The organism is Corynebacterium sp. ACRPZ (genome assembly GCF_022346205.1).
Classification (GTDB): domain Bacteria; phylum Actinomycetota; class Actinomycetes; order Mycobacteriales; family Mycobacteriaceae; genus Corynebacterium; species Corynebacterium lehmanniae.
This window is the reverse complement of record NZ_JAKRMR010000015.1, coordinates 1-56,548: the sequence shown is the minus strand read 5'-3', so window position 1 is coordinate 56,548 and position 56,548 is coordinate 1. Positions and strand designations below refer to the sequence as shown.

51 protein-coding genes, 1 tRNA gene and 1 rRNA gene are annotated in these 56,548 nt (G+C 65.5%); 35 read left to right on the top strand and 18 right to left on the bottom strand.

The genetic code is table 11. The features are described 5' to 3' along the window. Positions 1–209: 209 nt before the first annotated feature. A complete protein-coding gene (locus MHX64_RS10370) occupies positions 210–1,178 on the bottom strand; it encodes a DUF3515 domain-containing protein (protein ID WP_239357247.1) in 969 nt (322 codons plus the stop codon). A 34-nt stretch (positions 1,179–1,212) separates the two neighbouring features. Between MHX64_RS10370 and MHX64_RS10365 the strand changes: the two genes are divergently transcribed. The 7 genes from MHX64_RS10365 to MHX64_RS10335 are packed head-to-tail and all read left to right on the top strand — an operon-like array spanning position 1,213 to position 8,287. Next, positions 1,213–2,175 carry a thiamine-phosphate kinase gene (locus MHX64_RS10365; protein ID WP_239357249.1) on the top strand — a complete coding sequence of 321 codons (963 nt, stop codon included), beginning with the start codon at positions 1,213–1,215 and terminating at the stop codon, positions 2,173–2,175. Next, positions 2,175–2,816, top strand: a complete 642-nt coding sequence (locus MHX64_RS10360; protein ID WP_239357250.1) for a uracil-DNA glycosylase — start codon at positions 2,175–2,177, stop codon at positions 2,814–2,816. The genes MHX64_RS10365 and MHX64_RS10360 overlap by 1 nt, the downstream gene beginning before the upstream one ends. Positions 2,817–2,840: 24 nt before the next feature. After that, complete coding sequence (locus tag MHX64_RS10355; RefSeq protein ID WP_239357251.1) at positions 2,841–4,373, top strand: DAK2 domain-containing protein; 1,533 nt, start codon at positions 2,841–2,843, stop codon at positions 4,371–4,373. Continuing rightward, on the top strand, positions 4,374–6,476 hold the full coding sequence (locus tag MHX64_RS10350; RefSeq protein WP_239357252.1) for an ATP-dependent DNA helicase RecG: 2,103 nt from the start codon (positions 4,374–4,376) through the stop codon (positions 6,474–6,476). 18 nt (positions 6,477–6,494) lie between these two features. Continuing rightward, complete coding sequence (locus MHX64_RS10345; protein WP_239357253.1) at positions 6,495–7,073, top strand: RsmD family RNA methyltransferase; 579 nt, start codon at positions 6,495–6,497, stop codon at positions 7,071–7,073. Then, a complete protein-coding gene (coaD, locus tag MHX64_RS10340) occupies positions 7,074–7,550 on the top strand; it encodes a pantetheine-phosphate adenylyltransferase (RefSeq protein ID WP_181888330.1) in 477 nt (158 codons plus the stop codon). Next, positions 7,550–8,287 (top strand): sulfite exporter TauE/SafE family protein, encoded by a 738-nt coding sequence (locus tag MHX64_RS10335; protein WP_239357254.1) that lies wholly within the window; start codon positions 7,550–7,552, stop codon positions 8,285–8,287. The genes coaD and MHX64_RS10335 overlap by 1 nt, the downstream gene beginning before the upstream one ends. A 90-nt stretch (positions 8,288–8,377) precedes the next feature. On the opposite strand, the gene MHX64_RS10330 is transcribed toward MHX64_RS10335, so the two are convergent. The 9 genes from MHX64_RS10330 to MHX64_RS10290 all read right to left on the bottom strand — a co-directional run bounded on the left by MHX64_RS10330 (position 8,378) and on the right by MHX64_RS10290 (position 14,602). After that, complete coding sequence (locus MHX64_RS10330; protein ID WP_304504352.1) at positions 8,378–9,151, bottom strand: amino acid ABC transporter ATP-binding protein; 774 nt, start codon at positions 9,149–9,151, stop codon at positions 8,378–8,380. Further along, positions 9,151–10,116, bottom strand: coding sequence for an amino acid ABC transporter permease (locus MHX64_RS10325; RefSeq protein WP_239357255.1), 966 nt, complete (start codon positions 10,114–10,116; stop codon positions 9,151–9,153). Before MHX64_RS10325 ends, MHX64_RS10330 begins: the two co-directional genes overlap by 1 nt. 2 nt (positions 10,117–10,118) lie before the next feature. Continuing rightward, positions 10,119–11,018, bottom strand: coding sequence for an ABC transporter substrate-binding protein (locus MHX64_RS10320; protein ID WP_239357257.1), 900 nt, complete (start codon positions 11,016–11,018; stop codon positions 10,119–10,121). Between the two features lie 116 nt (positions 11,019–11,134). Then, positions 11,135–11,770, bottom strand: a complete 636-nt coding sequence (locus tag MHX64_RS10315) for a hypothetical protein (protein ID WP_239357259.1) — start codon at positions 11,768–11,770, stop codon at positions 11,135–11,137. A 22-nt stretch (positions 11,771–11,792) separates the two neighbouring features. Continuing rightward, a complete protein-coding gene (locus MHX64_RS10310; protein ID WP_202032078.1) occupies positions 11,793–12,962 on the bottom strand; it encodes an MFS transporter in 1,170 nt (389 codons plus the stop codon). Between the two features lie 38 nt (positions 12,963–13,000). Beyond that, entirely contained in the window at positions 13,001–13,456 is a 456-nt protein-coding gene (locus MHX64_RS10305) for a MarR family winged helix-turn-helix transcriptional regulator (RefSeq protein ID WP_239357261.1), read from the bottom strand. 82 nt (positions 13,457–13,538) lie between these two features. Continuing rightward, a complete protein-coding gene (locus tag MHX64_RS10300; RefSeq protein ID WP_239357262.1) occupies positions 13,539–14,042 on the bottom strand; it encodes a hypothetical protein in 504 nt (167 codons plus the stop codon). Beyond that, positions 14,042–14,251 carry a helix-turn-helix transcriptional regulator gene (locus tag MHX64_RS10295; protein WP_239357263.1) on the bottom strand — a complete coding sequence of 70 codons (210 nt, stop codon included), beginning with the start codon at positions 14,249–14,251 and terminating at the stop codon, positions 14,042–14,044. The genes MHX64_RS10300 and MHX64_RS10295 overlap by 1 nt, the downstream gene beginning before the upstream one ends. Before the next feature lie 277 nt (positions 14,252–14,528). Beyond that, positions 14,529–14,602 (bottom strand) — tRNA-Leu (locus MHX64_RS10290). Between the two features lie 98 nt (positions 14,603–14,700). On the opposite strand from MHX64_RS10290, the gene polA reads away from it, so the two are divergent. Next, positions 14,701–17,358 (top strand): DNA polymerase I, encoded by a 2,658-nt coding sequence (gene polA, locus MHX64_RS10285; protein WP_370642127.1) that lies wholly within the window; start codon positions 14,701–14,703, stop codon positions 17,356–17,358. Between the two features lie 411 nt (positions 17,359–17,769). Here the strand turns inward: polA and MHX64_RS10280 are convergent, their stop codons facing one another. Beyond that, positions 17,770–19,002 (bottom strand): hypothetical protein, encoded by a 1,233-nt coding sequence (locus tag MHX64_RS10280; protein WP_239357264.1) that lies wholly within the window; start codon positions 19,000–19,002, stop codon positions 17,770–17,772. Positions 19,003–19,306: 304 nt separating this feature from the next. On the opposite strand from MHX64_RS10280, the gene rpsA reads away from it, so the two are divergent. The 6 genes from rpsA (at position 19,307) to MHX64_RS10250 (ending at position 25,032) form a co-directional block, all read left to right on the top strand. Next, a complete protein-coding gene (rpsA, locus tag MHX64_RS10275; protein ID WP_239357265.1) occupies positions 19,307–20,770 on the top strand; it encodes a 30S ribosomal protein S1 in 1,464 nt (487 codons plus the stop codon). Positions 20,771–20,875: 105 nt separating this feature from the next. Further along, the gene (coaE, locus tag MHX64_RS10270) at positions 20,876–21,469 is read left to right on the top strand and encodes a dephospho-CoA kinase (protein ID WP_239357266.1); all 594 of its coding nucleotides are present in this window, start codon (positions 20,876–20,878) and stop codon (positions 21,467–21,469) included. 68 nt (positions 21,470–21,537) lie between these two features. Continuing rightward, positions 21,538–21,888 carry a DUF4259 domain-containing protein gene (locus tag MHX64_RS10265; protein ID WP_239357267.1) on the top strand — a complete coding sequence of 117 codons (351 nt, stop codon included), beginning with the start codon at positions 21,538–21,540 and terminating at the stop codon, positions 21,886–21,888. Between the two features lie 67 nt (positions 21,889–21,955). Then, complete coding sequence (gene uvrB / locus MHX64_RS10260) at positions 21,956–24,055, top strand: excinuclease ABC subunit UvrB (RefSeq protein WP_239306837.1); 2,100 nt, start codon at positions 21,956–21,958, stop codon at positions 24,053–24,055. Positions 24,056–24,070: 15 nt separating this feature from the next. Then, the gene (locus tag MHX64_RS10255) at positions 24,071–24,529 is read left to right on the top strand and encodes a universal stress protein (protein ID WP_181888348.1); all 459 of its coding nucleotides are present in this window, start codon (positions 24,071–24,073) and stop codon (positions 24,527–24,529) included. Between the two features lie 59 nt (positions 24,530–24,588). Continuing rightward, the gene (locus MHX64_RS10250; protein WP_181888349.1) at positions 24,589–25,032 is read left to right on the top strand and encodes a universal stress protein; all 444 of its coding nucleotides are present in this window, start codon (positions 24,589–24,591) and stop codon (positions 25,030–25,032) included. Between the two features lie 4 nt (positions 25,033–25,036). Here MHX64_RS10250 and MHX64_RS10245 read toward each other — a convergent pair whose 3' ends face one another. The 3 genes from MHX64_RS10245 to MHX64_RS10235 all read right to left on the bottom strand — a co-directional run bounded on the left by MHX64_RS10245 (position 25,037) and on the right by MHX64_RS10235 (position 28,980). After that, positions 25,037–27,190 carry a UvrD-helicase domain-containing protein gene (locus tag MHX64_RS10245; protein ID WP_239357268.1) on the bottom strand — a complete coding sequence of 718 codons (2,154 nt, stop codon included), beginning with the start codon at positions 27,188–27,190 and terminating at the stop codon, positions 25,037–25,039. A gap of 67 nt (positions 27,191–27,257) precedes the next feature. Then, positions 27,258–28,298 (bottom strand): DoxX family protein, encoded by a 1,041-nt coding sequence (locus MHX64_RS10240; RefSeq protein WP_239357269.1) that lies wholly within the window; start codon positions 28,296–28,298, stop codon positions 27,258–27,260. A gap of 88 nt (positions 28,299–28,386) precedes the next feature. After that, positions 28,387–28,980: an MBL fold metallo-hydrolase gene (locus tag MHX64_RS10235; RefSeq protein WP_181888352.1), complete on the bottom strand. Its 594-nt coding sequence runs from the start codon at positions 28,978–28,980 to the stop codon at positions 28,387–28,389. A gap of 85 nt (positions 28,981–29,065) precedes the next feature. Between MHX64_RS10235 and uvrA the strand changes: the two genes are divergently transcribed. The 4 genes from uvrA (at position 29,066) to rplT (ending at position 33,412) form a co-directional block, all read left to right on the top strand. Further along, a complete protein-coding gene (uvrA, locus tag MHX64_RS10230; protein ID WP_239357272.1) occupies positions 29,066–31,924 on the top strand; it encodes an excinuclease ABC subunit UvrA in 2,859 nt (952 codons plus the stop codon). Positions 31,925–32,174: 250 nt separating this feature from the next. Continuing rightward, positions 32,175–32,747: a translation initiation factor IF-3 gene (infC, locus tag MHX64_RS10225; protein ID WP_239357276.1), complete on the top strand. Its 573-nt coding sequence runs from the start codon at positions 32,175–32,177 to the stop codon at positions 32,745–32,747. Positions 32,748–32,780: 33 nt separating this feature from the next. Next, positions 32,781–32,975, top strand: coding sequence for a 50S ribosomal protein L35 (rpmI, locus tag MHX64_RS10220; RefSeq protein WP_034999913.1), 195 nt, complete (start codon positions 32,781–32,783; stop codon positions 32,973–32,975). A gap of 53 nt (positions 32,976–33,028) precedes the next feature. Next, positions 33,029–33,412, top strand: coding sequence for a 50S ribosomal protein L20 (gene rplT, locus MHX64_RS10215; protein ID WP_070473163.1), 384 nt, complete (start codon positions 33,029–33,031; stop codon positions 33,410–33,412). 139 nt (positions 33,413–33,551) lie between these two features. On the opposite strand, the gene MHX64_RS10210 is transcribed toward rplT, so the two are convergent. The 4 genes from MHX64_RS10210 to MHX64_RS10195 form a co-directional block, all read right to left on the bottom strand. Further along, positions 33,552–34,937 carry a hypothetical protein gene (locus MHX64_RS10210; protein WP_239357278.1) on the bottom strand — a complete coding sequence of 462 codons (1,386 nt, stop codon included), beginning with the start codon at positions 34,935–34,937 and terminating at the stop codon, positions 33,552–33,554. A 163-nt stretch (positions 34,938–35,100) separates the two neighbouring features. Further along, a complete protein-coding gene (locus MHX64_RS10205; RefSeq protein ID WP_239357279.1) occupies positions 35,101–35,796 on the bottom strand; it encodes a response regulator transcription factor in 696 nt (231 codons plus the stop codon). A 10-nt stretch (positions 35,797–35,806) separates the two neighbouring features. After that, positions 35,807–35,974, bottom strand: coding sequence for a hypothetical protein (locus MHX64_RS10200; protein WP_239357281.1), 168 nt, complete (start codon positions 35,972–35,974; stop codon positions 35,807–35,809). 134 nt (positions 35,975–36,108) lie between these two features. Continuing rightward, a complete protein-coding gene (locus MHX64_RS10195) occupies positions 36,109–37,293 on the bottom strand; it encodes a sensor histidine kinase (RefSeq protein WP_239357283.1) in 1,185 nt (394 codons plus the stop codon). Here MHX64_RS10195 and MHX64_RS10190 point away from each other — a divergent pair. The 17 genes from MHX64_RS10190 to MHX64_RS10110 all read left to right on the top strand — a co-directional run. Continuing rightward, on the top strand, positions 37,292–38,104 hold the full coding sequence (locus MHX64_RS10190) for an RNA methyltransferase (protein ID WP_239357285.1): 813 nt from the start codon (positions 37,292–37,294) through the stop codon (positions 38,102–38,104). The two genes, MHX64_RS10195 and MHX64_RS10190, sit on opposite strands and share 2 nt — an antisense overlap. A 134-nt stretch (positions 38,105–38,238) precedes the next feature. Continuing rightward, positions 38,239–39,309, top strand: coding sequence for a phenylalanine--tRNA ligase subunit alpha (gene pheS / locus MHX64_RS10185; protein WP_239357287.1), 1,071 nt, complete (start codon positions 38,239–38,241; stop codon positions 39,307–39,309). 15 nt (positions 39,310–39,324) lie between these two features. After that, positions 39,325–41,832, top strand: a complete 2,508-nt coding sequence (gene pheT, locus MHX64_RS10180) for a phenylalanine--tRNA ligase subunit beta (protein ID WP_239357289.1) — start codon at positions 39,325–39,327, stop codon at positions 41,830–41,832. 54 nt (positions 41,833–41,886) lie between these two features. Then, entirely contained in the window at positions 41,887–42,942 is a 1,056-nt protein-coding gene (gene argC, locus MHX64_RS10175) for an N-acetyl-gamma-glutamyl-phosphate reductase (protein WP_239357290.1), read from the top strand. A 50-nt stretch (positions 42,943–42,992) separates the two neighbouring features. After that, on the top strand, positions 42,993–44,153 hold the full coding sequence (argJ, locus tag MHX64_RS10170) for a bifunctional glutamate N-acetyltransferase/amino-acid acetyltransferase ArgJ (protein WP_239357291.1): 1,161 nt from the start codon (positions 42,993–42,995) through the stop codon (positions 44,151–44,153). A gap of 12 nt (positions 44,154–44,165) precedes the next feature. Beyond that, complete coding sequence (argB, locus tag MHX64_RS10165; protein ID WP_255711400.1) at positions 44,166–45,101, top strand: acetylglutamate kinase; 936 nt, start codon at positions 44,166–44,168, stop codon at positions 45,099–45,101. Next, positions 45,098–46,276: an acetylornithine transaminase gene (locus tag MHX64_RS10160; protein ID WP_239357293.1), complete on the top strand. Its 1,179-nt coding sequence runs from the start codon at positions 45,098–45,100 to the stop codon at positions 46,274–46,276. Before argB ends, MHX64_RS10160 begins: the two co-directional genes overlap by 4 nt. A 4-nt stretch (positions 46,277–46,280) precedes the next feature. Then, the gene (gene argF / locus MHX64_RS10155) at positions 46,281–47,222 is read left to right on the top strand and encodes an ornithine carbamoyltransferase (protein WP_239357294.1); all 942 of its coding nucleotides are present in this window, start codon (positions 46,281–46,283) and stop codon (positions 47,220–47,222) included. After that, a complete protein-coding gene (locus MHX64_RS10150) occupies positions 47,219–47,716 on the top strand; it encodes an arginine repressor (protein WP_239357295.1) in 498 nt (165 codons plus the stop codon). Before argF ends, MHX64_RS10150 begins: the two co-directional genes overlap by 4 nt. A gap of 80 nt (positions 47,717–47,796) precedes the next feature. Beyond that, entirely contained in the window at positions 47,797–49,011 is a 1,215-nt protein-coding gene (locus MHX64_RS10145) for an argininosuccinate synthase (RefSeq protein ID WP_239357296.1), read from the top strand. Between the two features lie 3 nt (positions 49,012–49,014). Then, positions 49,015–50,451, top strand: a complete 1,437-nt coding sequence (gene argH, locus MHX64_RS10140; RefSeq protein ID WP_239357297.1) for an argininosuccinate lyase — start codon at positions 49,015–49,017, stop codon at positions 50,449–50,451. 49 nt (positions 50,452–50,500) lie between these two features. Beyond that, entirely contained in the window at positions 50,501–51,676 is a 1,176-nt protein-coding gene (locus MHX64_RS10135) for a hypothetical protein (protein WP_239357299.1), read from the top strand. Further along, positions 51,673–53,265 (top strand): extracellular solute-binding protein, encoded by a 1,593-nt coding sequence (locus MHX64_RS10130; RefSeq protein ID WP_239357301.1) that lies wholly within the window; start codon positions 51,673–51,675, stop codon positions 53,263–53,265. The genes MHX64_RS10135 and MHX64_RS10130 overlap by 4 nt, the downstream gene beginning before the upstream one ends. Further along, positions 53,252–53,902, top strand: coding sequence for a hypothetical protein (locus MHX64_RS10125; RefSeq protein WP_181888368.1), 651 nt, complete (start codon positions 53,252–53,254; stop codon positions 53,900–53,902). The genes MHX64_RS10130 and MHX64_RS10125 overlap by 14 nt, the downstream gene beginning before the upstream one ends. Then, positions 53,899–54,078, top strand: coding sequence for a Trm112 family protein (locus MHX64_RS10120; RefSeq protein WP_239357303.1), 180 nt, complete (start codon positions 53,899–53,901; stop codon positions 54,076–54,078). The genes MHX64_RS10125 and MHX64_RS10120 overlap by 4 nt, the downstream gene beginning before the upstream one ends. A 12-nt stretch (positions 54,079–54,090) precedes the next feature. Continuing rightward, entirely contained in the window at positions 54,091–55,353 is a 1,263-nt protein-coding gene (gene tyrS / locus MHX64_RS10115; protein WP_239357304.1) for a tyrosine--tRNA ligase, read from the top strand. 619 nt (positions 55,354–55,972) lie between these two features. Beyond that, a 16S ribosomal RNA gene (locus MHX64_RS10110) occupies positions 55,973–56,548 on the top strand; the annotation flags it as partial.

The following is a 56,548-nucleotide window of genomic DNA, read 5'->3' as shown; positions in this document are numbered from 1 at the left end:
CACGGGCAGACGACCCAGCCAAAAACCTCTCAACCGCACCATCGCGGATATCAGATGGAAACCCTGCGGGCATCGGAATACCTTCCAGCCCCCAACACTCCAACTTTTTGTCCGCGCTCCCGGGGGGCGAAAATCGAGGTGCAACTAGCTGGATCCGCGGAAATGGGGGCGGGGCGGGCGCAGAGGGGCGACCGGCGGGATGGGCCGGGCTAGGCCTGGCCGGTGTGCTCGGCGATGAGGTTGGTCAGGTTCGTGATCGCCTCGTTGCTCTCCGCCTGCGGCAGCGACGCCGCCACCTGGACGTCGCGGCCCATCGCGTACCAGGTGGAGGCGGTGGTGCCGTTGGCCAGCTTCACGTCCTCGAACCACGGCACGCCGTTGACCTGGTCCAAGCGCGCGCCCGGGCCGTAGTTCTCCGGGTCGGCGACGCCACAGCGCAGCACGATCGCGTCCTGGCCTTCGGCGGACCAGGCCACGGTCTGCTCGCTCACGGCGTCGACGCGGGTGTAGCCCTCCGCGATGGAGTCGGGGGCCGCGGCGAGCAGGCTGTCGCAGCCAGCAGCGCCAGCACCGCCAGCAGCGCCGTCAGCGTCACCGGCGCCAGCGCCACCAGAAGCGAGGTCGGCGAGCGGCGCGGGGTGCTGCTCGGGGGCCGGGCCGGTCAACGCGGAAGTGTCGATGCCGGCAACGGGGGCGGCATCACCACGGAGCTGCTCCACATCGGCCGTGACGGCGAGGACGGGGGAGCGGTCCACCGTGAACCAGGTGGCCAGAGAGGAGCCCGGGGTGGCGTCGTTGACGCGCAGCCAGTGCGTGCCGTCGATGTCCTCGGGCTGCGAGTACGGGGTGTACTGCGCCGGCGCGTCCACGCCGCAGCGCAGGGTGATGCGCTCGGTGGAGGAGGCCTGCCACGCGGCGGCGCCTTCGGGGGCGGGCTCGGCCAGTTCGGCGCGTTTGAGGTCGGCGAGGGTGGACGGGAGGGCGTCGATAAGCGATGTGCACTCCGCGGAAGCGGCCTCGGGCGCGGGCAGCTGCGTCATCGCCACTGGCTGCAACGCCACGCGGTTGAAGAACACGCGCGCGCCGACGAGCACGCCGAGCACCAGCGCCACCGCCAGCCCAAGACTGACGTAGATGGTGGTGCGGTTAAATTGAGCATCATGCGCCGTGGAACCCATGGCGGCTGAGTCTAGTGAAAGGGTGCGCGCAGACGTGATCGAGACAGGCTTTCCCACTGGCGGGCCGACACTGGGCGAGCTCGGCGAGCGCGAAGTCATCGCGCTCATCCGCGCCCAGGCGCCGTCCCCGCTCAACGGCGACGACGCCGCGGTGCTCACCCAAGCGGCGCCGAACTCCCGCGTGGTGGCCAGCACCGACATGCTGGTGCAGGACCGCCACTTCACCACGCAGACCACCACGCCCTACCTGCTGGGGCGCAAAGCGGCGCTGCAGAACTTCGCGGACATCGAGGCGATGGGGGCGCGCCCGATCGCGGCGCTGATGGCAGTCTCCGCGCACCCGGATACCCCGGCGAAGGTGCTGGAGGAGCTGGCACGCGGGGTGGGCGAGATGGCGTCGGACTACGCCTGCGAGCTCGTCGGCGGCGACGTCACCGGCGGCGACTACCTGGTCGTTTCAGTCACGGCGATGGGGGCGCTCGGCGGCAACCGCCCGCCGCTGACGCTGGACGGGGCGCGACCGGGCCAGCGCGTGATCGCGCATGGGCGCCTCGGCTACTCCGCGGCGGGTCTGTCGCTGCTGCAGGCGGGTGTGGACGTGCCCGAACAGCTCGAGCCACTGGTCGCCGCGCACCAGGTGCCGGAGCTGACCCCGGGCCGCGGCGTGGTGGCGCGCGCGGCGGGTGCGTGTGCCATGACGGACAACTCGGACGGGCTGATCCGGGACCTCACCCAGCTCGCGGAGGCGTCCGGCGTGGGCATCGACCTGGCGTCCAACGCGATCGCCCCCGACCGGCTGCTGGTGCAGGCGGGCGAGCTGCTCGGCGTGGACCCGTGGGAGTGGGTGCTCGGCGGCGGTGAGGACCACACGCTCATCGGCACCATCGAAGGCTCCGCGCCGGTGGGCTTCCGCTCCATCGGTGCGGTATCCAGGAAGCAAGGCGTGCGTATCGACGGCTCCGCGCCCGCCACCGAAAAAGGATGGGAGAGCTTCTGATGTTGCCCGTGCACGAATCTTGGCAAGCGCCGCTGGCGCCGGTGGAGGACCAGATCCACGCGATGGGCGACTTCCTGCGCGCCGAGGGCGAGTACCTGCCGCGAGGCAACGACATTCTGCGGGCGTTTGCGGACCCGTTCGAGGACGTGCGCGTGCTCATCCTTGGGCAGGACCCGTACCCGACACCGGGGCACCCGATGGGCCTGGCGTTTTCCACTCAGCCCGGGGTGGCAGCACCACGCTCGCTGGTGAACATCTACAAGGAGCTGCAAGACGACTTGGGCGTCCCGCCGCGCAAGGACGGGGACTTGAGCTCCTGGTCGAAGCAGGGGATCTTGCTGCTGAACAGGGTGCTCACCGTGCGCCCGGGCGCGCCGGCGTCGCACCGCGGCAAGGGCTGGGAGGCCGTGACCCAGGCGGCGGTTGAGGCGCTGGTGGCCCGCGGCACCCCGCTGGTGGCCATCCTGTGGGGCCGCGACGCGCAGACGGCCGCGAGGTTCTTGGGCGGCACCCCGCGCATCGAGTCGCCGCACCCCTCGCCGCTGTCCGCCTCCCGCGGGTTCTTCGGCTCCCGCCCTTTCTCCCGGGCGAATCAGGCGCTGGAGAAGATGGGTGCCCAGCCGGTCAACTGGGCACTCTAAGCAGAACCTGTAAACTCTCTCAGCATGTCTGCATCTCCGCTTTCTAACGGCGCACGCCTGCTCGCATGGGCCCACCGCGCCTTAAGCGAGCTGGAGCGCAAGCGCGCGGAGATCAACGAGCTCAATGTGTTCCCAGTTCCGGATGGTGACACCGGCTCCAACATGGCGCACACGATGGCCGCGGCAGTCCAGGCCGCCGCGGAGCTGGAGGACGGCGCGGGATTGACCGAGGTCGCTGAGGCGCTGGCCGTCGGCGCGGTGCGCGGCGCACGCGGCAACTCCGGGGTCGTGCTCTCGCAGATCCTGCGCGGCCTCGCCCAGGCCGCAAACAACGGGGCGACGGAAGGGGAGATGCTCGCCGTCGCGCTCACCAACGCGGTCGGGTTCGTGGACCGCGCCATCGCGGAGCCGGTCGAGGGCACCATCATCACGGTGCTGCGCGCCGCCGCCGACGCCGCGCGCCCGAACGCGCACCTCCCGCTTGTCGACGTCGCATCCGCCGCCACCGCCGCCGCCCAAGATGCGCTGCGGCTGACCCAGACCCAGCTACCGGCGCTGCGCGAGGCCGGCGTGGTTGACGCCGGCGGGGCGGGCCTGGTGGCGGTGCTGGGCACGCTGACGGTTGAAGGGGAAGGCGAGGGGGAGCCGGAGGACGTCGGTAGGCAAACGCCCGAAACCCACGGCACCCAGGGCGAATTGGAAGTGATGTTTAGCTTCCGCGGGGACCTTGAGGCGCTAGAAGGACAGCTGGCGGGGCTGGGCGACAGCCTGATCGTCGCGCCGCTGAACGACGCCGAGGCCACGGTGCACATCCACTCCCGCGACGCCGGCAAGGTCATTGAGACCTCTTTTTCAGCAGGTGAGGTGACAGATCTGCGCTTGGAGGTGCTCACGAGCGCGGTGGCGGCCGGCGCGCCGGAGCGCCTGATCATCGCTGTCACCCCGCCCGGGTCCGTGACCAGCCTGTACGCCGCCTCCGGAGCGGTGACCGTGGTGCCGGGGCCGAACGTGGCGGCGGACATGCTGGATGCGATCACACGCTCCGGCAGCAACGAAGTGATCGTGCTGCCGAACGGGCAGCTGAGCAACAGCGAGCTTGCGGCGGTGGAAAACGCGGCGCGCGCGGTGGAGCAGTCCATCACCATCCTGCCCACGGTGCGGCTGGTTTCCGGCATCGCTGCGCTGTCCGTGCACGACCCGGCGCAGCCGTTGGCCACCGCCGCCTTCGCCATGTCCGAGGCCGCCGGCGAGATGCGCACGGCGCTGGCTTTCCGCGCCGAGAAGGGCGGGCTGACCTTGGGCGGGGCCGTTGCGAGGGGCGACGTGGTGGTTACCTCCCGCGGCGAGCACATGCTCATTGCCGACGAGCCGATGGAGGCCGTGGAGCGCGCCTGCCGCCGCCTGCTCGAGCACGGCGGGGAGCAGGTGAGCATCCTGTTCGACCCGAACGAGTTGCGCGCGGACGCGTTGGAGGAGCTCGCGGGCAAACTGGGTGTCGACGTGATGGTCTATCCTGCGGACGGACTGCAAGCCTGCGCGGAGATTGGGGTGGAGTAGATGCTGGGTTTCGAGGACACGCGCCCGCTCAACCTGGTCATTCCGCTGAAACAGGCCAAGGCGATAGGCAAGCACCTCGACATCCACACCTGCGGCGAGCTGCTGCGCTACTACCCGCGGCGCTACCTGCACTACGGCACCGGCGCCGACCTCGCCGGGGTGAAACCGGGCGACACGCTCAACGTCATCGGCACCGTCGTCGGCACCGAGCAGTTCACGTCCAAGAAGCAGCCGAAGCGGCCCATCTACAAGGTGTATGTGGACGACGGCCGCCAGATGTTTCTGGCCACCTTCTTCGGCTCCCACTACGCCCAGCGCGTACTCAAAGAGGGCCGTCGGGTGATGCTGACCGGCAAGTACGACGTGTTCCGCAACCAGCCGCAGCTGTCGCACCCGGACTTCGTGCTTCTGGACGGGCCCACGCAGGCCACCGGCGCGCTGCGGCAGCTCGGCCACTTCGGCGACATCGAGCAAATCATGAGCGGGCGTGAGTGGCTGCCCATCTACCCGGCGGTGAAAAACGTCAGCACCTGGACCATCATGGGCGCAGTCCATGCGGTGCTCAAAGAACTTCCGCCTATCGACGAGCCTCTCGGCTTCACCCCAATAGGATTCTTGCCCCTGAACTCGGCTGTCCACCAGATCCACGAGCCGGGCCCGCCGGGACCCGCCCGTGCGCTGGAGCGGCTGAAGTACGACGAGGCGCTGTCCGTTGCCCTGGCCATGGGCGTGCGGCGCGCCGACGCGGAGGCCCGCAGCGCCGAAGCGCTGCCGCGGGTCGTGGGCCGCGATGAGGACCTGCTGGTGCAGCGCTTGCCGTTCCCGCTGACCTCCGGACAGGACGAGGTGGTCGCGGAGATCACCCGCGACATGGCGCGCACCGTGCCCATGAGCCGGCTGCTGCAGGGCGAGGTCGGCTCCGGCAAGACCATCGTGGCGCTGATCGCCATGCTCCAGGCCGTGGACAACGGCGCGCAGTGCGCCTTCCTCGCGCCCACCGAAGTGCTGGTGCTGCAGCACGCCCGATCCATGACGAAGGTGCTGATGAACGCGGGCCTGCCCACGCGCGTGGTGGCGCTGACCGGGTCCATGACGGCCGCGCAGAAGCAGGACGCGCTGCTGAAGATCGTCACCGGCGAGGCCGACATCGTGGTGGGCACCCACGCGCTGATCCAGGACGGCGTGGAGTTTTTCCGCCTCGGGCTTGTGGTGGTGGACGAGCAGCACCGCTTCGGCGTGGAGCAGCGCGACGCGCTGCGGGCCAAGGCGGGGGATGAAACCCCGCACCTTTTGGTGATGACGGCGACGCCGATCCCGCGCACCATCGCCATGACCGTCTTCGGCGATCTGGCCGTGTCGACGCTGCGCGAGCTGCCCGGCGGGCGACAGCCGATCCAGTCCGCGGTGGTGCCGCAGTTCAAGCCCCGCTGGGTGGCGCGCGCCTGGGAGAAGATCCGCGAGGAAGTCGCCGCCGGCCACCAGGCGTACGTGGTGTGCCCGCGCATCGACAGCGAGGGTGGCGTGCTCGAGGTCTTCGCCGAGCTCGCGTCCACCGAGTTCGAGGGGCTCAACGTGGCGTTTTTGCACGGCCGGATGAAGGGCGAGGAGAAGGACACCGTCATGGCGGACTTCGCCGCCGGCGGGGTGGACGTGCTGGTGGCCACCACGGTGATCGAGGTCGGCGTGGACGTGCCCAACGCGACGGTGATGATGGTCCGCGAATCCGAGCACTTCGGCGTCTCCCAGCTGCACCAGCTGCGCGGCCGCGTGGGCCGCGGCGGCAACCAGTCGCTGTGCCTGTTCCACACACAGGCGGAGGAAGGTACCCCGTCGTTTGAGCGCGTGAGCCAGGTCGCGTCCACCACGGACGGCTTCGCGCTGGCGGAGCTGGACCTGCTCAACCGCCGCGAAGGCGACGTGCTGGGCACCCAGCAGTCCGGCATGCACCGCACGCTGAAGCTGCTGAACCTTGTGGAGGACTTCGAGCTGGTGCGCCGCGCCTACGATGACGCCGCCCGCCTGGTGGCGGACAACCTCGAGTTCGCCCGAGCCGCCACCGCGGATTTCATTCCGGAAGACTTCGAGTACTTGGACAAGAGCTAGGGCGTTAGAGTTGTGGCCATGAACCGCATCATTTCCGGCGAGGCCCGCGGCCGCAAGATCAAGGTGCCGCCAGAGGGCACACGTCCCACCTCGGACCGAGCGCGCGAGGGCCTGTTTTCCTCCCTCCAGGTCCGCTTCGGCTTCGTGGACATGAACGTGCTCGACCTGTTCGCCGGCTCCGGCGCCCTGGGGCTGGAGGCAGCCTCCCGCGGCGCCGCCGAGGTGGTACTGGTGGAAAACAACCCGGAGGCCGTGCGCGTCATCGAGTACAACGCCGGTGTGGTCGGCCATCCCAACGTGACCATCGAGCCGGTGAAAGCGTCGACCTACCTCGCCCGCGCGCCGCGCAACCACTTCGACATCGTGCTCGCGGACCCGCCGTACGAGCTCGCGGATGAGGCCGTCGCGGAGATGGTGGAGGCGCTGAAGCCAACGCTTCACAACGGCGCCGTGGTCGTCGTCGAGCGCCACCGCGAAAGCCCCGAAACGGCCTGGCCGAAGGAGTTCACCCCGACCGGCCAGAAGCTGAAGAAGCGCCTGTACGGCATCGCGCGCATGGACATGGCCGTGTACTCGGAAGCAGAGGTGGAGGAATAAATGACTACCGCAGTGTGCCCAGGCTCGTTCGACCCGATCACGAACGGCCATCTGGACATCGTCACCCGGGCCTCGCGCCACTTTGATGAGGTGGTGGTGCTGGTCACCGGCAACCCGACGAAGACCTCGGGGCTGTTTTCCATCGACGAGCGCGTCGAGCTGATCCGCGAGGTCATCGCGCACCTGCCCAACGTCCGCGTGGACAGCTGGGGCGGGCTGCTTGTGGACTACACCTCCGCCCACCACATCACCGCCCTGGTTAAGGGCTTGCGTTCTTCGTTGGACTACGAGTACGAGCTGCCCATGGCTCAGATGAACCGCCGCCTGACCGGCGTGGACACCTACTTCCTGCTCACGGACGAGAAGTACGGCTACATCTCGTCTTCGCTGACCAAGGAAGTGGCCAAGTACGGCGGCGACGTCACCGGCCTGGTGCCGGATTCTGTGCGCGAGGCGATGGCGGAGAAGTACCGCTAATGCTCGTCGCTTTGGGCGTCGGCGCCGCCGTCGCGGTAGGCGCGTGCCTGCAGCGCATCTCCGGCATGGGAGTGGGGCTTATCGCCGCACCGGTGCTGTCGCTGTTGCTCGGGCCTGTCGACGGCATCCTGCTGGTCAACCTCCTCGCCGTCATCAACGCGGCGACGAACACCTGGGGCATGCGCGCGGACGTGGACTGGAAGAAGTTCGCCCCGATCGCACTCGCGCTCGTCTTCGGCGTGGTCCCGGGGACTTGGGTGGTGGCGAACGCGCCGACCAACGTGCTGCTCGTGCTGGTCGGGGCGCTGTTGCTGCTGGCGTTGTCCGTGGTGACGCTGGGCAAGCGGTACGTGCCGCGGGTGGAAGGGGTGGTGCCGGCGGCGCTGTCAGGTGCGATCGGCGGGTTCATGAACACCCTGGCCGGGGTGGCAGGGCCTGCGATCACGGTGTACGCGGAAGCTGCCCGTTGGCCGCAGCGGGTCTACGCCGCCACGCTGCAGCCGATCTTTTTGGTTGCCGGCACGCTGTCCTTCACGGTGAAGGTGTTCGCAGGTGCCGCCGACGTCACCGGCATCGAGCCCGCGCTGTGGGTCGCCACCCTGGCAGCCCTGGCAATCGGGATCACGGCGGGCAAGCGCCTGGCGCCCCGGGTGCCGTCTACAACCGCGCACAAAATAGCGCTGGGTTTAGCTTTCGCCGGCGGGGTGACGGCCCTCGTGCGCGGGCTTTTGACCTAAGTTTTTGTACGAATCGACAGCTGATTTGCGTTTGCCCAGGTCAGTTTCCGACCAAATGGGCAAAATGTCGATTCGTACAAAAATGCGCGCCTAGAACAGGGTGGACACGAACGCCTTGGTGCGCTCGTGCTGCGGGTTGTCCAGCACCTGCTCCGGGGTGCCGTACTCGATGATCTGGCCGCCGTCCATGAACGCGACCTTGTCGGCCACCTCGCGGGCGAACGCCAGCTCGTGGGTCACCACCAGCATGGTCATGCCCTGCTCCGCCAGCTCGCGCATCACGCGCAGCACTTCGCCGACGAGTTCGGGGTCGAGGGCGGACGTGGGTTCGTCGAAAAGCATGAGCTTCGGATCCATGGCCACCGCGCGCGCGATGGCCACGCGCTGCTGCTGGCCGCCGGAGAGCTGGATGGGGTAGGCGTCGGCCTTGGTGCCCAGGCCGACCATCTCCAGCAGCTCCATCGCGCGGGCCTTGGCTTGGTCCACCGGCTGGCCCTTGACGTGCACGGGGGCCTCGATGATGTTGTCCAGCACCGTGCGGTGGCCGAAGAGGTTGAAGTTCTGGAACACCATGCCGATGTCGCGGCGCTGTTTGGCGGCGTCCTTCTCGCTCATCTCGTGAAGCACGCCGTCGCGATCGTGGTAGCCGATCAGCTCGCCGTCGACGTAGAGGCGGCCGGCGTTTACCTTCTCCAGGTGGTTCACGCAGCGCAGCAGAGTGGACTTGCCGGAGCCGGACGGGCCGATCAGGCAGGCGACCTCACCGGGGTAGACCTCCATGTCGATGCCCTTGAGCACGTCGAGGTTGCCGAAGGATTTCCACACGTCCACGGCCTGGATCATTGGTTTTTGCTTGACGGTCATTAGCGCTGCCCCTTCTTCTGCGGTTCTTCCACGATTTCAACGTTGTTGGGGATGGTGCCCTCGGCATCAGCCAGGCTGGCCAGCTGGCGGGCGGTGAGCTGGCGGGTGGCACCCCGGTCGAAGTAGCGCTCCAGGTAGTGCTGCGCCACCATGAGCAGCGAGGTGATCACCAGGTACCAGGTGGCGGCGACCAAGAGCATCGGCACCGGTTCGAACAGCGCGGCGGCGATGTCCATGGAGCGGCCGTAGAGCTCCAGCGAGTAGGGGATGGCCACCACGAGCGAGGAGGTCTTGAGCAGCGAGATGAACTCGTTGCCGGTGGGCGGGATGATGATGCGCATGGCCTGTGGCAGCACCGTGCGGCGCATGGTCTGGCCCCAGCTCATGCCCAGCGCCTTGGAGGCCTCCACCTGGCCCTCCGGAACGGCGGAGATGCCGGAGCGGACGATCTCGGCCATGTAGGCGGCCTCGTTCAGGCCCAGGCCCACCACGGCCAGCGCGAAGGCAGAGGAGGTGAACGGGTCCAGCGGGATCTCGGTGAAGCCGAGGTTGATCGTTTCGTAGATCGCGCCAATCAGGCCCCAGAACATCAGCTGGACGTAGACCGGGGTGCCGCGGAAGATCCAGAGGAAGATCCAGCCGACGGTCTTGAACACCGGGTTCGGGCTCATGCGCATCACGGCGAGCAGCACGCCGCCGATCACGCCGATGAGCATGGCCAGCACCGTAATCGTGATGGTGTGCAGCGCCGCGGTGGCGATGCGGGTGTCCAGGAGGTAGGTGAAGTAGGTGTCCCAGCCGTAGGCGTCGTTACGCGCGGCGCCGATGACGAACCAGACCACCAGGACCACGAGTAGGGCGGCCAGCGCCCAGCGGCCCGGGTGGCGCAGCGGCTTGGCCTGGATGCGCTCGGGGCGGGTGCGCTCTTTCTGGCTCGCCGCGTACTTGGAATAGGGGGTGCTCATGCTCACTGTCCTCCCAGAGGTTGTTCGTTAATCAGGGCCTGGTCCAAGAGGCCGGTGTCGATGTTCCATTGCTCGAGGATTCGCGCGTAGTCGCCGGTGGCGATGAGGTGCTGCATCGCCGCCGCCATCGCGTCGGCCAGCGGCGAGCCCTTCGGCACCGCGAAGCCGTAGGGGGCTGCGTCGAACATCTCGCCGACCATCTCCAGCACGCCATCGGAGCGCTCCACGGCCCAGGCGGTGACGGGGGAGTCAGCACTGTACGCGTCCGCGCGGCCCACCAACGCGGCGAGTGCGGCGTTGTCGGCGGTGTCGAAAGCCAGCACCGTGATTGGGTCCTTACCGGCGGCCTCGCAGGCCTCCGACTTCGGGCGCACGTCGTCGGTGTCGGAGACGGTGGTGCGCTGCACCGACACCGTCAGCCCGCAGGCGTTGTCCGGGTCCACGTCAGCGCCAGGCTGGACGGCCCACTGCACGCCGGCGTAGAGAAAGTTGACAAAGTCGAAGGACTGGCGGCGTTCCTCGTTGTCCGTGAAACCGGACGCGCCAACGTCAAGGCTGCCCGCGGACACGGCGGGCAAGATCATGGCGAAATCCATGTCGTCGGCTTGGAAATCCATGCCCATGACCGCTGCTGCGGCGCGGGCGAGGTCGAGTTCCACGCCGATGAGCTCGCCTTGCGAGTCTTTGAACTGGAAGGGGGCGAATGGCGGGTTCGTGCCCACGTTGAGCACACCGTCCGCCGCGACTTCGGGCGGCACCATCGCCGCAATCTCAGGCACAGCGTCCGGGACAATCGGTTCCCAGCCGTCGGGGGTGCCGCCCTCCTCATTGGTCACGCAACCCGCGAGCAGCATCGTCGCGCTCAGACACGCGGCGACGCGCAGGGAGGTGGTGTGTTGCATACCGGCTCCAATACATGATGAATAATTACAATCCATCGTATATTACACCGGGGTGCAAATGCGTATCGACGGCCCCAAGGTCACCCCTGGGGCCGTCGATAAGCAAATGTTTTTGGCTACTGCTGCGCCATGCGAATACCGCGCATAACCAGCTCAATCAGCGAGCCGATCACCAGCATCCCCAAGAACACGGGGATCAGCACCGAGGTGGCCTGGCTGGAACCTGCGGAGGACTGCGCGAAATCACCGGTGAAGAAACCGGAGGACATCATCGCGGAGCCCTGGGCCTCCTGCTTCCACAGCTCGACCGGGTTAGCGGTGTCCGGGACGGAGGAGTTGCGCGCCCACGCCTGGACGAATTCTTTGCCTTCGCCCTCTTCCATGTCGTCGGTCCACTCCAAGAACATGTCGGAAGAGGAGACCTCTTTGAGCGGGTTCTTCTCCGGGTCGATGTAGAGCGGATCGTTCTCGGGGTCCTGGTCCAGCCACTCCAGGTCCGGCGACGGGTCGCCCGGCTTCCGCGGGCCCTTCTTCTTATTGTCGGTCTTGCTGGAAGAGCCTTCCTCGCTGCTGGATGAGGTGCCCTCAGCCGAAAGTTTTTCAAACGCGTCCGCGGTGTTGCGGAGAACCTCGGCATCTTCTGCGGTGATGCCGGTGCCTTCCGGCTTGGTCTGCGAGGTGGCGGACGGTGCGTTCAGGCCTGCAAGGACGAGTGCTCCGGCGGTGACGCCGGCGATGAGAGACTTGCGCATGAGGCGTATCTTAACCAATCCGTTAGAGAATGCGATGCAGAGTCTTTCGACCTGCGAAGAGGATCACCAGCGAGACCACGAGTGAAGCGGCGCCGAACCAGTACGGCACGCCAGCGCCCAGCGACGCGGCCAGCGGGCCGGATACAGCTGGCGCCACAGCGCCGCCGAGGAAGCGCATCCCCGAATAGCTCGACGACGCCACGTTGCGCGGCATCTCCGTCGCCTCCATGACGGCTTCAGTGAGCACGGTGTTGAAAACGCCACTGAAGAAACCCGCGAGAATGACCAGGACCACTACGACGCCCAACCGGTGAGCGCCAAAGCCGAGGCCGGCGAGAACTGCACTGAAACCGAGGAGTACGGTCACCACCACCGGAATCAGGCCGAAGGCGCGGGTCAGGCGAGGCGCGATGAATACCGAAGAGACGGCCAGCGCCAGGCCCCAGCCGAAGAAGACGTAGCCCAGCTCAGTCGCGCCGAAGTTGCGCCCGCTCAGCGCGGCAGCTTCCTCAATGGGGTAGGGCGAGTAGGCGAGCAGGGTGAAAAACCCGAAGTTGTAGAAAAACGCCACCAAACCGAGAGTGAGCAGGGCTGGGTCCTTGGCTGCTGCGAGCCCCGCCGTCAGCGCGACGGGCTCTGGCTTGCGCTGCGCCTTGGCCAGCAGCGTCGCAATCGCGATAAAGCCGGCCGCCATGAGCACTGCAGTGCCGTAGAAAGGTGCACGCCAGCTGATCTCACCCAGCACGCCGCCGGCGAGGGGGCCGATGGCCATACCGACGCCGATCGCGGCCTCATACAGGATCACTGCCTGGCCCGCGTGCCCGGCCGCCGCGCCGACGATGGCCGCCAGCGCCGTAGAGATAAACAGTGCATTTCCTAGACCCCAGCCGGCGCGGAAGCCGATGATTGCGTCGACGGAGCCTGCGGCGCCAGAGAGCGCCGCGAACACGACGATCAGCGCTAGGCCAATCAGGAGTGTGGTCTTGACACCGATACGCGATGAGATAAACGCACTGAAGAACATCGCCAGCGCGGTGATCAGGAGGTAGCTGGTAAACAGCAGCATCGTTTGCGTTGGGGAGGCATCCAGTTCGCGGCTGATCGCAGGCAGGATGGGATCCACCAGCCCGATGCCCATGAACGAGACGGCGCAGGCGAAGGCAAGGGCCCATACCGCTACGGGCTGTTTCAAAATGGAATGGGATGCGGATCTTTCGTGCGGCGTGTCTGTCACGCGCGTCCTCCTTCTCGTTGTCTCAATTCTTCTGTCAGCTCCGGCAGGAGCTCCGCCGCGCGCTGAAGCGTTGCGACGTCCTCCGGTTTCAACGTCTCGAAAACCGGGGCCACCGCCTCGGCTGCTGCCGTCCTGTAGTTGTGCAAAGCCTCGCGGCCGGCGTCGGTGATGGTGAGCGCTGTTGCGCGAGCATCATCGTCGACGGTGTGCCTGGCGGCGTAGCCGTCGTCCACAAGCCGCTTCATGGCTTGGCTCATTGAGGGCTGGCGAATGCCTTCCCGTGCTGCAAGCTCTCCAATCCGGAGCCCCGGTTCACGCTCGAGTGCCGCAAGCGCGCGCATGGAGACGTTGGAGAGTTCCATCCCGGACGCCTGGTAGGCGGCGCGAGTGAAGTGGCTGCCCGCCGCAATTAGCTCAACGGCGAGCACGGCGCGGTCCTCGTTGGAGTGCATAGGGAGACTATATAGGTTGCCTATGTATGTGAAAACCCCGCAGGTCAGACGCGGTCTGCGGGGTCGGCGAGAGGTGCGGGCGCTAGTCTTCGGCCTCCGCGTCGAGGCGCTCCAAGTCGCGCTGGCGACGCTTTTTACTGAGGCGCCCGAACATGGTTCCGGCCACCACTGCACCCACAACAGCGCCGACGATGGCGCCGGTAGCGCCCGCGCTGTCGAAGCTGCCGGAGGGGTCGAAACCGCCGGTGACGATCACACCCACCAGCCAGACCGCGCACAGTGTCCAGTAAGTAATGAGGACGCTGCGTGGGGTGTCACGCAGCTGGAAGATCGGTTCTGCGACGTAGTTGCGCATCCACTGTGTGCTCGCCGCACTGCTGATCAGGGGGATCAGCAAGACGATGGCCGACCACAGGGACTGCCGGGCCGGGAGCGCCCACGCGAGGATCGCGCCGACGAGCGCCATGCCGATCAGCGAGGTGAAGAAGCCCACCGAGTTTGCTTTGTGGTACGTCGCGGCTTCGAACTCGTCGGTGGCGGTGTCGTCGACGTAATTAACTATGGAGTCTCCGAAATTCTTGAACATCATTCCTCCTTGGTTTGGCCAAAGATTTCTTCAACTGACTTTTCAAACTGGCGGCAAATGTCGAGCGCTAAGTAGACGGAAGGCGAGTAGTTTCCCCGCTCGATGTTGGCGATGGTCTGCCGTGAAACGCCGATGCGGTCAGCGAGCTCCTGTTGCGACAACTCGTGCCAGCGCCGCCATTTGCGAACTGTGTTGGTGTGGTCGCCCATATGGCCTCCTTCCATTTACAGAATGTAAAGTAAAGCGTTCTGGGTGTCAAGAGCGCTTTACATCGTGGTTATAGAACTTGGCGACCTGGACTGTTTGATGTGGCTGCCTCAATGAGAGTGCTGGATGAACCAGACCTCAGCGCAAAACCAGACCTCAAGTGCAGGCGCGACCTGGGGGTTTGCAGGTGAGCTCGGCCTGAGGTCTGGATTCAGCCCACCCCGGAAAAACAAAAAGCCTCGAGACACCGTAGGAACGATGTCTCGAGACAACACAGCGTGCCCCAGGTGAGACTCGAACTCACACTGGACGGGTTTTGAATCCGTTGCCTCTGCCAATTGGGCTACTGGGGCTCCGGCCGAAAGTTTATCCCAGCGAAGTCTCTGTCACTAAATCACCTCGCCAACGGGTGAGCCTGGGCGTGTCGGGGCGGCCGCTAGACTGGCCAACCGTGAGCGATACACCCGAGAACACGAAGCGACTGTTGCTTATCGACGGCCACTCGATGGCCTTCCGCGCCTTCTACGCGCTGCCCGCGGAGAAATTCTCCACCTCAGGCGGACAGCACACGAATGCGGTCTACGGGTTTTTATCCATGTTCGCCAACATCCTGGCGGACGAGAAGCCGACGCACGCCGCCGTCGCCTTCGACGTGGGCCGCAAGACGTTCCGCACTGAGCGTTTCCCGGAGTACAAGGCGCAGCGCGAGGCAGCGCCGCCGGAGTTCAAGGGCCAGGTGCCGATTATCGAAGATGTGCTGGGTGATCTCGGCATCACCACCTTGAGTAAGGAGAACTTCGAGGCGGACGACATCGTCGCCACGCTGGTCACCCAGGCGCGCGCTGAGGGCGACTTCGAGATCGTGCTGGTCAGTGGCGACCGCGACTACATTCAGCTTGTGGACGGCACCACCACGCTGCTGTATCCCACCCGTGGCGTGTCCACCATGACCCGCTTTACGCCCGAGGAAGTGGAGAACAAATACGGGCTGACGCCTGCGCAGTACCCGGACTTCGCGGCGCTGCGCGGCGACCCGTCGGACAACCTGCCCAGCGTGCCCAAGGTGGGGGAGAAGACCGCCACGAAGTGGATCTCGCAGTACGGCAGCCTCGAAGGGCTCATCGAGGGCGCCGACGAGCTCAAGGGTGTCGCCGCCAACAACTTCCGCGAGCGCATCGACCAGGTCCGCCTTAACCGCGAGCTGACCCAGATGGTCACGGACGTCGAGCTGCCGGTCGCGCCGAACGACCTGGAGCTCAAACCGGCGGACGTCACCCAGGTTGCGGCGCGCTTCGACGACCTCGAGTTCGGCGTCAACCTGCGCGAGCGCGTCCTCGCCGCCGTGCCTACCGACGGCGCCGCGCCCGAGCCGGAAACCGTCGAACTCGAAGACGTCACCATCGACGACGAGCCGCTGGACACCTGGCTTAAGCCACGTCACACCGACGGCCTTGCCGTCTACCTCTCGGGCAACGCTACTCCCGGGCAGGGGGATGTGGTGGCGCTGGCGATCGTCGATAAGCAAAGGCATGGCATATCCAAGCTCGCCGCTGACCTGAGCGCCGAGGAGGACGCCGCGCTCAAGCAGTGGCTCGAGTCGGACGCGCCGAAGTTCATGCACGAGGCGAAGGCGGCGTACCACATGCTGCGCGGCCGGGGCATCGAACTTGCCGGTATCGCGCACGACACCGCGATTGCCGCGTACCTGCTGCGCCCGGGCCAGCGCACCTACGCGCTGGAGGACATCTACCAGCGCCACCTGCAGCGCCAGCTCAACGTCGGCTCCGACCAGATGAGCCTGCTCGGCGACACCGCAGACGTCGATGCCGCTGCGGCGATCCTGGAGCTGTCCGCGGAGCTGGCCAAGGAGCTGCGCGAGATCGACTCCTACGAGCTCTACGCGGACCTGGAGCTTCCGCTGGTCACCGTGCTCGCCGAGATGGAGCACACCGGCATCGCTGTGGACCTGGACGTGCTGGAAAACCAGCGCAAGGAGCTCACGCTCAAAGTGGAGCAGGTTGAGGAGGAGGCGCGTGCGCTTGTGGACGAGCCTTCGCTGAACCTGTCTTCCCCCAAGCAGCTGTCCGCAGTGCTCTTCGACAAACTCGAGCTGCCGAAGACGAAGAAGACCAAGACCGGGTACTCCACGGCCGCGGGCGAGATCGAGGCGCTGGCGGAAAAGCACCCGCACCCGTTTTTGGACCACCTGTTGGCGCACCGCGAGCACCAGAAGCTCAAGTCCACCATCGAGGGGCTGATTAAGACGGTGCAGCCGGACGAGCGCATCCACACCACGTTCAACCAGACGGTGGCGTCCACAGGCCGCTTGAGCTCCGCGGAGCCGAACCTGCAGAACATCCCGGTGCGCACAGAGGCCGGCCGTGCGATCCGCTCGGCGTTCGTGGTGGGCGAGGGCTACGAGTGCCTGCTCACGGCCGACTACTCGCAGATTGAGATGCGCGTGATGGCGCACTTAAGCCAGGACGAGGGCCTGATTGAGGCATACCGCGCAGGAGAAGACCTGCACAACTTTGTGGGCTCGCGCGTGTTCGACGTGCCCATCGACCAGGTCACCCCGGAACTGCGCCGCCGCGTCAAGGCCATGTCCTACGGCCTGGTCTACGGGCTGTCGGCGTATGGGTTGTCCAACCAGCTGTCCATCTCCGCCGGCGAGGCGAAGGACATCATGGCCAGCTACTTCGAGCGCTTCGGCGGCGTGAAGCGCTACTTGGATGAGGTGGTGGAGCAGGCGCGTCGCGACGGCTACACGTCCACCGTGTTCGGCCGCCGCCGCTACCTGCCGGAACTGAACAGTGACAACCGCGTGGCACGCGAGAACGCGGAGCGCGCCGCGTTGAACGCGCCGATCCAGGGCACGGCCGCGGACATCATCAAGGTGGCCATGCTGCGTGTGGACGCCGCGCTGGAAGGCAAAAAGTCCCGCGTGCTGCTCCAAGTCCACGACGAGCTGGTCGTGGAGATTGCCCCGGGCGAGTTGGACGAGGTGCGCGAAATTGTGGAGCGGGAGATGGACGGCGCCATCGAGCTGCTCGTCCCGCTGGAGGTCTCCGCCGGCACCGGCGCCAACTGGGACGCCGCCGCGCACTAGGAATCTGGCTGGAGCAACGCCGAGGCGGGTAGGAACGATATCGATTCCTACCCGCCTCGCGCACGGCACCCCGCCCACGGCCGTGATCCCCCGCGGAGCCTCCCCCAGCAGCTCCGAGTGCGTATTCAGTTGTGGACCTCCCCTTGGGGGAAGGGGCCGCCGGGGGTGGCCGTGACCGGGCTGGGGCTTAGATTTCACCCCTGGCCAGGTCGTCCCCCGAAAGCCAAGTGCGACCTTACCGAGGGGTAAGGAAACGCTCAACGGTCCCACAGGATAACTTCAGGATCGAACACTGCGTTAACTGGATCACAGGATAGTTGGACGGCTGGCCAGCAATTTAAGGTGGCGGGTTACGTGCAGTTCACTTGCGCGTAACGGAGTGTTTCGCCCCCGATGTGTACCCCCGGTGTGCTAGAGCAGGTCGTTGAGGGACCGGCGCTTGTTGTCGTCCTCGGACGACTCAACTTCTTCTTGGACCGCGTCCTTGAACTCGTCCTCCTCCAGGTTGGATTCGGCGGCGAGATCCTCGACTTCCTGGCCGTCTCCGGCCTCAACTGCGTCCGCGCGGCGTTCGCCCTCGTCTTTCAGCTCGTCGCGGTGGCGCAGGTAGGTCACCGTCATCACCGCCATGACGAACAGGCCGAGGTAGCCCAGAATCGGGTACAGGCTGTTCACCAACGGCTGGAAACCCGCGAAGGAGAGCCCGAACCCGACGACACAGGCGATGGCGTAGGTGGGGTAAAAGCGCTCCGGGTGCTTGCTGGTCAGGCGCTTCGCCAACGCGTAGAACATGCCTAGGCAGGTGTTGAAGACCATGAGGAAGATGACCCAGGTCATGATGAAGCCGAGCACCGGGTCGACGTTGTCGATCACGGCGAGCAGCGGCATGTCCGCGCCGTTAACGGACTCCACCTGAATCAATAGCGACGCCACCAGCAGCGCGAGCATGACCGCGTAGATCACGCCGCCGAGGATCCCGCCATACCGCGTGCTCTTCGTGTCGAACTCGTCGCCGGCCATCACCAACGCCATCGACACGCCGCACAACGCGTTCAAGCCGGTGTGGTTAAGCGCGCCCAGCCACCAGTACGGAGTGCCGTCGGCGCGGGCAACCTCCTGCTGGGCGTAGTTGCCCACCTCGCTCCAATTCACGTCCACCTGGGTGAACGAGTAGATGCTGCCAATCAGCACGAACACCACCAGCAGCGGGGTGGCCCAGCCGATGACGGAGGAGACCTTGTCCACGTCGAACCGGCCGACGACCAGCATGAGCGCGAGCATGGCCACGGCCCCGATCCAGATGGGCCACCCGAACGACTGCTTCAGGTTCGACCCAGCGCCGGCGAACATGACGAACCCGACGGAGAACATGCACGCCACCGCGGACCAATCCATGATGAACGCCGCGGGCTTGGAAGTGACGTTGTAGAAGACCTCGTTGTGCTCGCGCGCCAAAAAGTACGAGCCGAAGGTCATGAACGCCGTCGCGGCGAACAGCATGGTCACACTGGCCAGTATCACCCCGAAGAACCCGTTGGTGCCGTAGGCGACAAAGTACTGCAGCGCCTCCATGCCGGAGGCGAAACCGGCACCGACGACAATGCCGACAAATGATGCAGCGACTGCGAGGCTGCGTTTCCACATAAACGATTGCTCCCAAAACCGTTGGTATCTATCAGACTCCGCTTATGCTAGCGGTCGGGGCCAACCGGATGGACGTCGGAAAGCACCTGCGAATCATTTGCTCTAGCTGGGCAAAGTGTCTACACTCGTGCGGGCGTGTCTACGCGCGGGCGATGGCACCCACCGTAATAGGAGGGTGAGGTGGCCGTCGCAGCGTGAGATCGGCGCACGCGAGCCTATAGCACCCAAGCTGCAGGTTTACGTGGCCGAGAGAGACGCTTCTGTCCAAACACGATCTCCTATTTTTTCGGAGCACATAGAACTTATGCGCACTTCCAACGCACCCCAGGTAGCCATCAACGACATCGGTGGCCCTGAGGAATTCCTCGCCGCAGTCGACGCGACCATCAAGTACTTCAACGATGGCGACATCGTCACCGGCACCGTGGTCAAGGTCGACCACGACGAGGTCCTGCTCGACATCGGCTACAAGACCGAGGGCATCATCCTCACCCGCGAGCTGTCCATCAAGCACGACGTCGACCCGGAAGACGTGGTCGAGGTCGGCGATGAGATCGACGCACTTGTCCTGACCAAGGAGGACAAGGAAGGCCGCCTGATGCTGTCCAAGAAGCGTGCTCAGTACGAGCGCGCTTGGGGCACCATCGAGGAGCTGCAGGCCAACGACCAGCCGGTTACCGGCACCGTCATCGAGGTCGTCAAGGGCGGCCTCATCCTCGACATCGGGCTGCGCGGCTTCCTGCCGGCATCCCTGGTCGAGATGCGTCGCGTCCGCGACCTGGATCCGTACATCGGCCAGGAGCTCGAGGCGAAGATCATTGAGCTGGACAAGCACCGCAACAACGTGGTCCTGTCCCGCCGCGCTTACCTGGAGGAGACCCAGTCCGCGGTCCGCTCCGACTTCCTGCACCAGCTGCAGAAGGGCCAGGTCCGCAAGGGCGTCGTGTCCTCCATCGTCAACTTCGGTGCGTTCGTCGATCTCGGCGGCGTCGACGGCCTGGTGCACGTCTCTGAGCTGTCCTGGAAGCACATCGACCACCCGTCCGAGGTTGTCGCAGTGGGCGACGAGGTCACCGTCGAGGTGCTCGACGTCGATCTGGACCGCGAGCGAGTCTCCCTGTCGCTGAAGGCGACCCAGGAGGATCCGTGGCGCGTGTTCGCCCGCACCCACGCTGTGGGCCAGATCGTTCCGGGCAAGGTCACCAAGCTCGTCCCGTTCGGCGCGTTCGTCCGCGTCGAGGAGGGCATCGAGGGCCTCGTCCACATCTCCGAGCTGGCTCAGCGTCACGTGGAGGTCCCGGACCAGGTTGTCAACGTCGGCGAAGAGGTCATGGTCAAGGTCATCGACATCGACCTGGACCGTCGCCGCATCTCCCTGTCCCTCAAGCAGGCTGACGAGGACTACGTCGAGGAGTTCGATCCGTCCCGCTACGGCATGGCCGACTCCTACGACGAGCAGGGCAACTACATCTTCCCGGAGGGCTTCGACCCGGAGACCAACGAGTGGATGGAGGGCTACGACGAGGCTCGTCAGGCATGGGAGGCACGCTACGCCGAGGCAGAGCGTCGCCACCAGGCCCACACCGCTCAGATCGAGCGTCACCGCGCCGCTGCCGCCGAGGCCGCGGAGCAGGAGGGCGAGCAGGCCAACTACTCCTCCGAGTCTGCAGCTGCAGCTCCGGCAGCTGAGCAGGCTGAGGAGAACATCGGCTCCCTGGCCTCTGACGAGCAGCTCGCGGCTCTGCGCGACAAGCTCGCCGGCAACTAAGCACTCGCAGGCTCGTGCTTAGGAGAAACTCTTAAGCATCTTGCTTAGCGACGAGCGCCCCGCACACCACACAGGTGTGCGGGGCGTTTTGCTATCTTCGGCCCCATGAAGAAAGTGGGCCTGACAGGCGGCATCGGCAGCGGAAAATCCACGGTGGCGCGGATGCTTGGCAGCGCCGGTTTCGCCGTGGTCGACGCCGACCAAATCGCACGCGAGATCATGGAACCCGGCTCGCCGGTGCTGAACGAGGTAGCGCGGGAGTTCGGCGCGGACCTCATCGGCGACGACGGGGCCCTGAACCGCGGGGAGCTCGCGCGACGCGCGTTTGCCACCACCGAGGACACCAAGCGCCTCAACGCGATCACGCACCCCGCCATCCGGGCCGAGTCCGAACGCCGCTTCGCCGCCGCGGAAGAGGCGGGGGAGCAGGCCGTCATCTACGACATGCCGTTGCTCGTGGACCTCGGGTTGCACAAGGACATGGACCTCACCGTTGTCGTGGATGTGGACAAGGAGGAGAGGGTCAGGAGGCTCGTCGATACGCGCGGGCTCGACGAGGCCGACGCGCGGGCGCGCATGGCGCAACAGATCGACGACGCCGCGCGGCTTTCGGCGGCAGACGTCGTGATCGACAACAACGGGCCGCTCGAGACGCTGGAACCGCAGGTGGCGGCGCTTGCCGAGAGAATCAAAGGTTAGTGAACTGTACTGGCGAAATTTACCGGTGTGACACATTTCATTTACCTTGCTGCCTTAACTTTCGGTGCATGGGAACGTGGAACACGGGGCCGTTCGACAACGACTCCGCAAATGATGCCGTGACTGCGCTGGTCAACGGCACGTTCCGCATGGACCAGTTCCGCTTCGAATGCGGTTTGGGCTCACTGGGAACGGGGGAAGCGGAATCTGTGATCGCGCTCGCCGCAGTGATCAACGGCCATCTGCCGGAGGGGGTCGAGGGCAGGATCGACTACCCGTTTACCATGGACGACAGGCAGTGGATCCGCCGCCGCGCTCAGGCGGTGATGCGCCCGGGCGGCTCGGCGCTGTACTCCATGTGGGAGGAAGCCGGCGAGCTGCAGGAGTGGCTCGAAACCTCTCGCAAGTACGCCGCCTAGGCGCTCGCGGCATTGCTTATCGACGAGCGATGCCTCGCCCGACGCTCTTGGCGATACACTGGCCTGCATGGCTTTTGCTGCTGAACATCCCGTCCTCGCGCAGTCTGAGTTTCGCCCCGTGGGCGAGATTGAGCGGCGCGAGAAACCCTTCGAAGTCGTCTCCGAGTTCGAGCCCTCCGGCGACCAGCCGACGGCGATCGCGCAGCTGGACGAGCGGCTCAACCGCGGCGAGCGCGACGTCGTGCTCATGGGCGCGACCGGCACCGGCAAGTCCGCCACCGCGGCGTGGCTGATTGAGAAGCAGCAGCGTCCCACGCTGGTGATGGCGCCGAACAAGACGCTGGCCGCGCAGCTGGCAAACGAGCTGCGCCAGCTGCTGCCCAACAACGCGGTGGAGTACTTCGTGTCTTACTACGACTACTACCAACCGGAGGCCTACATCGCCCAGACGGACACCTACATTGAGAAGGACTCGTCCATCAACGACGACGTGGAGCGCCTCCGCCACTCCGCCACCTCCGCGCTTTTGAGCCGCCGCGATGTGGTCGTGGTGTCCTCGGTGTCCTGCATCTACGGCCTGGGCACCCCGCAGTCCTACCTGGACCGCTCTATTGTGCTGCGCGTGGGCGAGGAAGTGGAGCGCGACCGATTTCTGCGCCTTTTGGTGGACGTGCAATACGAGCGCAACGACATCGACTTCAAGCGCGGCACTTTCCGCGTCAAGGGCGACACCGTGGACATCATCCCGGCCTACGAAGAGGTGGCTGTGCGCGTGGAGTTTTTCGGCGACGAGGTGGACTCGCTGTACTACATTCACCCGCTCACCGGCGACGTGATCAGCCAGGAAGATGAAGTGCGCATCTTCCCGGCCACCCACTACGTGGCCACGGACGAGCGCATGGAAAAGGCAATCGAGGCTATCAAGGAGGAGCTCGCGGACAGGCTCGAGGAGCTGGAGAACAAGGGCAAGCTGCTCGAGGCGCAGCGCCTTCGCATGCGCACCGAGTACGACCTGGAGATGATCCAGCAGGTCGGGTTCTGCTCCGGCATTGAGAACTACTCGCGCCACATGGACGGCCGCCCGGCGGGGTCTGCGCCGGCGACGCTCATCGACTACTTCCCGGAGGACTTCCTCACCATCATCGACGAGTCCCACGTCACCGTGCCCCAGATCGGCGGCATGTTCGAGGGCGACATGTCGCGCAAGCGCAACCTGGTGGAGTTCGGCTTCCGCTTGCCGTCCGCGGTGGACAACCGCCCGTTGACTTTCGACGAGTTCGAGGCCCGCGTCGGCCAGACCGTGTACATGTCCGCGACCCCCGGCGACTACGAACTCGAGGCTGCCCAGGGCGAGTTTGTGGAGCAGGTGATCCGCCCGACCGGCCTGGTGGACCCGAAGGTCACCGTCAAGCCCACCAAGGGCCAGATCGACGACCTGATCGACGAAATCCGCACCCGCACCGCCAAGGACGAGCGCGTCCTGGTGACCACGCTGACTAAGCGTATGGCCGAGGACCTCACGGACTACCTGTTGGATAACGGCATCAAGGTGCGCTACCTGCACTCGGACATCGACACCCTGCAGCGCGTGGAACTGCTGCGCCAGCTGCGCTTGGGCGAGTACGACGTGCTCGTGGGCATCAACCTGCTGCGCGAGGGCCTGGACCTTCCCGAGGTCTCCCTCGTGGCCATCCTGGATGCGGACAAGGAGGGCTTCTTGCGCTCGACCAAATCCCTCATCCAGACCATCGGCCGTGCCGCACGTAACGTCTCCGGCGAGGTGATCATGTACGCCGACCAGGTCACCGAGTCCATGCAGGAAGCCATCGACGAGACGGAGCGCCGCCGCGAGAAGCAGATCGCCTACAACGAAGAGCACGGCATCGACCCGCAGCCGCTGCGCAAGGCGATCGCGGACATTCTGGACCAGGTGTATGAGAACGCGGACGCGGATGCGTCGGCAAGCTTGAGCTCCGATGCGGCCGTCGCCGAGCGCCCGGATGTGTCCACCATGGCCTCGGACGAGGTGCAAAAGCTTATCGACGACCTGACGGTCCAAATGCGCGACGCCGCCGGGGAACTGAAGTTTGAGCTTGCCGGAAGACTCAGAGACGAGATTGCAGATCTCAAGCGAGAGCTGCGTGGTATTAAAGACACAGGCAATTAGCGAAAGGAACCTGCTTTGCACACCTACAAGTCGATCGCCGTCGGTACCGACGGCTCCGCCACCTCCATGGTCGCAGTGCGTGCCGCAGCCAGCCTCGCCCGCGTCTACGGTGCCGAGCTGACCATCATCTGCGCCCACTACACCGCGTCCGGCTCGATGCTGAACTCCACCAACGCGGAGCTGTCCCGCGTGGACATCGTCACCGCCACCAACGCGCGCGAGATTCTGCGCAAGGCGGACGAGATTGCCAAGGAGGAGCAGGCCGGCAAGGTCAACCTGGTGTCCAAGGGCGGCCAGCCCGCGAACGTGCTGGTGGAGGCCGTCGGCGAATACGGCGTTGACCTGCTCGTTGTGGGCAACAAGGGCATGCGCTCCATGGCCGGGCGCATCTTCGGCAACATCCCTGGCAACGTGGCCAAGAAGGCCCCAGTGGACGTCATGCTCGTTGATACCCGGGCAGAGGGACACGACTAAACCCGCAAGGGGTACACTGACCACGCTAACCGCGTCGCATTTTTGAAAGGTGATTTCACATGGCCGATAACTACAAGACCATCGTCGTCGGCTCCGACGGTTCCAAGTCCTCTCTGCTGGCCGTTGAGCGCGCCGCGAAGATTGCAGCTGCGTTCGGTTCAACCCTCGTCATCGGTACCGCGTACTACGAGAACGAGGAAGAGGCCGCGAAGACGCTGCGTCAGGATTCCGTGACCATCCTGGGTGACCAGAAGGCGCTGGAGAACCTCGAGGGCGCAGCTGAGCACGCCCGCGCCGCAGGCGCACCGGACGTGCAGACCGCAACCCGCCCGGGCACCCCGGTGCAGGCGCTGATGGCCATCGTCAACGACAACAAGGCGGACCTGCTCGTGGTGGGCAACCGCGGCATCAACTCCCTGACCGGCCGCCTGCTGGGCTCCGTGCCGGCGGACGTCGCGCGTCAGTCCGACTGCGACGTCATGATCGTTCACACGGTCAACTAAGGCACTATTCGCCGACCACCGTCAGCGTCTGCGTGGCGCGGGTGACGGCGACGTAGAGGTCTTGCCACCCCTGTGGCGAGGCCTCTTTAATTTTGCTCGGCTCCACCACCACGACGTTGTCGAACTCCAGGCCCTTCATCTCGCCGACGTCGTCGGCGTCAATAACGGCGGTTAAGCCGTCGCGCTTCTCGACGAGGCTAAAGTCCTCCACGAACTGCACCGGCACGCCGGATTCGCGGATCGCCTCCGGGACGGTGGCCTCTGGGTCGATCTCAGCAAGGATCTTGGCGGCGTAGTCCGCGATCTCCTTCGGCGTGCGGTAGTTCACCGTCAGCTCGTGCAGGCGGAACCGGTTGCCCACAAAAGGCTCCAGCGCGTTGGTCCAGTCGTCGACGCCGGCGGGGGAGGACGTCTGGGCAGTGTCGCCCACCAGCGTCATCCACCGCGACGGGCAGCGGCGGAACACCATGCGCCACTCCATTGGGGACAGCTCCTGGGCCTCGTCCACGATGACGTGCCCGTACGCCCACGTCTGGTCCGCTCGTGCGCGCTGCGCGGTGGAGCGGGTGTCCGTCTCCCGCTGGCGGCTCGCGAGCGTCTCCGCGTCGATGACGTCGGCTGCGGAGAGGATCTCTGCCTCGAACTGGTCGTCGTCGTTGTCCGTGGACTCGGACGAGGACAGCACGTCGAGCGCGCCCTCAGCTTCGGCGACGAGCTCGCGCCATTCCTCTTCTTCCTTCCGGCGCTGCTCCTCGGGGTCGACGGTGCCGATGAGCACGGCCAGCTCGTCCACAAGCGCGGTGTCCGCGTGGCTGAACGGGGAGCCGGGCGCGCGGTACAGGGCGTCGCGGGTGTAGTCGTCGTAGTCGTGGGCGACCTCGGCGATTGCGTCCTTGTCGGTCAGCAGCGCATCCAGCACCTCCACGGGGTCTAGCTCCGGAAAGTGCGCGTCGATGAGTTGCTCTACCTGGGGGTCGTCCGCGAGGTCGTCGTGAAGCTGGTCCACATCCGCGTCCGAGAGCAGGTTCGCCCCGCCGAGCGGGTCCTCGCCGATGCGCTTCGCCAGCGCCTCCGCCAGCAGCTGCGTCAAGTGCTCCGCGAAGTAGGCGCGCGCCTGGTTATGCGGGCGGCGTGAACGACGCGCCCTCGTGCGCGCGGCCTTGACCATCTGCGGGGTGGCATCTACCGGCACCGAATCGAAGGTGAGGCGCACAGGCGCATCCGGCAGCGTCTCGTAGGACTGCACGGCGCGCTTGAGGATGGTCACCATCTCTTCCGAGCCCTTCACCTCGCGCGTGGCGATGCTGTCTTGGCCTGTGGGGGTAAAACCAGGCACGAGCTGGTCGGCGGTAGACAGCACCACGCCCGTCTCGCCGAGCTCCGGCAGCACGCGGGAGATGTACTCGAGGAACGTGGCGTTCGGGCCGAGCACCAGCACGCCGGTGCGGGTGAGCTGCTCGCGGCACGTGTACAGCAAGTATGCGATGCGGTGCAGCGCCACCGCCGTCTTGCCGGTGCCCGGCCCACCCTGGACCACCATGACGCCGCGGGTGGCGTCGCGGATGATTTCGTCCTGCTCGCGTTGGATGGTTTCCACGATAGAGCGCATGTGGCCGGTGCGGGCCTCGTTCATCGCGCGGCGCAGCGCCGCCTCGGATCCGACACCGGCATGTGAGGTCTCCGCACCGTCGCCGGAGAGCACCTCGTCGTCCACCGCCGTGACGGTGCGTCCGCGCATGCGGATATTCCGGCGCGTTTCCACGCCCTCCGGGTGCGCCGTGGTTGCCAGGTAGAACGGGCGGGCGAGGGGAGCGCGCCAGTCCAGCAGGAGGGTGCGGTAGTTGTCCTCCCGGTCGTCGATGCCCATGCGGCCGATGTAGCGCCGCTCCAAATCGGGCCGCCCCGGCACCGGGTTCTCCGGGTCGTCGTCGGCGACGTCGATGCGGCCGAAGACCAAACCGGTCTCCGCGACGTTGAGCGCGTCCAGCTTCGCGTTGAGCCCGTGGTACTCCGTTTCGCGGCGCACTAGGGCATCCGAGTCCGGATTGTCCGGGTCCACGTCGCGCTGCACCTCTTCCAGGCGCGCTTGAGCCCGCGCCACCTCGCTATCCAGGTGCGCGAAGAGCTGATCCACGTACGTCTGTTCTGTTTCCTGCATCCCCACAACAAACGGCCCCGGGGCTGGGAATATTCCCAGCCCCGGGGCCGCTAAGTAGTCCGAGTGGCTACGCGAACTTCTTCTGCGCCTTCTTCACCAGCTTCTGCGCCTTCTTCTCGGCCTTCTTGGCCTTGCGCTTCCACTTGAGCTTGGTGATCCAGTTCGGGTCAGTGTCCAACTTGTCCCAAGCGTCCTGCAGGGAGTCGATCGCGTTCTGCGCCTTGTCCTGGGCCTTGGCGGAAGCCTTGTTTACCTTGCGCTTCGCCTTGAACTTATCCAGGGCGGACGGCTGCAGGTCGTCCAGCTGGCCCTGCAGATCGCCGACGACGCTGTTGACCTTGCGCTTCGCCTTGAACTGCTGGATCTTGGACGGCTTGATATCGCCGTATGCGTCCTCGGCCTTGTCGGAGGCCTTCTCGGCAGCGTCGTCCAGCCAGTCGCCTGCGTCGGAGAGGAAGCTGGACGCCTGCTTCTTTGCGTCGCCCAGCCAGTCGTTCGCAGCGTCGCTGGCCTTGTTGGCCTTCTTCTTCCAGTCGCCCTTGTTGTCGTCGACGTAATCGGTGACCTGCTCGGTCGCGTCGGAGAACCAGTCGGACGCCTTGTCCCAAGCCTTCTCGGTCTCCGACTTGGTCGGCAGCGCCTGCTTGACGTTCTTCTGCGCGGCCTGGGCAGCGTGCTGCGCGCGCCACTTCAGGTCCGGCTTGCCGTTGTTGTCCACGGTGGCCAGCAGGACACCGCCGGCGAGGCCGAGGTCCGTCAGGGCGCCGGTGCGGCGGCGTGCCTTCTCGTCGTCGTCCTCTGCCTCCCAGAACGCGTGGCGGCCCACAACGGTAGGCAGCGCGGTGGCGGCCAGCAGGGTGGCGGACAGGCGCGGGAACTTGCCGATGGCGAAGGACGCGCCAGCGCCAGCCTTGGTAGCGCCGACGATCTGCGCGGCGGTCTCCGGGCTCTTCGGCAGGAAGCCGCGGTACTCGCGCGGGGTCAGGGCGCGCAGCTTCTTCAACACGCTGTCCGCGCTGTCCTTGTGGCCAGCCGGGTTCAGCAGGGTCTCGACACCGTCGATCACGTAGACCGAAGCCAGCATCGGGCGTGCGATTTTCCGGATCATACTCTTACCCAATCCTTACTTTTTTGTAGCTGAATGTGCTCCCGCCGAGTGTAGCGATTTTGCGCCACCGCGGTGGTGGGTTTTTCGGTTACCAGCGACGATCCCACCAGTCGTCCAGGTGCGGGCGCTCCTCGCCGAGCGTGGTGGGTTTGCCGTGGCCCGGCCAAACGACGGCCTCGTCCGGGTAGACGTCGAAGACCTTCTCCTTCACGTCGTTGAAGAGGCGGACAAAGTCCCCCTCGGACTGGGTTTTGCCCAAACCGCCGGGAAACAGCGAGTCGCCGACGAACAGGTTGACCGTGCCGTCAATCTCCGCAGTCAGGCAGGCGCCGCCCGGGGTGTGGCCGCGCAGGATGGTCACGGGGAGCGTGTGGCCGGCGAACTCGATCGTGTCGCCGTCGTTGAGCTCCACATCGGCCGGGGCAGGGATCGCCGGGGCGTCCAAGAACGGCGCGTAGTGCTTCGCGCCGGTGGCTTCGAGCACTTCCTTGAGCGCCCGGGTGTGGTCGTAGTGCCGGTGCGTGGTCAGCACCGCGGTGATCTTCACGCCGGCGTCGTCGGCCATGGCCAGGAGTTCGGGGGCGTGCGAAGCTGCGTCGATAAGCAACCCCTGCCCCTCGCTGCAGAGGAGGTAGCAGTTGTTGTCCATGTCGGAGACAGAGATATGGCGAAGGGTAAGCATGCACCCAAGGCTACTCAGGAATGTTTCCCCGCAATCGCGCGTTGGTAGCGTCTTGGGAGTACTAATCGACGAAAGCGAGAGTGACGTGGCCGAAAAGCTGACAGTGCGCGGCGCGCGCGAACACAACCTCAAGGGCGTGGACATTGAGCTGCCCCGCGACAAGATGGCGGTGTTTACCGGTCTGTCCGGCTCCGGCAAGTCCTCGCTCGCCTTCGACACCATCTTCGCCGAAGGGCAGCGCCGCTACGTGGAATCGCTGTCCTCCTACGCCCGCATGTTCTTAGGCCAGATGGACAAGCCGGACGTGGACTACATCGACGGGTTGAGCCCGGCGGTGTCCATCGACCAGAAGTCCACCAACCGCAACCCGCGCTCCACCGTGGGCACCATCACGGAGATCTACGACTACCTGCGCCTGTTGTACTCGCGCGCAGGCACCCCGCACTGCCCGGTGTGCGACGCGGTGATTGAGCGCCAGACTCCGCAGCAGATCGTAGACCGCGTGCTCGAGCTGGAGGAACGCACGAAGTTCCAGGTGCTCGCGCCGATTGTGCGCAAGCGCAAGGGCGAGTTCCAGGACTTGTTCGCCGACCTGTCGTCGCAGGGCTACTCGCGCGTGAACGTGGACGGGGAGACCTACCAGCTTTCGGACCCGCCGAAGCTGGAAAAGCAGGTCAAGCACAACATCGACGTGGTGGTGGACCGCCTCACCGTCAAGGCCAGTCAGAAGCAGCGCCTGACGGATTCCGTGGAGACGGCGCTCAAGCTTGCGGACGGCCTGGTCGGCTTCGACTTTGTGGACCTAGATGCCGACGACCCGGAGCGCGTGCAGATCTTCTCCGAGAAGATGGCCTGCCCGAACGGCCACAAGCTCAACGTGGAGGAGTACGAGCCGCGCGCGTTCTCCTTCAACTCGCCGTTCGGCGCCTGCCCGGCCTGCGACGGCCTGGGCGTGCGCAAAGAGATCGACGTGGACCTGGTCATCCCGGACCCGGACGCGCCCGCGGTGGATGCGTTCCAGCCGTGGAATTCCAGCCCGAACAAGAAGTACTTCACCAAACTCATTGAGGCGCTGGCGAAAGAGGAGAAATTCGACGCCAACGCGCCGCTGAGCTCGCTGACCAAGACGCAGCGCAAGCACCTGATCCACGGCTCGTCCACGAAAGTCAACGTGCGCTACAAGAACCGCTACGGGCGCCAGCGCTCCTACACGGCGGCCTACGAGGGCATCGTGGGCTACCTGGAGCGCAAGCTGGAGCAGACTGAGTCTGAAACGCAGAAGGAACGCCTGCTCGCGTACACCCGCGAGGTGCCGTGCCCGACGTGTGACGGTGCGCGCCTGAAGCCGGAGATCCTGGCTGTGCGCCTGGCGTCGACCACGCACGGGGAGCAGTCCATCGCGGGATTGACACAGCTGTCCATCGAGGAAGCCTCCGAGTACCTGGACAACCTGGTGCTGGGCTACCGCGAGGAAATGATCGCCGGCGCGGTGCTGCGCGAGATCCAGGCGCGCCTGCACTTCCTGTTGGACGTGGGGCTGAACTACCTCACCCTCGCCCGCTCCGCCGGCACCCTGTCCGGCGGCGAGGCGCAGCGCATCCGCCTGGCCACCCAGATCGGCTCCGGCCTGGCCGGCGTGCTCTACGTGCTGGACGAGCCGTCCATCGGCCTGCATCAGCGCGACAACCAGCGCCTGATCACCACTCTGAAGAAACTGCGCGACCTGGGCAACACCCTGGTCGTGGTGGAGCACGACGAGGACACCATCCGGGAGGCGGACTGGCTCATCGACATCGGCCCGCGCGCCGGCGAGTACGGCGGGGAAGTGGTCTACCAGGGCAAGCCGGAGGGCATCCTCAAGGCCAAAGACTCGATCACGGGCGACTACCTGGCTGGCCGCAAGGTGATCGAGGTGCCGGAGCGCCGGAGGGACGTCGATAAGCAAAGGAAACTGAAGATCATCGGCGCGCGAGAGAATAACCTCGACAACGTCAGCGTGGACATCCCGCTCGGCGTACTCGTGGCCGTGACCGGCGTGTCTGGCTCCGGCAAGTCCACGCTGGTGAACCAGATTCTGGCGAAGACGCTGCAGAACCAGCTCAACGGCGCGCGCCAGGTTCCCGGCCGGGTGAAGAAGGTCGAAGGCCTGGAGCACCTGGACAAGCTCGTGCAGGTGGACCAGAGCCCGATCGGGCGCACCCCGCGCTCCAACCCTGCGACATACACCGGCGTGTTTGACAAGATCCGCAACCTATTCGCCGAGACCCAGGAGGCCAAGGTGCGCGGCTACAAGGCCGGACGTTTCTCCTTCAACGTCAAGGGCGGGCGCTGCGAGGCCTGCCACGGCGACGGCACCATCAAGATCGAGATGAACTTCCTGCCGGACGTGTACGTGCCGTGCGAGGTGTGCGAAGGCGCGCGCTACAACCGCGAGACGCTCGAGGTGCGCTACAAGGGCAAGAACATCGCCGAGGTGCTGGAGATGCCCATCTCCGAGGCCGCGGAGTTCTTCGAGCCGATTAACTCCATCCACCGCTACCTGCAGACGCTTGTGGACGTTGGGCTGGGCTACGTCCGTCTCGGCCAGAGCGCGACCACACTGTCCGGCGGCGAGGCGCAGCGCGTGAAGCTCGCCGCGGAGCTGCAGAAGCGCTCTAACGGCCGCACGATCTACATCCTGGACGAGCCGACGACGGGCCTGCACTTCGAGGACATCCGCAAGCTCATGCTGGTGCTCAACGGCCTGGTGGAGAAGGGCAACACCGTACTGGTCATCGAGCACAATCTGGACGTGATCAAGTCCGCAGACTGGATCGTGGACATGGGGCCCGAGGGCGGATCCGGCGGCGGCACGGTGGTCGCACAGGGCACGCCGGAGGACGTCGCAAAGGTGCCCGGTTCCTTCACCGGACAGTTCCTGCAGGACATTTTGGCGAACGCCTAGGCGGGTCCTCGGCGCGCCGATTTGGTTTGTGCAGGCATGAGCATGTATATTGCTGCCTACACCGCCCAGCGCGCCCGTGTCATGCGGGTGCGGGGGCCGCAAGAGGAGTGAATCCCACCCCAAGCCGCTCACCAAAGTGAGTTGGATACGGGTCAAACGGTGCGCGAAAGACTGGTGTCTTTTCGTGTGTCATGGACGAACTCCCGCCACCCGTCAGGGTGAGCGGGTTTTTCGCGTGGGATGAGTCCGATTGCGGTTCAAGTGCGGCACGCATTGTTTCTTTACGTCTCTAGGAGTTCTCATCAGCGCTGAAGCTCGGATCAATGAACGAATCCGCGTCCCTGAAGTTCGCCTCGTCGGCCCGTCCGGCGAGCAGGTGGGCATCGTCCGCACGGACGACGCCCGCAAGCTGGCGTACGAGGCGGACCTCGACCTGGTTGAGGTAGCCCCGAAGGCCAAGCCGCCCGTGGCCAAGATCATGGACTACGGCAAGTTCAAGTACGAGCAGGATCAGAAGGCCCGCGAGGCCCGCAAGAACCAGCAGCAGACCGTGGTCAAGGAACAGAAGTTCCGCCCCAAGATTGATGAGCACGACTACCAGACCAAGAAGGGCAATGTTGAGCGCTTCCTGGAGAAGGGCAACAAGGTCAAGGTCACCATCATGTTCCGCGGCCGCGAGCAGGCCCGCCCCGAGCTGGGCTACCGCCTGCTGGAGCGTCTGGCTGAGGACATCGGGGAGCTCGGCGTTGTCGAGTCCCGTCCGAAGCAGGACGGCCGAAACATGACGATGGTCTTCGGACCGGCTCGCAAGGGCAAAAAGTAGTTCCAACAATCGACACTCTGAAGGGCTTTCACCATGAAGCAGAAGACCCACAAGGGCACCGCAAAGCGCATCAAGGTCAACGGCAAGGGCAAGCTGCGCCGCGAGCAGGCTGGTAAGCGCCACCTGAACGAGAAGCTCTCGTCGAAGCGCCGCCGCAAGCTGTCCGGCTCCACCGACGTCGCGAAGGCAGACGTCAAGCGCGCAAAGCGCCTCCTCGGCATGTCCTAAGCACTGCCCGATCAATCAACCGATTACGAGAAGAAGAAAAGGAAGTTTGACTCATGGCACGTGTGAAGCGTTCAGTCAATGCTAAGAAGAAGCGCCGCGCAATCCTCAAGTCCGCGAAGGGCTACCGCGGCCAGCGCTCCCGCCTGTACCGCAAGGCGAAGGAGCAGTGGCTGCACTCCCAGACCTACGCGTACCGCGACCGCCGCAAGCGCAAGGGTGAGTTCCGTAAGCTGTGGATCCAGCGCATCAACGCCGCTGCCCGCATGAACGACATCACCTACAACCGCCTCATCCACGGCCTGAAGCTGGCCGAGGTCGAGGTCGACCGCAAGATCCTGGCCGAGCTGGCTGTCAGCGACTTCGCTGCCTTCTCCGCTCTGTGCGAGGTTGCGAAGAACGCTCTGCCGGAGGACGTCAACGCTCCGAAGGCTGCGTAAAGCACTTTCGCTTAACGACGAAGCTCCCGCCCATCGCCGAACAGTCGGGGAAGGCGCGGGAGCTTTTTCGTGTGCGACACGCAAAAGGAAGCGCGCCCACCGCTGGGGTGGGCGCGCTAATCGCTGTGGTGGGGCTGTTTTAGAAGATGCCCTCGTTCTCGCGACCGAAGTCGTCGAGAGTGACATTGCGGGAGTCGACGTCCTGGTCGTTGTACTCGGAGTCGTCGCCGTCCAGACGGCCAGTCTGGGAAACGGTGATGTAGTTGGTCAGACGGCCTTCCTTGGTGTTGCCGTCGCCGAAGGAGAAGGAGACGAGGTCTGCTTCCTCACCCGGGTTGATGGGGTTGGACAGGGTGACCTCGAAGATGCGTGCCTGCTCATCCTCGTCCCAGCCCAGGTCGCGGGCGTAGCCGCCCTCGCGGGTGGTGGTGGTGATCAGACGGTCGACGCCCTCCGGTCCGTCCTCGGTGCGGACTGCGACGCGGAAGGTCACCGCCGGGAACTCGCCCCAGTAGCGCTCGTTGCCGACGTTCTTCACGCGCAGCGCAGTGGAACCGGCGAAGCCCTTCGCCTTCGCGGAGGAGACGGTGAAGTACGGCTCGAGGTCTAGGTCGTGCTCGGTGTTTTCGGTGGTGTTGTCGTCAGCCTTCTCGGATTCCTCCTTGGCCGCGTTTTCGTTCTCGGCGGCGAGGTTGACGTCCTTGTTGCTGACGTCGGCGGTCTTGTTGTCGTCCACCTTCTCCACGTCGTCGATGTTGTCGCCCTTGTTCAGGGTGTCCACGTCGTTGTCGTACTCAGCGTTCGGCTCGTCCTTGACCTCGGTGGTCTGCGCGTCCTTGTTCGGCGCCCAGGAATCCGCCGGGGTGTCGAAGTTCTTCACGCGGACCTCGTTCTTCACCGGCATGTTTGCGACCCACGCGGTCGGGGTTGCCCAGGTGCCGTTCGGGCGGCAACGTTGCTGGGTGCCGGTCATAGTGACGGTGCGGAAGCCGTAGGTTGCCTCACCGGTGTTGCCTGCCGGCACATCGTATGGGCCGACGGTCTGGCCGACGTTCCAGGACAGCTCAGCGGAGACGTCCCAGCCGAGCGCCTTCGCCACGGAGTAGCCGATGTTGCCCTCGATGCCGTCCTTGGAGCCGGAGCCGCCCAGGTTCAGCGTCTCAGTCTTGGAGCCGTTGACGGAAGCGGAGACAGTCTGGGTGCGGGAGAGGTCCTGCTGCAGCGGGATTGCCTCGTCGGAAAGGTTCGTGGTGGAGATGGTGCCCACCGGCAGGAAGTTGTCCTTCACCTTGTACACGACGGTGCGGTAGTCCTCGGTGGAGTTGCACACCGGGCGCGGGTTGAGCACGTTGGCCTTCAGGTGGTCGGAGCCACGGTAGGTGTGGACGATCGGGAGCTTGTCGTTGTTCGCCGGAGTCTCGGGAGCGGACTCCTCAAGGGTGGTTGCGTTCGCGGGAGCGATGGCAGCGCCGGCCATCAGAGCGCCGAGAAGCGCGGTAGTGATGCGTCGGGTCTTACGGGTCATACGTTGTCCTTTCCTGTGAAGCTACCGCCAGCGTCGCTAGCAGTTCGGGGTGATTGCTTGCAGGGGTCAACGTAAGGACGTTGCAGTCGAGTGACAAGGAAAATCCGGGGTCTCGGCACCTTCGTGCCCGATGCCGATACTTTCGTTCAGAACTAGGGAGGGACTACTGCGCCTGCGGCCCGCGGCCGTTGAGGACGGTTACCACGAGGTCGAGGCGGGAAGAGACTCCGTAGGCCGAGAGCAGCTTCGAGACCATCTTCTTCACGGTGGACTCGGAGTAGTTCAGGTGTTTTGCGATGTCGGCGTTGCTCAGGCCGTCGCAAAGCAGCTCAAGTACCTTTTGCTCGGTATCGGAAACACCCGCAGGCACATTGATCGCAGCCTTTGAGCGCTCGGGAGCAGCTTGCGGAGCTTGTGCCTCCCGCTGAGAGAGGTGGGGGAGCAGCTTGTTCATCGCGGCAGGTGATATTACGGTGCCACCGGCGACCGCCTGCCGTACCGAAAGGATAATTTCCTCGCGCGGCTGGCTTTTGAGAATGTAGCCGCGGCCGCCGTGGTCGAGAATGTCGAGCATCGCGGTGTCGTTGTCCAACGAGCTAATCGCCAAAAAGGCCGGGGCGGCACCACGCGCGGCGAGGTTGCGCAGCAGCTCTGCGCCGCCCATGTGCTGCATGTAGACGTCGGAGAGCACTACATCGACGTCTAATTCAGGGATGCGCTCGAGCGCTTCGGATCCGTCCGAAGCGGTTTCGACGACGGTGATCCCTTCGGCGCTGTCGAGGTAGCTTTTCAGCACCTCGCGGACGAGCGGATCATCGTCGACGAGGAAAACCCGGATTGGGTGGTCGGGTGTGGTCATCTCGGTGCGATTAGCACCACAGACGGCCGAGCATGCCACCGCACTCGAAGGTGTCGCCGATGGCGCCAGCTGCGTAGGGGGTTGCGACAACCTGCGCTTCAGCAGATGCCGCAGGTGCGACGGCGATGAGGCCGGTTGCAACCAAGGCGGAGGCGGCGAGGCGAGCAAACTTGCGCATTTGCTTGTCCTTTCGTGAACTAAAGCTGTAAATCGCTACATCGAATTATGAGTGCTTACGGTAACAGCGCGCAATTATTTTGGGCGCTTAGGGGAGAAGTCGGTACGAAAGTACCCTCCGGGTTCAGCGCTGATCTACTTTCGTTCCTTCGGCACGGTGAGGTGGTAGCGGAATGCCTCGCCTTGGTAGCCGGCGTCGAGAGTGGCACCGTCCTCAGCCAACAGGGAAGCAACCTCCCCTAAGCCGACTCCGGTGCTCATCTCAACTGCCTGCTCTTGAGGGGCGCCGAAATTTTGCACCAGGATCTGCACGTCGTGGTCGTCTTCGACTGCGGCAACAATCACTGGGCGGTGCTTATCTGCGTACTTGATCACGTTGGTCTGGATCTCACGCAACGCACCTGGAGCGTGCCGCAAGGCAATCGAATTCAAGCCTTCACCATGCATGCCACTTTCCGTGACCGCGTAGCCGTGGCTGCGCAACGTGTCCGAAAAGGATCGCAAGCAGTCGTCCAATGTGGGGGTCCTCATGGCGTTGTCCGCGCTGAACTCCGCGGGATCGTTGGAACGCATGAAGCGGATGAGTTGACGGACTTCCTGCATGGAACGTCGGGCGTCCTCTGCGATGAGTTTCGCCGCCTTGGCTGTTTGCTCGTCCCCCGACATCGCCAAGGACTCGCTCCGGAGCACGACCGAAGTGAGTGAGGATGCTACGGAACCGTGCAATGCCTTCACCGTTCGTTCCCGTTCACGCTCGAGTTCTGTCTTCAGCCGTTCGGCCTGGCGTTCACGAGTAATAAGGAAGGCGCGAAAGATCCAGCCCACTGCCCACGCAACAAGGAGTAACACGAACAGAAAGGTTGCTGTCTCAAACGAAATGGGGAAGTAGACGCCGGAGGGAAAGTCTGTCTGTGCGAGATACCAGAGATAGGCCAGCAGTGGCAGGCTTAATCTGGCGGGAACACGCAACCCCACGACAGCGGCGATCGCGAACATGCCGATGATGATGACCGCGCTCCGATACTCCGGTGCAACATTGGAGAATTGCAGTAAGAAGCCGTACCCCAACCCTGCGGTGATCGGTGCGAAGAACGCGGCAACGATGAGGAAAACCGCGTAGAGCGCCACCGCGAACCGCGACCACTCAACGGCAATCGGCGCCCCGGGCAGAGCCACTAGGCCCAGCGCATAAAGCAGGGCGGCGAGCGCAAAACCGATGCGCCAAGGGCGCGCCGCCGGTGAAAGAAGGCGGGCGCGCACGAGCTCCGGAAACGTAGGCACGGCAAACAGCGTAGCGCCCGCAACGTAGTCTGTAGCCATGCCATTGGATTTCCAGCAGCCGTTCACAGAGCGCACTCCGCGTGTGGTTAATGCGGGGAAGTTGAAGCGGGCGCAAGCTCGTCGTAAAGCTAAGGCTTTCTTGGCTGAGGGGGAGAACGCTGTTGAGGCGGCCGTGGCCACGGGGGCGGCGACGGACCTCTTCGTTACCGAGGCCGCAGCTGAGCGCTTCGAGGAGATCGTGCGGGCGGCGGGCTACATGGACGTGTACACGCACGCGATCACCGATAAAGCTGCGGACTCGCTTGCGGACGCGGTGACGTCCACCGGCATTTTTGCGGTGTGCCGCCCGGTGCTGTGGACTGTGCCCAAGATTATGAAGGGCCGGCCGAAGCTGGTGGCGGTGTGCGTGGAAACCAACGACCCGGGCAACGCCGGCACGATCATCCGTATTGCGGACGCTGTGGGTGCGGACGCGGTGATTTTCGCCGGCGACACCGTGGACCCGGAGGCTCCCAAGGTGGTGCGCTCGACCGCGGGCTCGCTGTTCCACATCCCCGTGGCGCGCGACCGCGATGTCCGCCGCGTGATCAGCCAGCTCGACGACGCTGGTCTGTCCACCTTCGCCACCACTATGAACGGCGAGGTGAACCTTGCGCAGCCGGGGGAGACGCTCGCGCAGCCGACCGCTTGGCTGTTCGGCAACGAGGCGCATGGGCTTGACGACGACATCCTCGCGGCCGCCGACCACCGCGTTTCCATCCCGATCCAGGGCAGCGCTGAGTCGCTGAACCTGGCCACCGCGGCGAGTATCTGCCTGTGGGAGTCGTCGAAGGCGCTCGCGGAGGACTAGCTTTATCGGCTGGGTTTGCAGCGCCCGCCCTCGCGCGGTCGCTGTGTCGGCCGATAGGTAAAGTGGTGGACGCTTTTGAACCGACACTGCTGCGGTCTGTATAAACAGCGCAGCGCACTTGTGGAAAGGTGCGGGTGAACACGAGCGTGGCCGACAACGCAAACCCAACTCCGGAAATTGAACTGACCGAGGACGCCCTGAATAGGGCAGCGGACGAGGCGATCGCTGCCTTTGAGGCGGCCGAGGACCTCGCTGCGCTGGAAGATACGCACCGCGCGCACCTGGGGGAGAAGGCCCCGATCCCGCAGGCCCGCCGCGCGCTCGGGACGCTGCCGAAGGATCAGCGCAAGGATGCCGGTCGGTTCGTCAACATGGCCCGCGGCCGCGCAGAAAAGGCCTACGCGCAGCTGCGCGTACAGCGCGAAGCGGAGCACCGCGAGCGTCAGCTGCGCGAGGAGAAGGTGGACGTCACCCTGCCCACCTCCCGCACGCAGGCTGGGGCGATGCACCCGATCACCACGCTGTCCGAGCACATCGCGGACATCTTCATCGGCATGGGCTGGGAAGTCGCGGAAGGCCCCGAGGTGGAGGCGGAGTACTTCAACTTCGACGCGCTGAACTTCATCCCGGACCACCCGGCCCGCACGCTGCAGGACACCTTCTACATCGGCGAGGAAGGCTCCAAGCAGGTCATGCGCACCCACACTTCGCCGGTGCAGGTGCGCACGATGCTTGAGCGCGACGTGCCCATCTACATCGCGTGTCCGGGGCGTGTGTTCCGCACCGACGAGCTGGATGCTACCCACACCCCGGTGTTCCACCAGGTGGAGGGCCTAGCTGTGGACAAGGGCCTGACCATGGCGCACCTGCGCGGCACCCTCGACCACCTGGCCAAGGTGCTGTTCGGCCCGGAGACGAAGACCCGCATGCGCACCAACTACTTCCCGTTCACCGAGCCGTCCGCTGAGGTGGACGTGTGGTTCCCCAACAAGAAGGGCGGCGCAGGCTGGATCGAGTGGGGCGGCTGCGGCATGGTCAACCCGAACGTGCTGCGTGCGGTAGGCATCGACCCGGAGGTCTACTCCGGCTTCGCGTTCGGCATGGGCCTGGAGCGCACCTTGCAGTTCCGCAATGGTCTGTCGGACATGCGCGACATGGTCGAAGGCGACGTCCGTTTCACCATCCCGTTCGGCGTGCAGGCGTAAAGGAGACTCTCGATAATGCTCATTTCCAAAAACTGGATCGTCCGCCTGCTGCAGAACGCAGGTAACAAGGATTTCAACCCCACCGACGAGGAGCTCGACGCGGGCTTCGTGCGCGTCGGCTTCGAAACCGAGGGCTACGCGCCGCTTCCGGAGGTCACCGGTCCGCTGGTCATCGGCCGCGTGGAGGAGATCGAGGAGCTGACCGGCTTTAAGAAGCCGATCCGTTACTGCCAGGTGAATGTCGGCCAGGCCAACGGCACCGGTGAGCCGCAGGGCATCATCTGCGGCGCCCGCAACTTCAAGCAGGGCGACTTGGTTGTCGTCTCGCTGCCGGGCGCGGTGCTGCCGGGCGGGTTCGAGATCTCCGCGCGCGAGACCTACGACCACATCTCCGCAGGCATGATGGCCTCCGCGGCCGAGCTCGGGCTCGCCGCGAAAAGCGAGGGCATCATTACGCTTCACGACGGCTCCGCCACCCCCGGTCAGGACGCCCGCGAGATTCTGGGCTCGGACGACACCGTCTTCGATGTCAACGTCACTCCGGACCGCGGCTACGCCCTGTCCGCCCGCGGCCTGACCCGCGAGATCGCCTCCGCCTTCGACCTGGAGTTCTCCGACGTGGCGCAGGATCCGGCAATCGCTGGCATCGACATTGCTGGCGTGCCGGCTCCGTCTGGCGAGACCATCGCGGTTTCCGTGGAGGAGTCCACCAAGGCCAAGCGGTTCGGCGTGCGCACTGTCGAAGGCATCGATCCGAACGCGACCGCACCGTTTTGGATGCAGCGCGAGCTTATGCTCGCCGGCGTGCGCTCGGTCAACGCCGCGACGGACGTGACCAACTACGTCATGCTGCTGACCGGCCAGCCGATGCACGCCTTCGACGCCGACAAGATTTCCGGTGGCCTGCGCGTGCATAACGCCACCGACGGCGAGAAGTTTGAAACGCTCGACCACGTCGAGCGCACGCTGACCGCAGAAGATGTGGTGATCAGCGACGACAACGGCATTCAGTCCCTTGCCGGCGTCATGGGCGGCACCACCTCCGAGATCTCGGACGAGACGGTCAACGTCCACTTCGAGGCCGCGACCTGGGACCCGCTGACCGTGGCTCGGACCGCGCGCCGGCTGAAGCTGAGCTCGGAAGCCTCGCGACGCTTCGAGCGCGGCGTGGACCCGCAGCTCGTGGAAAACGCTCTCGACATCGCTTGCGCGCTGCTGGTGGACATCGCCGGTGGCACGATTCACGCGGGCAAGACGCTGGTCGGTGACGTCGAAAAGCGTGAGGCGATTGCGATGCGCGCGACGCGCCCGGCTGAGCTGATCGGTGTGGATTACGCACGCGAGACCGTGGTGCGCCGCCTGGAAGAGGTCGGCTGCGAGGTCGCTGGCGACGGCGAGGAGCTTGACGTCACCCCGCCGACTTGGCGCACCGACATCACCGTGCCGGTGGAGCTGGTCGAGGAGGTCGTGCGTCTGGAGGGCCTGGACGCCATCCCGTCGATCCTGCCCACGCCCCGTGGCGGCCGCGGTTTGAGCCCGCTGCAGCGCCGCCGCCGTGCGGTGACCCACGCGCTGGCGTACTCCGGCTACGCGGAGATCATCCCCACGCCGTTTATCGCCAACAACACCTTCGACGCCTGGGGCCTCGACGCGGACGATCCGCGCCGCAACACCGTCAAGGTGCAGAACCCGCTCGATGCGGACTACGGCATCCTGGGCACCACGCTGCTGCCGCCGATGCTGGAGGCCGCAGGCCGAAACGTCGCGCGCGGCCGCGGTGATGTGGCCATCTACTCTGTGGCGCAGACCTCGGAAAAGCGCGCGGACGTCTCGCCGCTGCCGGACGTTTCCGAGCGACCGGCGGACGAGGTTGTCGCAGAACTTATCGAGTCACTGCCGAAGCAGCACCTCCACGCCGCGACCGTCGCGCTGGGCAACACGGAGCTGGAAGGCCCGTGGGGCAAGGGCCGTGCCTACGAGTGGTCCGACGCTGTCGAGGCCGCCCAGCTCGTTGCTCGCGTGTGCGGCGTCGACCTGGATGTCGAGGCTGCCGAGTACCTGCCGTGGCACCCGGGCCGCTGCGCAGCGCTCAAGGTTGACGGCGAGGTTGTCGGCCACGCCGGCGAGCTGCACCCGCAAATCCTGGAGAAGCTGAACCTGCCGGCGCGCACCTGCGCGATGGAGATCGATCTGACTGCCATCCCGCTGGCTGAGCGCCTGCCTGCGCCGCGTCTGTCCGCATTCCCGCTGCTCAACCAGGACATCGCCCTTGTTGTTGACGAGGCTGTGGCGGCCGAGGACGTGCGCCGCGTAGTCGAGGAGGGTGCGGGCGAGCTCGTCGAAGCAGTCACGCTTTTCGACGTCTACCGTTCCGACAACCTCGGCGAAGGTAAGAAGTCCCTCGCGTTCGGCTTGGCGTTCCGCGCCCCGGACCGCACGCTGACTGAGGAGGAGGCCTCCGAGGCACGCCTGAAGGCAGCCGAGTTGGCCAAGGAGCGCTTCGGCGCAGAAATGCGCGGCTAAATATTTTTCCGTGAATAACTTCCACGCGACTGCATAACTGTTACACTTGCGGCCATGTCAGAAGGCAAGGTTGTCAAAGTAGCGGTCGCGGGGGCCACGGGCTATGCGGGCGGTGAAATTCTCCGCCTGCTGCTGGGCCACCCGGCGTATCTCGCGGGCGAGCTGGAGATCGGCGCGCTGACCGGCGCGTCCAACGCCGGCCAGCGTGTCGGCGAGCTCATGCCGCACCTGCCGGAGCTGGCCGACCGGGTCATCGAAGAGACCACCGTCGAGGTGCTCGCCGGCCACGACGTGGTCTTTTTGGGGCTGCCGCACGGCCACTCCGCGGCCATCGGCGCAGCACTTGGCGAGGACGTGACCGTCATCGACTGCGCCGCCGACTTCCGCCTGCGCGACGCTGAGGCCTGGCACGAATACTACGGCTCGGAGCACGCGGGGGCGTGGCCCTACGGGCTGCCGGAGTTGCCGGGGCACCGAGAGGACGTCGCAAAGGCAACACGCATCGCTGTTCCCGGGTGCTTTCCCACGGGGGCCACGCTCGCCGCATGGCCGGCGGTGCAGGCTGGCCTGATCGAGCTGGATCTGACGGTGGTGGCCATTACCGGCGTGTCCGGGGCCGGCAAGAAGGCCAAGGTGGACATGCTTGGCGCGGAGACGATGGGCTCGCTGAAGGCCTACAGCGTCGCCGGTGCGCACAGGCACACACCGGAGATTGCGCAGAACCTCGAGGAGGTCGCGGACGGTCAGGTCACCGTGAGCTTTACTCCGGTGCTCGCGCCGCTGCCGCGCGGCATCCTCACCACTGTTACCGCACCGCTGGCACAGGGCGCGGACGCGGAGGCGGTGCGCACTGCATACGAAAAGGCCTACGCCGAGGAACCGTTCGTGCACCTGCTGCCTGCCGGCCAGCAGCCGCAGACGCAGCACGTGGTGGGCTCCAACATGTGCCACGTCCAGGTCGAAGTGGATCAGGCGGCCGGCAAGGTTGTGGCCACCAGCGCTATCGACAACCTGACCAAGGGTACCGGGGGAGCGGCGGTGCAGTGCATGAACCTCGCGCTCGGGTTCGAGGAGAGGGCGGGTCTGTCGCGAGCCGCGGTGGCTCCGTAACCGCCGACGAGACACGCCATCCCTCTATTCCCTGAAAGGACCCCTCCATCATGAGCACTCTTGGAGTCACCGCACCGCAAGGCTTCTCCGCCGCCGCCACAAGCGCGGGCCTGAAGGCATCCGGCAACCCGGATATGGCCGTCGTCGTCAACGAAGGTCCCGAATTCGCCGCGGCCGCGGTTTTCACGCGCAACAAGGTCTTCGCCGCGCCCGTGAAGGTCAGCCGCGCTGCGGTAGCAGCCGGCGAACTGAAGGCTGTGGTCTTCAACTCCGGCAACGCCAACGCCTGCACCGGCGAGCAAGGGCTGCAGGACGCGCAAACTATGCAGCGGCTTACGGCCGAAGGTGTGGGCGCAGAGCCCGCTCAGGTGGCCGTCTGCTCCACCGGCATCATCGGCGATCTGCTGCCGATGGAGAAGGTGGAAGGCGGCATCGCGGCCGTCGTCAATCAGCTCGGCGACCACGGCGCGGACGCCGCCGAAGCCATCCGCACTACCGATACCGTCGCCAAGCAAGTGCTGGTCAAGGGCGACGGCTGGACTATCGGCGGCATGGGCAAAGGTGCCGGCATGATGGCGCCGTCGCTGGCGACGATGCTGGTGTGCCTGACCACCGACGCGAAGGTGGAGGCCCAGGCGCTGCAGACCGCGCTGGAGCGCGCCACGGCAACCACCTTCAACACCCTGGACATCGACGGTTCTACCTCCACCAACGACACCGTCATCACGATGACTAGCGGCGCGAGTGGGGTATCCCCGGACCAGGACGAGCTGGACGCGGCGGTGTACGAGGCCTGCGCACAGCTGGCGGCGATGATGCAGTCCGACGCCGAGGGCGTGACCAAGCGTGTGAGCATCACCGTCGAAGGCGCCGCGGACGACGAGCAAGCGCTCAACGCCGCGCGCACCATCGGCCGCGACAGCCTGGTCAAAACGGCGATGTTCGGCTCCGACCCGAACTGGGGCCGCGTGCTCGCCGCCGTGGGCATGGCGGACGCGGAGATGGACGCGGACAACATCTCGGTGACCTTCAACGGGCACACCGTCTGCGAGTACTCCGCCGGACTCCCCGGCGCGCGCGAGGTGGATCTGAGCGGGGCGGACATCGCTGTGGTGGTGGACCTGGGCACCGGCGGCGAGGGGCGCGCGACGGTGCGCACGACGGACCTGTCGCACGCCTACGTTGAGATCAACTCGGCCTACAGCAGCTAGGAGGTGCGAGACATGATGCCGAATCTGACCAATGAGCAGCGCGCCACTGTGCTGGCGGAGGCGCTGCCGTGGCTTCAGCATTACCGCGACAAGATCGTGGTGGTGAAGTACGGCGGCAACGCCATGATCGACGAGGACTTGAAGGCCGCGTTCGCCGCTGACATGGTGTTTTTGCGCACCGTGGGCGCGAAGCCCGTGGTGGTGCACGGCGGCGGGCCGCAGATCACCCAGATGCTCGGCCGCTTGGGGCTGGACGGCGGGGAGTTCATCGGCGGGTTCCGCGTGACCACCCCGGAGATTCTGGACGTGGTGCGCATGGTGCTCTTCGGCCAGGTGGGCCGGGACCTGCTGGGCAAGATCAACTCCCACGGGCCCTACGCTGTGGGCACGTCGGGCGAGGACGCCGGGCTGTTTACCGCCAAGCAGCGCGAGATGGTCGTCGACGGCCAGCCACAGGACATCGGCCTGGTGGGCACGATCACGGACGTGAACCCGGAGGCGGTGATGGACATCATCGAGGCCGGCCGGATCCCAGTGGTCTCCGGCATCGCACCGGGGGAGCACGGCGAGGTGTACAACATCAACGCCGACGAGGCCGCGGGTGCGCTCGCCGCAGCGATCGGCGCCGAGCGCCTGGTGGTGCTCACCAACGTCGAGGGGCTGTACACGGACTGGCCGAACAAAGACTCGCTGCTGTCCAAGATTGAAGCGGGCGAGCTGGCCAAGATGTTGCCCGGCTTGGACACCGGCATGATTCCCAAGATGGAGGCCTGCCTCACCGCGGTCCAGGGCGGGGTGAAGGCGGCGCACGTGATCGACGGCCGCGTGGCCCACTCGGTGCTGCTGGAGCTGCTGACGATGGGAGGCGTTGGCACCATGGTGCTGCCGGACGACTACGACCGCGCGCACTACCCGGACGGCACAATTTTCAGAAAGGACGACGCATGAGCGAGTTTTCTTCGCGCTGGACTTCCGCGCTTTTAGATACCTACCCCGCGCCGCCGGTGGAGCTCGTCTCCGGCGAGGGCTCCACGGTCACTGACGCGGAGGGCGACACCTACATCGACATGCTCGCCGGCATCGCCGTCAACGCGCTCGGCCACGCGCACCCGGCCATTGTGGACGCGGTCAGCGCGCAGGTGGCGACGCTTGGCCACGTCTCCAACATCTTCGGCTCCCGGCCGGTAGTTGAGGTCGCCGAGGCGCTGCGCGCCCGGGTCGGGGACAAGACCGCGCGGGTGTTTTTCTGCAACTCCGGCGCCGAGGCGAACGAGGCCGCCTTCAAGCTCGCGCGCCTGACCGGCCGCCGCCGCATCCTCGCAGCTGAGCGTGGCTTCCACGGCCGCACCATGGGCTCGCTCGCACTGACCGGCCAGCCGGACAAGCGCGCGCCGTTCGAACCCATGCCGGCAGGCGTCGAGTTCTTCCCGTACGGCGACATCGAGGCGCTCGAGGCCCTGGTGCAGCAGGACCCGGGCAACACCGCCGCGATCATCCTGGAGCCCATCCAAGGCGAAACGGGAGTCATCCCCGCGCCGGAAGGTTTCCTCACAGCGGTGCGCAATCTTTGCGACGCCCACGGGATCCTCTTCATCACCGACGAGGTCCAAACCGGCGTCGGACGCACCGGCGATTTTTTCGCCTTCCAGCACGAGGGCGTCCTGCCGGACGTGATCACCATGGCCAAAGGATTGGGCGGGGGACTGCCCATCGGCGCGACCATCGCCCGCGGCAAGGCAGCGAAGCTGTTCACCCCGGGCTCCCACGGCACCACCTTCGGCGGCAACCCCGTCGCCTGCGCCGCAGCAAAAGCAGTGCTGGGTGTCGTCGACGAGGCCTTCCTCGCCGAGGTGCGCCGCAAGGGGCAACTGCTTACCAGTGCAGCTTCGCAGATCCCCGGTGTCGCCGAGGTCCGCGGGCGGGGTCTGATGCTCGGGGTGGTGCTGGATGAGGCGGTGGCGAAGCTCGTCGTCAAGCATGGGCTTGAAGAAGGCCTGATTGTGAACGCACCGGGCGACGACGTCATCCGCCTGACGCCGCCCCTAGTGATCAGCGACGATGAGATTGTTGAGGCGGTAAAGCGCCTCGCCCGCGCAATCGACGCAGCGAAAGAAAGGAGCTAAACCGATGGTCAGACACTTCCTGGCAGACGACGACCTGACACCCAACGAGCAAGCGGAGGTGCTCGCGCTGGCTGCGGAGCTGAAGCGCGAGCCCTTCTCGCGCCGGCCGCTCGAGGGGCCGAAGTCGGTCGCGGTGCTGTTCGATAAAACCTCCACCCGCACCCGCTACTCCTTCGACGCCGGCATCGCGCAGCTGGGCGGGCACGCGATTGTCACCGAAAGTGGCAACTCGCAGATGGGCACGAAGGAGAACTACCAGGACACCGGCGCGGTGCTGTCGCGGTTTGTGGAGGCGATTGTGTGGCGCACCTACTCCCATGACAACCTGCGGGAGATGGCGGAGACGGCCACCGTGCCGATCGTCAACGCGCTGTCCGACGACCTGCACCCGTGCCAGATCCTCGCGGACCTGCAGACGGTGGTGGAGAACTTCTGCCCGGATGAGGGCCCGGCGGGGCTGAAGGGGCTCAAGGCCGTCTACCTGGGCGACGGGGACAACAACATGGCCAACTCCTACCTCATCGGGTTCGCCACCGCCGGGGTGGACATCACCGTTATCGCCCCGGAAGGCTTCCAGCCGCGCGAAGAGTTCGTCGAACGCGCACGGCGCCGCGGCGAGGAAACCGGGGCGAAAGTCGCCGTGACCTCGGATATCGCGGCTGCGGAGGGCGCCAACGTGGTCATCACGGACACGTGGGTGTCCATGGGTATGGAGGAAGACGGCAAGGACCGCCGCACGCCGTTTTTGCCGTACCAGGTGGATGCTGCCCTGATGTCGCGCGCGGCGGAGGATGCAATATTCTTGCATTGCCTTCCCGCGTACCGCGGGAGCGAAGTCGCCGCGGACGTCATCGACGGGCCGCAATCGCGCGTCTTTGATGAAGCGGAAAACCGCCTGCACGCCCAAAAGGCGCTGCTGGCCTGGCTTTTGGAGCACCAAGTATGACCCAACCTGTATCCCGCACTGCGCGGCAGGCGAGAATCCTCGAGCTGCTCGAATCAACCCGCGTGTCCTCCCAGGTGCAGCTGTCCGAGCTGCTGCTGGACGAGGGCATCGACATTACCCAAGCCACCCTCTCGCGCGACCTCGACGAGCTCGGCGCGAAGAAGGTGCGCCCCCGCGCAGGCGGGCGCGCCTACTACACCGTGGGCGGCGAGGCAGATTCGCTCGAAGCGGCGCACTCCGGCCCGCGCGAGAAGCTGCGCCGCATGATCGAGGAGCTGGTCGTCTCCGTCGACTACTCCGGGCAGATCGCCGTGGTGCGCACGCCGCCGGGCGCCGCCCAGTATCTGGCCAGCTACATCGACCGCGTGGGGCTCGACCAAGTGGTCGGCTCCATCGCTGGCGATGACACGGTCTTCGTGGTCGCCCGCGAGCCCCTCACCGGGAAAGAGCTGGCGCAGCAGCTGTTCGGGCTGAAGGAAAACGTCGGCGAGTAGACATTGCGGCGCCGATCGCATAATTTTACTTACACTGAATAATTCTGAATCGTCCTGGAATTCGAAGGAGAACTTTCCCCATGACTAACCGCGTTGTGCTCGCGTATTCGGGCGGCCTGGACACCTCTGTCGCCATCCCATACCTCGCCGAAATGACCGGCGGCGAGGTCATCGCCGTCTCCCTGGACCTGGGCCAGGGAGGCGAGGACATGGAGTCCGTGCGCCAGCGAGCGCTGGACTGCGGCGCTGTCGAGTCCATTGTGGTGGACGCCAAGGACGAGTTCGCCGAGGAGTACTGCCTGCCCACCATCAAGGCCAACGGCATGTACCAGGGCGAGTACCCGCTGGTCTCCGCAATTTCTCGCCCGCTGATTGTCAAGCACCTGGTGGAGGCCGGCCACAAGTACGGCGGCACCCACGTCGCCCACGGCTGCACCGGCAAGGGCAACGACCAGGTCCGTTTCGAGGTCGGCTTCCTCAACCAGGATCCGGACCTGGAGATCATCGCCCCGGCCCGCGACTACGCCTGGACCCGCGACAAGGCCATCGAGTACGCCGAGGGCAAGGACCTGCCCATCGAGCAGTCTGCGGCTTCGCCGTTCTCCATCGACCAGAACGTCTGGGGCCGCGCGGTTGAGACCGGCTTTTTGGAGGACCTGTGGAACCCGCCGACAAAGGACCTCTACGCCTACACCGAGGATCCGGCGCTGGGCAACGCCCCGGACGAGGTAATCATTTCCTTCGAGGCAGGTAAGCCGGTGGCTATCGACGGCCGCAAGGTCACCGTCCTCGAAGCCATCGAGGAGCTGAACCGCCGCGCCGGCGCCCAGGGCATCGGCCGCCTGGACATGGTGGAGGACCGCCTGGTGGGCATCAAGTCCCGCGAGGTCTACGAAGCACCGGGTGCTGTTGCGCTGATCACCGCGCACAAGGCGCTCGAGGATGTCACCGTCGAGCGCGAGCTGGCCCGCTACAAGCGCCTCATCGACGCCCGCTGGTCTGAGGAAGTCTACGACGGCCTCTGGTTCGGCCCGCTGAAGCGCTCCCTGGACGCGTTCATCGAGTCCACCCAGGAGCACGTCACCGGCGACATCCGCATGGTGCTGCACGCCGGCAAATGCACCGTCAACGGCCGCCGCTCCAACCACTCCCTGTACGACTTCAACCTCGCCACTTACGACACCGGCGATTCCTTCGACCAGACCCTGGCCAAGGGCTTTGTGCGCCTGCACGGTCTGTCCTCCCAGATCGCCAACAAGCGCGATCGCGCGGCCGGCTCCGACCAGGAGAAGTAGTCGATGCAGCAGCACAAGACCAACGAGGGCGCGCTGTGGGGCGGCCGCTTCTCCGGCGGCCCCTCGGAGGCGATGTTCGCCCTGTCCGTGTCCACCCACTTCGACTGGGTGCTCGCGCCCTACGATGTGCTCGCGTCCAAGGCGCACGCGAAAGTGCTCAACAAGGCAGGTTTGCTTAGCGACGACAACCTCACGGTGATGCTCGACGGCCTCGACAAACTCGGCCGCGATGTTGCCGACGGCTCGTTCGGCCCGCTGCCCACCGACGAGGACGTGCACGGCGCGATGGAGCGGGGCCTGATCGACCGCGTCGGTCCCGAGATCGGTGGTCGCCTGCGCGCGGGCCGTTCCCGCAACGACCAGGTTGCGGCGATGTTCCGCATGTGGCTGCGCGACGCACTCCGCGGCGTGGCCCAGGACGTCTCGGACCTCATCGACGCGATCGTTCAGCAGGCCGAGGCGCACCCGGACGCGGTCATGCCGGGCAAGACCCACTTCCAGGCCGCGCAGCCGATCCTGCTCGCGCACTCCCTTCTGGCCCACGCCCAGCCGCTGCTGCGCGACCTGGAGCGCATCCAGGACGCGGACAAGCGTCTTGCAGTTTCGCCGTACGGCTCCGGTGCGCTGGCAGGATCCTCACTGCACCTGGACCCGGAGGCGATCGCCGCAGAGCTCGGCTTCGACTCCGCCACCGATAACTCCCTTGATGGCACCGCGTCGCGCGATTTCGCGGCAGAATCGGCGTACGTGCTGGCGCAGATCGCGATCGACGTCTCCCGCTTCGCCGAGGAGATCATCGCCTGGTCCACGCCGGAGTTCGGCTACGTCACCCTGCACGACGCGTGGTCCACGGGCTCGTCGATCATGCCGCAGAAGAAGAACCCCGACGTGCCGGAGCTCGCCCGCGGCAAGGCTGGACGCTTGATTGGCAACCTCACCGGTCTTTTGTCCACGCTGAAAGCGATGCCGCTGGCGTATAACCGCGACCTGCAGGAGGACAAGGAGCCGCTGGTGGATTCGGTGACCCAGCTGTCCATTCTCTTGCCGGCGTTCACCGGCCTGGTGTCCACCCTGACGTTCCACGAGGACCGAATGCGCGAGCTGGCCCCGGCAGGGTTCACGCTGGCGACGGATCTGGCCGAGTGGATGGTGCGCCAGGGCGTGCCGTTCCGCGAGGCCCACGAGGCATCCGGCGCCTGCGTGCGCATCGCGGAATCCCGAGGCGTGGACCTGGTCGACTTGACGGACGAGGAACTGCAAAGCGTCGATAAGCGATTGCTTCCGGAGGTCCGCGAAGTGCTCACCGTTGACGGTGCGGTGGCATCCCGCGACACCCGCGGCGGCACCGCGCGCCCGCGAGTGGAGGAGCAGCGCGAGCGTGTGCGGGAGGCGAACAAGGCCGCGCGCGAGTGGGCGACAACGCCGGTGCGCGCGCAGTAGTTCGTCGATTGTGGCGCGCATCTCGGCCCGGCCATTTAGCATGTGAGATATGAATGTGCCGAGCAGCCATGACGCCAAGCCCCGGGGACGGAAAGTCTCCGTGGTGCTTGGCGTCATTTTAGTTGGGGTGGTCATCGCCGCCGTCGCGCTGGGTCGGGGGCTGTTGCCCTTCGGCGACGGGGATGAAGGGGGAACAACCGGCGGGTCCGGCGGCAAGCTGACGCAGCTGCACGGCGTGATCGGCTCGGAAAAGCGGGCCTATTTCGAGGACCCCGACGTGGTGGCCCGGCTGGAGGAGCTGGGGTATCGCGTCAGCGTCACCACCGCCGGCTCCCGCCAGATCGCCACCACCACGGACATCGCGGAGCAGGACTTCGTCTTCCCCTCCTCGGCGCCGGCGACGCAGAAGGTGCGCGAGCAGGGCAGCGGCTATTCCGTGGACTTCCCGTTCTTCACGCCGATGGCGGTGGCGAGCTGGAAGCCGATCGCTGACCTCCTCGTGGCAGAAGGCGTGGTCAGCGAGCAAAACGGCGCGTACACCCTGGACGTGAACAAGTACATGGACCTGGCCCGTTCCGGCAAACGTTGGCGTGATCTGGGCGAGGCGTACCCGTCGCCACGCAATGTGCAGATCCGCTCCACGGACATCCGCACCTCCAACTCCGCGGCGATGTACCTGTCGCTGCTGGCGTGGGAGGTGGCCGAGCGCGACCCGGAGCGCAGGGACGACGTCGGGTACCTCATCGACGAGATCGCCCCGTTCTTCACCGCGCAAGGGTATAGCGAGGCGTCCTCCTCGGGGCCGTTCACGGACTACCTGAGCCAGGGCATCGGCGCGGCGCCCATGGTGATGGTCTACGAGGCGCAGTTCTTGGGCGAGCAGATGCGGCCGAACTCGCGCATCCGGGACGACATGGTGCTGCTGCACTTGAGCCCCACCGTGCTCGCGAACCACGGCATCGTCGGTGTCTCGGAGGGCGGCAAGGAGCTCGGTCGCCTGCTGTCGAACGACCCGCAGCTGCAGCAGCTCGCCGCGCGCCACGGGTTCCGCCCCGCGAACTCCGGCAGCTTGGCGCAGGAACTCGAGGACCGCGGTCTCGAAGCGCCTTCCGACTACGTCAATTCCATCGACCCGCCCTCCTACGACAGGCTCGAGCAGCTCATCGACGGAGTGGGACAACGCTACGCCGGAGCGCCCGCGCCGGTGAAGGAGGACGACCAATGAAACGCCTATTCGCGGCGCTCGCCGCCCTGATGTCGCTCATGCTCGCCTCGTGCGTCTCGCTCGACGGCGGCACTTCCGGTTCCTCGGGCTTCGGCGCTGGCTCCGGTTCCGGCAAGTCGGCGGACCTGACCATCGTCGCCGCGACAGAGCTGAAGGATCTCGAGGGCCTGGTCGACCAGGCCGCCAAGGACCTCGGCTTCTCCATCGACATGCAATTTCCCGGCGGCACCCTGGACAACTCGCAGACCCTCAAGCGCGGCGACTTCGACGGAAAAGTGGACGCCACCTGGTTCGCCACCAACCGCTACGTCAACCTCATTGGCGCCACCGACAAGCTCGACGGCGAGACGAAGATCGCCACCAGCCCCATAGCGTTCGGCGTCTGGGAGGACAGCGCCAAGCGCCTCGGCTGGGACGCCAAGCAGCCCACGTGGGCGGAGTTCGCCGCAGCCGCGGAGGCCGGGGAGTTCAGCTTCGGCATGACCAACCCGCAGGCGTCCAACTCCGGGTTCTCCGCGCTCGTCGCCGTTGCCACCGCGCTGGCGGACACCGGCGACGCCATCGCGCCGGCGGACCTGGAGCGCGTGGGCCCGCGCCTCGAGCAGCTGTTCCAGGCCCAAACCATGGTCTCCGGGTCCTCCGGGTGGTTGGCCGAGGCGTTCGCCGACGATCCGGAGCGCGCGGACGCGATCGTCAACTACGAGTCCACGCTGCACCAGATGCGCCAGCAGGGCCAGCCCATCGAGGTCGTGGTCCCGGCCGACGGCGTGATCTCCGCGGATTACCCCCTGTCCGCGCTTTCGCAGCCGGCGAATGCGGACGCGCGGGAGCGCGTCGAGAAGCTTGCGAATTGGCTCCTGGAGCACCAGCCCGACATCGCCGACACCTTCCGCAGGCCGGTGACGCAGGTGGACAACCTGCCCGCGGAGATCGCGGACCAGCAGGTCATCGAGCTGCCGTTCCCCGCGAACGAAGGCGTGGTGAACGAGCTCCTGTACGCCTACGACAACTCCTACCGCCAGCCCGGCACCACCACGTTTGTGCTGGACACCTCGGGTTCGATGGAGGGCCAGCGCATCGCGTCGCTGAAAGACATCATGCATTCGCTTATCGACGGCTCCGCTTCCACCCTCACCGGCGACGTCTCCCTGCGCGACCGGGAGAACGTCACGCTGCAGTCCTTCGACAGCAGGCCGAACGACCCCGTGACGGCGCGGTTCTCCCACGAGGACCCGGCGGCGGCCGCGGAGCTGACCAACTACGTGGATGGGCTCAGTGCCAGCGGCTCCACGGCGATGTACCAGACGCTGCTTGAAGCACTGCGCGAGACGGATCCGGCCGGCGGGATTCCGTCGATAGTCCTGCTCAGCGACGGCCAAGACACCGTCGGGCCCCGCTTTTCCAAGTTCAAGGAGGAGTACGAGCAGCTGCCGGCCGCACAGCGGTCCGTGCCGGTGTTTGTGATCCTCTACGGCGACGCTAGCGAGTCGGAGATGCGTGAACTGGCGGAGCTGACCGGCGGCGAAGTGTTCGACGCGCTCGGCGGCGACCTCGCGGCGGCGTTTAAGGAGATCCGTGGCTTCCAATAATGTTTCAGGCAACGCGTTCGCCCGCTACTTTGCGTCGCCGAAGAACCAGGTCGGGCTGGTGCTTGCCATCCTGGTGGTTGTTCTGCACCTGGTGGTGGGTATCGGTGTCTACTGGCCGGTGGCGGCGCTGGCGGCCTACGGGGCGGGCGCGGCGCTGACCCCCGCGCGCACACCCAAGGAGCTGCCCGTGGCGCCGGCGGAGCCCACCCCGGTGGTGCTGGAGCGGTCGCTGCAGGAGACCTCCAGGCGTTTGGGCGGCGCCCGCCCGCCGCGCCAGGTGATGGCCCAGGCACGTGCGCTCGAAGACACTGTCCGGTTCGTACTCTCGGAATGGGAGCACCTGGAACCTACCCCGGAGCACCGCCAGACGATTTGGAATGTGGTGAAGGTGTACTACCCGGAGGTCGTCGATACGTATCTCGATGCCCCGCAGTACCGCGACGCCTCCGCGGTGCGGGTGGTAGTGGACTCTTTGACCACGCTCACGCGCGCGGCAGGACGGGTGCGGCAGGGCATATTGGACGACAACCTGCGGGCGATGGATTCCCAGGCGCAGTTTTTGAGGGAGGAGCTCGGGGAGTTGCCCGGACTCGACGACAGCTACCGCGGCGGCGACGGGTACGATCCGAAACCATGAGTCTGGATCCGAAGCTTCTCAGCGTCCTCGCGTGCCCCAAGGACAAGGGCCCGCTGGAGTACAACCAGGAAAAGCAGCTCCTGGTCAACGAACGCCTCGGAATTGCCTATCGCATCGACGACGGCATCCCGGTTTTGCTCATCAACGAAGCAGAGCCCTACACCCCCGCGAACTAGAAGAAAGCGACCATGACTTCCACCAACATCATTGATGAGCTGACCTGGCGAGGGCTGATCAACCAGTCCACCGACCTAGACAACCTGCGCGAAGCCGCGCAAGCGCCGATCACCCTGTACTGCGGCTTCGACCCGACCGGCCCGTCGCTGCACGCCGGCCACCTCGTGCCGCTTCTGATGCTGCGCCGCTTCCAGGAGGCCGGCCACACACCGATCGTGCTGGCCGGCGGCGCCACCGGCATGATAGGCGATCCGCGCGACGTAGGGGAGCGGTCCATGAACTCCGCGGACACCGTGAAGGATTGGGCGGAGCGCATCTCCGGCCAGCTCAAGCGCTTCGTGCACTTCGACGGCGACAACGCCGCGAAGCTGGTCAACAACAACGACTGGACCAAGGACCTCAGCGCGATCGAGTTCCTGCGCGACATCGGCAAGCACTTCTCCCTGTCCACCATGCTGGGCCGCGAGACGGTGAAGCGCCGCCTGGAAAACGACGGCATTTCTTACACCGAGTTCTCCTACATGCTGCTGCAGGCCAACGACTTTGTGCAGCTGCGCCGCGCGCACGACTGCATCCTGCAGATCGGCGGCGGCGACCAGTGGGGCAACCTTGTGGCCGGCGTGGACCTGAACCGCCGCATCGACGGCGCGCAGACCCACGCGCTGACCGTTCCGCTGGTCACGGATTCCGAGGGCAAGAAGTTTGGCAAGTCCACCGGCGGCGGGTCCCTGTGGCTCGACCCAGAGATGACCAGCCCGTACACCTGGTACCAGTACTTCGTCAACACCGCGGACGCCGACGTGATCCGCTACCTGCGCTGGTTCACTTTCTTGGACCAGGAGGAGCTCTCCCGCCTCGAGGTCGAGGTGGAGGAGCGCCCGTTCAAGCGCGAGGCGCAGCGCCGCCTTGCCCAGGAAATGACGGATCTGGTCCATGGCGTCGAGGCGCGCGAGGCCGTCGAGCTCGCATCCCAGGCGCTGTTCGGCCGCGCCGAGCTTGCGGATCTGGACGAGGCGACCCTTGCCGCGTCCGTCTCCGAGACCGACGTCTTCGAGTTCTCCGGCGAGACCACCATCGTGGATCTGCTCGTCGGCGCAGGTCTCGCGGATTCCAAGGGTGCCGCCCGCCGTTCCATCAAGGAGGGTGGCGCGTACGTGAACAACGTCCGCATCGAGGATGAGGCGTGGGTGCCCACCGAGGACGACTTCCTCCACGGTTCCTGGCTGGTGCTTCGCCGCGGTAAGAAGAACTTCGCGGGAGCGAAGCGCGTCTAGCAATCTGCTTTACGACGAGCTAACGCCCAGGCCCGGACTTACCATCTGGCCTGGGCGTTTTGTGTTGTATCTAGCTTCGTGGTTATATATCCATCCGTTGCTTCTGAGCGGTTCGGCCGCTTGGAGGGAATGGTTTAAGTGAATAGGGGTTACGTTCTGGTTAACCGGGGTTTAACGTGAGTTTGACTTTTGGTTGGTTGGTTGTGTAGCTTCTGACGAAGCCGCTTTTTCCGGCTGGGGCCGTGTTTGGTTCTGGTTGGTGGGTGTGCTGGTGTTGTTTGAGAACTCGATAGTGTGCCAATGTACTTTTGTTGCGTGGGTGTGTTTGCCTGCCTCGTTTTGTGCACTGTGTGGTGTGTGCCCTGTTGTGGGTGTGTGCCGGTGGTGGCGTGGTTGAATTCCAATGATGGATCGCGTCATCTGTTTGGTTCAGTGTGCGTGGGGTGTGGTTGAACATGTTTCACGTATTTTTTGGCCAGCCTCCTTTGTGCCCCGTCGGGTTGGGGGTTGGTGTTGAACCTTTGTAATTTTTGGATTTTGCCAGTCCAGCACTTTGTGTTGGTTGGTTTGTTTTTGGTTGGGTTTGGGCTTTTCACGGCCTGTTTCTTCTGAAACTGTTTTTGTGGAGAGTTTGATCCTGGCTCAGGATGAACGCTGGCGGCGTGCTTAACACATGCAAGTCGAACGGAAAGGCTCCTGCTTGCAGGGGTACTCGAGTGGCGAACGGGTGAGTAACACGTGGGTGATCTGCCCTGCACTTCGGGATAAGCCTGGGAAACTGGGTCTAATACCGGATAGGACGATGGTTTGGATGCCATTGTGGAAAGTTTTTTCGGTGTGGGATGAGCTCGCGGCCTATCAGCTTGTTGGTGGGGTAATGGCCTACCAAGGCGTCGACGGGTAGCCGGCCTGAGAGGGTGTACGGCCACATTGGGACTGAGATACGGCCCAGACTCCTACGGGAGGCAGCAGTGGGGAATATTGCACAATGGGCGCAAGCCTGATGCAGCGACGCCGCGTGGGGGATGACGGCCTTCGGGTTGTAAACTCCTTTCGCTAGGGACGAAGCGTTATGTGACGGTACCTGGAGAAGAAGCACCGGCTAACTACGTGCCAGCAGCCGCGGTAATACGTAGGGTGCGAGCGTTGTCCGGAATTACTGGGCGTAAAGAGCTCGTAGGTGGTTTGTCGCGTC

Coding starts and splice junctions, on each gene's coding strand:
- MHX64_RS10205 (WP_239357279.1), bottom strand. CDS start 35,796: ATGACCACACCCGACCACCCAATCCGGGTTTTCCTCGTCGACGATGAT.
- argB (WP_255711400.1), top strand. CDS start 44,166: ATGATGCCGAATCTGACCAATGAGCAGCGCGCCACTGTGCTGGCGGAG.
- MHX64_RS10240 (WP_239357269.1), bottom strand. CDS start 28,298: ATGATCCGGAAAATCGCACGCCCGATGCTGGCTTCGGTCTACGTGATC.
- rpmI (WP_034999913.1), top strand. CDS start 32,781: ATGAAGCAGAAGACCCACAAGGGCACCGCAAAGCGCATCAAGGTCAAC.
- MHX64_RS10335 (WP_239357254.1), top strand. CDS start 7,550: ATGCTCGTCGCTTTGGGCGTCGGCGCCGCCGTCGCGGTAGGCGCGTGC.
- tyrS (WP_239357304.1), top strand. CDS start 54,091: ATGACTTCCACCAACATCATTGATGAGCTGACCTGGCGAGGGCTGATC.
- MHX64_RS10120 (WP_239357303.1), top strand. CDS start 53,899: ATGAGTCTGGATCCGAAGCTTCTCAGCGTCCTCGCGTGCCCCAAGGAC.
- MHX64_RS10235 (WP_181888352.1), bottom strand. CDS start 28,980: ATGCTTACCCTTCGCCATATCTCTGTCTCCGACATGGACAACAACTGC.
- argJ (WP_239357291.1), top strand. CDS start 42,993: ATGAGCACTCTTGGAGTCACCGCACCGCAAGGCTTCTCCGCCGCCGCC.
- MHX64_RS10250 (WP_181888349.1), top strand. CDS start 24,589: ATGGCCGATAACTACAAGACCATCGTCGTCGGCTCCGACGGTTCCAAG.
- MHX64_RS10350 (WP_239357252.1), top strand. CDS start 4,374: ATGCTGGGTTTCGAGGACACGCGCCCGCTCAACCTGGTCATTCCGCTG.
- coaD (WP_181888330.1), top strand. CDS start 7,074: ATGACTACCGCAGTGTGCCCAGGCTCGTTCGACCCGATCACGAACGGC.
- argF (WP_239357294.1), top strand. CDS start 46,281: ATGGTCAGACACTTCCTGGCAGACGACGACCTGACACCCAACGAGCAA.
- MHX64_RS10160 (WP_239357293.1), top strand. CDS start 45,098: ATGAGCGAGTTTTCTTCGCGCTGGACTTCCGCGCTTTTAGATACCTAC.
- MHX64_RS10135 (WP_239357299.1), top strand. CDS start 50,501: ATGAATGTGCCGAGCAGCCATGACGCCAAGCCCCGGGGACGGAAAGTC.
- MHX64_RS10370 (WP_239357247.1), bottom strand. CDS start 1,178: ATGGGTTCCACGGCGCATGATGCTCAATTTAACCGCACCACCATCTAC.
- MHX64_RS10300 (WP_239357262.1), bottom strand. CDS start 14,042: ATGTTCAAGAATTTCGGAGACTCCATAGTTAATTACGTCGACGACACC.
- MHX64_RS10295 (WP_239357263.1), bottom strand. CDS start 14,251: ATGGGCGACCACACCAACACAGTTCGCAAATGGCGGCGCTGGCACGAG.
- rpsA (WP_239357265.1), top strand. CDS start 19,307: ATGCGCACTTCCAACGCACCCCAGGTAGCCATCAACGACATCGGTGGC.
- rplT (WP_070473163.1), top strand. CDS start 33,029: ATGGCACGTGTGAAGCGTTCAGTCAATGCTAAGAAGAAGCGCCGCGCA.
- MHX64_RS10280 (WP_239357264.1), bottom strand. CDS start 19,002: ATGTGGAAACGCAGCCTCGCAGTCGCTGCATCATTTGTCGGCATTGTC.
- MHX64_RS10195 (WP_239357283.1), bottom strand. CDS start 37,293: ATGGCTACAGACTACGTTGCGGGCGCTACGCTGTTTGCCGTGCCTACG.
- pheT (WP_239357289.1), top strand. CDS start 39,325: ATGCTCATTTCCAAAAACTGGATCGTCCGCCTGCTGCAGAACGCAGGT.
- MHX64_RS10315 (WP_239357259.1), bottom strand. CDS start 11,770: ATGCGCAAGTCTCTCATCGCCGGCGTCACCGCCGGAGCACTCGTCCTT.
- MHX64_RS10200 (WP_239357281.1), bottom strand. CDS start 35,974: ATGCGCAAGTTTGCTCGCCTCGCCGCCTCCGCCTTGGTTGCAACCGGC.
- MHX64_RS10305 (WP_239357261.1), bottom strand. CDS start 13,456: ATGCACTCCAACGAGGACCGCGCCGTGCTCGCCGTTGAGCTAATTGCG.
- MHX64_RS10320 (WP_239357257.1), bottom strand. CDS start 11,018: ATGCAACACACCACCTCCCTGCGCGTCGCCGCGTGTCTGAGCGCGACG.
- coaE (WP_239357266.1), top strand. CDS start 20,876: ATGAAGAAAGTGGGCCTGACAGGCGGCATCGGCAGCGGAAAATCCACG.
- MHX64_RS10210 (WP_239357278.1), bottom strand. CDS start 34,937: ATGACCCGTAAGACCCGACGCATCACTACCGCGCTTCTCGGCGCTCTG.
- MHX64_RS10145 (WP_239357296.1), top strand. CDS start 47,797: ATGACTAACCGCGTTGTGCTCGCGTATTCGGGCGGCCTGGACACCTCT.
- MHX64_RS10150 (WP_239357295.1), top strand. CDS start 47,219: ATGACCCAACCTGTATCCCGCACTGCGCGGCAGGCGAGAATCCTCGAG.
- MHX64_RS10190 (WP_239357285.1), top strand. CDS start 37,292: ATGCCATTGGATTTCCAGCAGCCGTTCACAGAGCGCACTCCGCGTGTG.
- MHX64_RS10130 (WP_239357301.1), top strand. CDS start 51,673: ATGAAACGCCTATTCGCGGCGCTCGCCGCCCTGATGTCGCTCATGCTC.
- MHX64_RS10355 (WP_239357251.1), top strand. CDS start 2,841: ATGTCTGCATCTCCGCTTTCTAACGGCGCACGCCTGCTCGCATGGGCC.
- MHX64_RS10360 (WP_239357250.1), top strand. CDS start 2,175: ATGTTGCCCGTGCACGAATCTTGGCAAGCGCCGCTGGCGCCGGTGGAG.
- argC (WP_239357290.1), top strand. CDS start 41,887: ATGTCAGAAGGCAAGGTTGTCAAAGTAGCGGTCGCGGGGGCCACGGGC.
- uvrB (WP_239306837.1), top strand. CDS start 21,956: ATGGCTTTTGCTGCTGAACATCCCGTCCTCGCGCAGTCTGAGTTTCGC.
- MHX64_RS10330 (WP_304504352.1), bottom strand. CDS start 9,151: ATGACCGTCAAGCAAAAACCAATGATCCAGGCCGTGGACGTGTGGAAA.
- MHX64_RS10265 (WP_239357267.1), top strand. CDS start 21,538: ATGGGAACGTGGAACACGGGGCCGTTCGACAACGACTCCGCAAATGAT.
- MHX64_RS10345 (WP_239357253.1), top strand. CDS start 6,495: ATGAACCGCATCATTTCCGGCGAGGCCCGCGGCCGCAAGATCAAGGTG.
- MHX64_RS10325 (WP_239357255.1), bottom strand. CDS start 10,116: ATGAGCACCCCCTATTCCAAGTACGCGGCGAGCCAGAAAGAGCGCACC.
- argH (WP_239357297.1), top strand. CDS start 49,015: ATGCAGCAGCACAAGACCAACGAGGGCGCGCTGTGGGGCGGCCGCTTC.
- MHX64_RS10245 (WP_239357268.1), bottom strand. CDS start 27,190: ATGCAGGAAACAGAACAGACGTACGTGGATCAGCTCTTCGCGCACCTG.